The 57,671-nt window shown below is 46.9% G+C and carries 48 protein-coding genes, 1 tRNA gene, 3 rRNA genes and 1 other annotated feature (2 of these 53 cut by a window edge); of the genes, 3 read left to right on the forward strand and 49 right to left on the reverse strand.

What is annotated here, in order from left to right:
• The 3 genes in view from rplD to rpsJ are tightly spaced (at most 46 nt apart) and all read right to left on the reverse strand, a layout consistent with a single transcriptional unit that may run on beyond the window.
• A protein-coding gene (rplD, locus tag V6668_RS26815) for a 50S ribosomal protein L4 (protein WP_338707125.1) crosses the window boundary here: on the reverse strand, positions 1-224 show its 5' portion. 400 nt of this gene lie to the left of the window's left edge; 224 of the gene's 624 nt are visible here — the first part of the coding sequence; its start codon is at positions 222-224; the stop codon falls past the left edge of the window.
• Positions 225-249: 25 nt separating this feature from the next.
• Positions 250-873 (reverse strand): 50S ribosomal protein L3, encoded by a 624-nt coding sequence (rplC, locus tag V6668_RS26820; protein ID WP_017692075.1) that lies wholly within the window; start codon positions 871-873, stop codon positions 250-252.
• A 46-nt stretch (positions 874-919) separates the two neighbouring features.
• Entirely contained in the window at positions 920-1,228 is a 309-nt protein-coding gene (rpsJ, locus tag V6668_RS26825) for a 30S ribosomal protein S10 (RefSeq protein ID WP_017692074.1), read from the reverse strand.
• Between the two features lie 70 nt (positions 1,229-1,298).
• Between rpsJ and V6668_RS26830 the strand changes: the two genes are divergently transcribed.
• Positions 1,299-1,505: a hypothetical protein gene (locus V6668_RS26830; protein ID WP_338707126.1), complete on the forward strand. Its 207-nt coding sequence runs from the start codon at positions 1,299-1,301 to the stop codon at positions 1,503-1,505.
• Positions 1,506-1,664: 159 nt separating this feature from the next.
• On the opposite strand, the gene tuf is transcribed toward V6668_RS26830, so the two are convergent.
• The 25 genes from tuf to V6668_RS26955 all read right to left on the reverse strand — a co-directional run bounded on the left by tuf (position 1,665) and on the right by V6668_RS26955 (position 27,802).
• A complete protein-coding gene (gene tuf, locus V6668_RS26835) occupies positions 1,665-2,855 on the reverse strand; it encodes an elongation factor Tu (protein WP_017692073.1) in 1,191 nt (396 codons plus the stop codon).
• 95 nt (positions 2,856-2,950) lie between these two features.
• A complete protein-coding gene (gene fusA / locus V6668_RS26840; protein WP_036607177.1) occupies positions 2,951-5,029 on the reverse strand; it encodes an elongation factor G in 2,079 nt (692 codons plus the stop codon).
• Positions 5,030-5,078: 49 nt separating this feature from the next.
• Positions 5,079-5,549, reverse strand: coding sequence for a 30S ribosomal protein S7 (gene rpsG, locus V6668_RS26845; RefSeq protein ID WP_017692071.1), 471 nt, complete (start codon positions 5,547-5,549; stop codon positions 5,079-5,081).
• A gap of 87 nt (positions 5,550-5,636) precedes the next feature.
• The gene (gene rpsL / locus V6668_RS26850; RefSeq protein ID WP_338707127.1) at positions 5,637-6,059 is read right to left on the reverse strand and encodes a 30S ribosomal protein S12; all 423 of its coding nucleotides are present in this window, start codon (positions 6,057-6,059) and stop codon (positions 5,637-5,639) included.
• A gap of 150 nt (positions 6,060-6,209) precedes the next feature.
• Complete coding sequence (locus tag V6668_RS26855) at positions 6,210-6,461, reverse strand: ribosomal L7Ae/L30e/S12e/Gadd45 family protein (RefSeq protein ID WP_036607175.1); 252 nt, start codon at positions 6,459-6,461, stop codon at positions 6,210-6,212.
• A gap of 204 nt (positions 6,462-6,665) precedes the next feature.
• The gene (rpoC, locus tag V6668_RS26860) at positions 6,666-10,280 is read right to left on the reverse strand and encodes a DNA-directed RNA polymerase subunit beta' (protein ID WP_036607173.1); all 3,615 of its coding nucleotides are present in this window, start codon (positions 10,278-10,280) and stop codon (positions 6,666-6,668) included.
• Between the two features lie 113 nt (positions 10,281-10,393).
• Positions 10,394-13,939 (reverse strand): DNA-directed RNA polymerase subunit beta, encoded by a 3,546-nt coding sequence (gene rpoB, locus V6668_RS26865; protein ID WP_036671573.1) that lies wholly within the window; start codon positions 13,937-13,939, stop codon positions 10,394-10,396.
• 394 nt (positions 13,940-14,333) lie between these two features.
• Positions 14,334-14,954: a class I SAM-dependent methyltransferase gene (locus tag V6668_RS26870; protein ID WP_074096568.1), complete on the reverse strand. Its 621-nt coding sequence runs from the start codon at positions 14,952-14,954 to the stop codon at positions 14,334-14,336.
• A 96-nt stretch (positions 14,955-15,050) separates the two neighbouring features.
• Entirely contained in the window at positions 15,051-15,410 is a 360-nt protein-coding gene (gene rplL, locus V6668_RS26875; protein ID WP_017692065.1) for a 50S ribosomal protein L7/L12, read from the reverse strand.
• A 72-nt stretch (positions 15,411-15,482) separates the two neighbouring features.
• Entirely contained in the window at positions 15,483-15,986 is a 504-nt protein-coding gene (rplJ, locus tag V6668_RS26880) for a 50S ribosomal protein L10 (RefSeq protein ID WP_047841127.1), read from the reverse strand.
• Between the two features lie 24 nt (positions 15,987-16,010).
• Positions 16,011-16,157, reverse strand: a sequence feature (ribosomal protein L10 leader region).
• A 68-nt stretch (positions 16,158-16,225) separates the two neighbouring features.
• The gene (gene rplA, locus V6668_RS26885) at positions 16,226-16,918 is read right to left on the reverse strand and encodes a 50S ribosomal protein L1 (RefSeq protein ID WP_017692063.1); all 693 of its coding nucleotides are present in this window, start codon (positions 16,916-16,918) and stop codon (positions 16,226-16,228) included.
• A 94-nt stretch (positions 16,919-17,012) separates the two neighbouring features.
• Entirely contained in the window at positions 17,013-17,438 is a 426-nt protein-coding gene (rplK, locus tag V6668_RS26890; RefSeq protein ID WP_017692062.1) for a 50S ribosomal protein L11, read from the reverse strand.
• 68 nt (positions 17,439-17,506) lie between these two features.
• Positions 17,507-18,040, reverse strand: a complete 534-nt coding sequence (gene nusG, locus V6668_RS26895) for a transcription termination/antitermination protein NusG (RefSeq protein ID WP_036607165.1) — start codon at positions 18,038-18,040, stop codon at positions 17,507-17,509.
• 21 nt (positions 18,041-18,061) lie between these two features.
• Positions 18,062-18,253, reverse strand: a complete 192-nt coding sequence (secE, locus tag V6668_RS26900; RefSeq protein ID WP_017692060.1) for a preprotein translocase subunit SecE — start codon at positions 18,251-18,253, stop codon at positions 18,062-18,064.
• Between the two features lie 17 nt (positions 18,254-18,270).
• Entirely contained in the window at positions 18,271-18,420 is a 150-nt protein-coding gene (rpmG, locus tag V6668_RS26905) for a 50S ribosomal protein L33 (RefSeq protein ID WP_072735843.1), read from the reverse strand.
• A gap of 304 nt (positions 18,421-18,724) precedes the next feature.
• On the reverse strand, positions 18,725-19,369 hold the full coding sequence (sigH, locus tag V6668_RS26910) for an RNA polymerase sporulation sigma factor SigH (RefSeq protein ID WP_017692059.1): 645 nt from the start codon (positions 19,367-19,369) through the stop codon (positions 18,725-18,727).
• A 171-nt stretch (positions 19,370-19,540) separates the two neighbouring features.
• Positions 19,541-20,062, reverse strand: coding sequence for an NYN domain-containing protein (locus tag V6668_RS26915; protein WP_338707130.1), 522 nt, complete (start codon positions 20,060-20,062; stop codon positions 19,541-19,543).
• Positions 20,063-20,067: 5 nt separating this feature from the next.
• On the reverse strand, positions 20,068-20,814 hold the full coding sequence (gene rlmB, locus V6668_RS26920) for a 23S rRNA (guanosine(2251)-2'-O)-methyltransferase RlmB (protein WP_017692057.1): 747 nt from the start codon (positions 20,812-20,814) through the stop codon (positions 20,068-20,070).
• 43 nt (positions 20,815-20,857) lie between these two features.
• A complete protein-coding gene (locus V6668_RS26925) occupies positions 20,858-21,337 on the reverse strand; it encodes a Mini-ribonuclease 3 (protein ID WP_036607160.1) in 480 nt (159 codons plus the stop codon).
• Positions 21,334-22,734, reverse strand: coding sequence for a cysteine--tRNA ligase (cysS, locus tag V6668_RS26930; RefSeq protein ID WP_017692055.1), 1,401 nt, complete (start codon positions 22,732-22,734; stop codon positions 21,334-21,336). The genes V6668_RS26925 and cysS overlap by 4 nt, the downstream gene beginning before the upstream one ends.
• 42 nt (positions 22,735-22,776) lie before the next feature.
• Positions 22,777-23,436: a serine O-acetyltransferase gene (cysE, locus tag V6668_RS26935; RefSeq protein WP_036607155.1), complete on the reverse strand. Its 660-nt coding sequence runs from the start codon at positions 23,434-23,436 to the stop codon at positions 22,777-22,779.
• A 538-nt stretch (positions 23,437-23,974) separates the two neighbouring features.
• Positions 23,975-25,432, reverse strand: a complete 1,458-nt coding sequence (gene gltX, locus V6668_RS26940; protein WP_338707131.1) for a glutamate--tRNA ligase — start codon at positions 25,430-25,432, stop codon at positions 23,975-23,977.
• Positions 25,433-25,465: 33 nt separating this feature from the next.
• Complete coding sequence (ispF, locus tag V6668_RS26945; protein ID WP_017692052.1) at positions 25,466-25,942, reverse strand: 2-C-methyl-D-erythritol 2,4-cyclodiphosphate synthase; 477 nt, start codon at positions 25,940-25,942, stop codon at positions 25,466-25,468.
• Positions 25,939-26,634 (reverse strand): 2-C-methyl-D-erythritol 4-phosphate cytidylyltransferase, encoded by a 696-nt coding sequence (gene ispD, locus V6668_RS26950; RefSeq protein WP_338707132.1) that lies wholly within the window; start codon positions 26,632-26,634, stop codon positions 25,939-25,941. Before ispD ends, ispF begins: the two co-directional genes overlap by 4 nt.
• A gap of 82 nt (positions 26,635-26,716) precedes the next feature.
• Positions 26,717-27,802, reverse strand: coding sequence for a PIN/TRAM domain-containing protein (locus tag V6668_RS26955; protein WP_047841132.1), 1,086 nt, complete (start codon positions 27,800-27,802; stop codon positions 26,717-26,719).
• A gap of 173 nt (positions 27,803-27,975) precedes the next feature.
• On the opposite strand from V6668_RS26955, the gene V6668_RS26960 reads away from it, so the two are divergent.
• Complete coding sequence (locus V6668_RS26960) at positions 27,976-28,371, forward strand: hypothetical protein (protein ID WP_017692049.1); 396 nt, start codon at positions 27,976-27,978, stop codon at positions 28,369-28,371.
• A gap of 126 nt (positions 28,372-28,497) precedes the next feature.
• Here the strand turns inward: V6668_RS26960 and pssA are convergent, their stop codons facing one another.
• The 12 genes from pssA to V6668_RS27020 form a co-directional block, all read right to left on the reverse strand.
• A complete protein-coding gene (gene pssA, locus V6668_RS26965; protein WP_017692048.1) occupies positions 28,498-29,229 on the reverse strand; it encodes a CDP-diacylglycerol--serine O-phosphatidyltransferase in 732 nt (243 codons plus the stop codon).
• Between the two features lie 45 nt (positions 29,230-29,274).
• Entirely contained in the window at positions 29,275-30,351 is a 1,077-nt protein-coding gene (disA, locus tag V6668_RS26970) for a DNA integrity scanning diadenylate cyclase DisA (RefSeq protein WP_036607144.1), read from the reverse strand.
• 13 nt (positions 30,352-30,364) lie between these two features.
• Complete coding sequence (radA, locus tag V6668_RS26975) at positions 30,365-31,732, reverse strand: DNA repair protein RadA (protein WP_036671578.1); 1,368 nt, start codon at positions 31,730-31,732, stop codon at positions 30,365-30,367.
• Positions 31,733-32,004: 272 nt separating this feature from the next.
• Positions 32,005-34,467: an ATP-dependent Clp protease ATP-binding subunit gene (locus V6668_RS26980; RefSeq protein WP_036607223.1), complete on the reverse strand. Its 2,463-nt coding sequence runs from the start codon at positions 34,465-34,467 to the stop codon at positions 32,005-32,007.
• Positions 34,468-34,651: 184 nt separating this feature from the next.
• Positions 34,652-35,722: a protein arginine kinase gene (locus V6668_RS26985; protein ID WP_036607140.1), complete on the reverse strand. Its 1,071-nt coding sequence runs from the start codon at positions 35,720-35,722 to the stop codon at positions 34,652-34,654.
• A 28-nt stretch (positions 35,723-35,750) separates the two neighbouring features.
• Entirely contained in the window at positions 35,751-36,275 is a 525-nt protein-coding gene (locus tag V6668_RS26990) for a UvrB/UvrC motif-containing protein (RefSeq protein ID WP_036607138.1), read from the reverse strand.
• Positions 36,276-36,306: 31 nt separating this feature from the next.
• A complete protein-coding gene (locus V6668_RS26995; protein WP_036671579.1) occupies positions 36,307-36,768 on the reverse strand; it encodes a CtsR family transcriptional regulator in 462 nt (153 codons plus the stop codon).
• Positions 36,769-37,229: 461 nt separating this feature from the next.
• Positions 37,230-38,405, reverse strand: a complete 1,176-nt coding sequence (locus V6668_RS27000) for a GNAT family N-acetyltransferase (RefSeq protein ID WP_338707134.1) — start codon at positions 38,403-38,405, stop codon at positions 37,230-37,232.
• A gap of 179 nt (positions 38,406-38,584) precedes the next feature.
• Positions 38,585-38,701, reverse strand: a 5S ribosomal RNA gene (gene rrf, locus V6668_RS27005).
• Between the two features lie 75 nt (positions 38,702-38,776).
• A 23S ribosomal RNA gene (locus V6668_RS27010) occupies positions 38,777-41,702 on the reverse strand.
• A 210-nt stretch (positions 41,703-41,912) separates the two neighbouring features.
• Positions 41,913-41,988, reverse strand: a tRNA-Ala gene (locus tag V6668_RS27015).
• Between the two features lie 108 nt (positions 41,989-42,096).
• Positions 42,097-43,649 (reverse strand): 16S ribosomal RNA (locus tag V6668_RS27020).
• The 16S, 23S and 5S rRNA genes sit together here with 1 tRNA gene alongside, the layout of an rRNA operon.
• A 600-nt stretch (positions 43,650-44,249) precedes the next feature.
• On the opposite strand from V6668_RS27020, the gene V6668_RS27025 reads away from it, so the two are divergent.
• A complete protein-coding gene (locus V6668_RS27025) occupies positions 44,250-45,629 on the forward strand; it encodes a molybdopterin-dependent oxidoreductase (protein ID WP_338707135.1) in 1,380 nt (459 codons plus the stop codon).
• A 133-nt stretch (positions 45,630-45,762) separates the two neighbouring features.
• Here V6668_RS27025 and ligA read toward each other — a convergent pair whose 3' ends face one another.
• From ligA to V6668_RS27070, 9 genes are all read right to left on the reverse strand, one after another.
• Positions 45,763-47,784, reverse strand: coding sequence for an NAD-dependent DNA ligase LigA (gene ligA / locus V6668_RS27030; RefSeq protein WP_047840609.1), 2,022 nt, complete (start codon positions 47,782-47,784; stop codon positions 45,763-45,765).
• Between the two features lie 287 nt (positions 47,785-48,071).
• Positions 48,072-50,426, reverse strand: a complete 2,355-nt coding sequence (gene pcrA, locus V6668_RS27035; RefSeq protein WP_338707136.1) for a DNA helicase PcrA — start codon at positions 50,424-50,426, stop codon at positions 48,072-48,074.
• A gap of 436 nt (positions 50,427-50,862) precedes the next feature.
• Complete coding sequence (locus tag V6668_RS27040; RefSeq protein ID WP_338707137.1) at positions 50,863-51,558, reverse strand: heptaprenylglyceryl phosphate synthase; 696 nt, start codon at positions 51,556-51,558, stop codon at positions 50,863-50,865.
• A 116-nt stretch (positions 51,559-51,674) separates the two neighbouring features.
• Positions 51,675-52,550 carry a phosphatidylinositol-specific phospholipase C/glycerophosphodiester phosphodiesterase family protein gene (locus tag V6668_RS27045; RefSeq protein WP_076319173.1) on the reverse strand — a complete coding sequence of 292 codons (876 nt, stop codon included), beginning with the start codon at positions 52,548-52,550 and terminating at the stop codon, positions 51,675-51,677.
• A gap of 135 nt (positions 52,551-52,685) precedes the next feature.
• Entirely contained in the window at positions 52,686-53,567 is an 882-nt protein-coding gene (gene rfbD / locus V6668_RS27050) for a dTDP-4-dehydrorhamnose reductase (protein ID WP_076319174.1), read from the reverse strand.
• A complete protein-coding gene (rfbB, locus tag V6668_RS27055) occupies positions 53,564-54,589 on the reverse strand; it encodes a dTDP-glucose 4,6-dehydratase (protein WP_036667707.1) in 1,026 nt (341 codons plus the stop codon). Before rfbB ends, rfbD begins: the two co-directional genes overlap by 4 nt.
• Positions 54,590-54,643: 54 nt before the next feature.
• Positions 54,644-55,192, reverse strand: a complete 549-nt coding sequence (rfbC, locus tag V6668_RS27060) for a dTDP-4-dehydrorhamnose 3,5-epimerase (protein WP_036667708.1) — start codon at positions 55,190-55,192, stop codon at positions 54,644-54,646.
• Positions 55,193-55,373: 181 nt separating this feature from the next.
• Complete coding sequence (gene galU / locus V6668_RS27065; protein WP_036667709.1) at positions 55,374-56,252, reverse strand: UTP--glucose-1-phosphate uridylyltransferase GalU; 879 nt, start codon at positions 56,250-56,252, stop codon at positions 55,374-55,376.
• A 257-nt stretch (positions 56,253-56,509) separates the two neighbouring features.
• Positions 56,510-57,671: the 3' portion of a DEAD/DEAH box helicase gene (locus tag V6668_RS27070; RefSeq protein ID WP_076319175.1), read on the reverse strand. The gene runs 2,489 nt beyond the window's last position; 1,162 of the gene's 3,651 nt are visible here — the last part of the coding sequence; the start codon falls outside the window, past its right edge; it ends in the stop codon at positions 56,510-56,512.

Here is a 57,671-nt window from a genome sequence, read left to right on the forward strand (position 1 = left end):
TGACGAGCGCGACCTGTACCTTTTTGTTTCCAAGGCTTACGTCCACCGCCACGAACTTCAGAACGTCCTTTTACTTTGTGGGTACCTTGACGAAGGGAAGCGCGTTGCATAAGAACTGCATCGTACAGAACGTGTTGGTTCGGCTCAATTCCGAAAACCGCATCGCTCAATTCAACTTCGCCTACTTGGCTACCATCTACATTGTAAACTGATACTTTTGGCATTTTGTGTTCCTCCTTTCTTCAGTGGTTATTTTTTCACCGTTTCTTTAACTCTAATGAGACTGTTTTTCGGTCCAGGAATGGAACCTTTCACGAGCAACACGTTACGCTCAGCGTCTACTTTAACTACTTCAAGACGTTGAATTGTAATAGTGTCATGTCCCATGTGTCCTGGCAGGCGTTTGCCTTTAGGAACGCGGTTAGCTTGGATCGAACCCATTGAACCAGGGCCACGGTGGTAACGCGAACCGTGTGACATAGGTCCAGTGCTTTGTCCCCAACGTTTGATAACGCCGGCAAAACCTTTACCTTTAGAAATACCCGTTACGTCAACGAATTCGCCTTCAGCGAAAATGTCAGCTTTCAGTTCTTGGCCAACTTCATATTCTGCGATGTTGATACCGCGAACTTCACGAACGTAGCGCTTAGGGGCAGTGTTCGCTTTTTTAGCGTGACCTGCTTCTGGCTTGTTAGCATTTTTCTCTTTCTTATCGGAGTAACCGATTTGAATTGCTTCGTAGCCATCGTTCTCAATGTCTTTCTTTTGCAAAACAACACAAGGGCCTGCTTCGATAACCGTTACTGGAACGACGTTACCTTCAGGAGTAAATACTTGAGTCATTCCGAGTTTTTTTCCTAAGATTGCTTTCATGTTGACACCTCTTTTCCTTTATACATGGTCTTTGTTGTAGCTTATATTACAATTTAATTTCGATATCTACACCGGACGGCAGATCCAAGCGCATCAAGGCATCCACAGTTTGTGGAGTCGGGTTAACGATGTCGATCAAACGTTTATGTGTACGTTGTTCGAATTGTTCCCGAGAATCCTTGTACTTGTGCACCGCACGAAGAATAGTAATGATTTGTTTTTCAGTAGGAAGCGGAATCGGACCGGATACACCAGCACCCGAACGTTTTGCTGTTTCAACAATTTTCTCCGCGGATTGATCAAGAATTCTGTGGTCGTAAGCTTTCAAACGAATACGAATTTTTTGCTTTGCCATTTTAGTCCCTCCTTCTATCGCCCAATTTTTTATCGGACATACTCCGTGAAAATTTTCTAGCCACTCTCCCATGGCAAAGGGGCCGGGTGTGCCAGTAACCTCTCACATCATCGCAACGTCACAGAACAACATTCATTATTATATAGAAAAGATAGGCGTATTGCAAGCATATTTAAGAAAAACATTTAAACTTATCTTTTCTGATGAAATGACTTCGTTTATTGCAGTGTTAATCTTCAATATCCAGGCTGCCTTGCCAATCCTTCTAAATACGTAAATGATGTTCATTTCGTATGACGCAGGTTCCGAACTTTAAACATAATAAAAGAGTTCTCTATCCGATGTCGGATAAAGAACTCTTCCGAAGCTTCGTTACAATACAATGTTACTCGTTCCAGTACACTGTTACATATGCTTTATTCAGCGTTAAGCCAAATTATTTTTGGATAGATGCTACGGAACCGGCACCTACTGTACGTCCGCCTTCACGAATGGAGAATTTAGTTCCTTCTTCAATCGCGATTGGGGAGATCAGGGAAACAGTAACAGTGATGTTATCACCAGGCATTACCATTTCAGTACCTTCAGGCAAGTTGATGATGCCTGTTACGTCAGTTGTACGGAAGTAGAACTGTGGACGGTAACCAGTGAAGAATGGTTTGTGACGTCCGCCCTCTTCTTTAGTCAGAACGTAGATTTGAGCTGTGAATTCTGTGTGTGGCTTAACAGAACCTGGTTTTGCAAGTACTTGACCACGCTCGATTTGAGTACGGTCAACACCACGCAACAATGCACCGATGTTGTCACCCGCTTGAGCGGAATCCAACAATTTACGGAACATCTCAACGCCTGTTACAACGGATTTTTTAGTTTCTTCAGTGATACCAACGATTTCGATCTCTTCGCCGACTTTAACAGTACCACGCTCTACACGGCCAGTAGCAACAGTACCACGACCAGTGATGGAGAATACGTCCTCGACAGGCATCAAGAAAGGCTTGTCAGTTTGACGCTCAGGCAGTGGGATGTAAGTGTCGATCTCTTTGAACATCTCAACGATTTTTTGAGCCCATTCGCCATCTGGGTTTGCCAGAGCTTCACGAGCGGATCCACGAGTGATTGGAGTATCGTCACCTGGGAACTCATATTCGTTAAGAAGGTCGCGAACTTCCATCTCAACCAATTCCAACAACTCTTCGTCTTCAACCATGTCACATTTGTTCAAGAATACAACAATGTAAGGTACGCCTACTTGACGGGAGAGCAAGATGTGCTCACGAGTTTGTGGCATTGGGCCGTCTGCTGCGGATACTACCAAGATAGCTCCATCCATTTGAGCCGCGCCAGTGATCATGTTTTTAACATAGTCGGCGTGACCTGGGCAGTCAACGTGAGCGTAGTGACGAGTGTCAGTTTCGTACTCAACGTGTGATGTGGAGATTGTGATACCGCGTTCGCGCTCTTCTGGAGCTTTGTCGATTTGGTCGAATGCAATTGCAGCACCACCGTAAGTTTTGGACAATACAGTTGTGATTGCAGCAGTCAGAGTTGTTTTACCGTGATCGACGTGACCAATAGTACCGATGTTAACGTGGGGTTTATTACGTTCGTATTTAGCCTTTGCCATTTGAACGTGGCCTCCTTAAAATTATAATTTTATGTTTTCACTGAATGAAGTGCTCCGAATTAAATTCTTATGCACTTGCATCCAGTGTGAGAAAACTACTCGGTGCCTTTTGTTTTGGCAACGATTTCTTCAGCGATGCTCTTAGGAACTTCTTCATAGTGAGAGAGTTCCATGGAGAATACGCCGCGTCCTTGAGTACCGGAACGAAGAGTTGTAGAGTAACCAAACATTTCAGACAGAGGTACCTTAGCACGGATGATTTGAGCTCCACTACGGGAATCCATACCTTCGATGCGGCCACGACGGGAGTTCAACATACCCATTACGTCACCCATGTACTCTTCTGGAACAGTTACTTCTACTTTCATGATAGGCTCAAGCAGAACTGGTTTACACTTGTCTTTAGCCGCTTTAAGCGCCATAGATCCGGCAATTTTAAATGCCATCTCATTGGAATCGACATCATGGTAAGATCCGTCTACGATTGTAGCCTTAACGTCAACAAGCGGGAAGCCTGCAATAACGCCGTTTTTCATTTGCTCTTCAATCCCTGACAGTGCAGGTTGAATGTATTCTCTTGGTACGGAACCACCGACAACCTTACTTTCGAACTGGCTGCCTGTACCCGGCTCGAGAGGTTCAAATTCAACCCATACGTGACCGTATTGACCACGACCACCGGATTGACGTACGAATTTACCTTCAACGCGCGCTGGAGCACGGAATGTTTCACGGTAAGCTACTTGTGGTTTACCCACAGTAGTTTCAACCTTGAACTCACGACGCATACGGTCGATGATGATATCAAGGTGAAGCTCACCCATACCTGCCAAGATCGTTTGGCCTGTTTCTTCGTCAGTATGAGCACGAAGAGTTGGATCCTCTTCAGTCAACTTACCGAGAGCAACACCCAGTTTATCCTGGTCAGCTTTGGTTTTAGGTTCAACAGCGATTTCGATAACCGGATCAGGGAAGTTCATTGACTCCAGGATAACCGGATTTTTCTCATCACATAGTGTATCACCTGTACCTGTATCTTTCAAACCTACGGCAGCTGCAATATCACCGGAGTAAACTACAGTGATTTCTTGACGGCTGTTCGCATGCATTTGAAGGATACGACCGATACGCTCACGTTTGTTTTTAGTGGCATTCAATACATATGATCCGGATTGAAGAACACCAGAGTATACGCGGAAGAATGTCAATTTACCAACGTAAGGGTCAGTCATAATTTTGAATGCCAATGCGGAGAATGGCTCTTCATCGGATGACTTACGAATTGCTTCAGTTCCATCTTCAAGATGTCCCGTGATCGATGCAACATCTGTTGGAGCTGGCAAGTAGTCGATAACAGCATCCAACATCAGTTGAACACCTTTGTTACGATATGAGGATCCACAGATAACCGGGAAGATCTTAACATCTACAACACCTTTACGGAGTACGGTTTTGATCTCATCAATTGTGATCTCTTCGCCTTCCAGGTATTTCATTGTCAAATCTTCATCCAGTTCAGCAACGCGCTCAATCAACTCGTTGCGAAGTTCTTCAACTTGATCTGCAAACTCTGCAGGAATGTCGGTTTCTTCGATATCTTGACCAAGGTCATCTTTGTACATATGAGCTCTTTGTGCAACGATATCGATGATACCTTTGAAATCATTTTCAGCGCCGATTGGAAGTTGAATCGCAACAGCGTTCGCTTGAAGGCGATCACGCATGTCAGATACAACGTTCAGGAAGTCAGCACCGATGATATCCATTTTGTTTACATATGCGATACGAGGTACGCCGTACTTGTCAGCCTGTCTCCATACGGTTTCGGACTGAGGCTCAACGCCTTCTTTCGCACTGAATACACCAACTGCTCCGTCCAATACACGAAGGGAACGTTCAACTTCAACAGTGAAGTCAACGTGTCCCGGGGTATCAATAATATTAACGCGGTGGCCTTTCCAAGCAGCGGTAGTTGCAGCGGAAGTAATCGTAATTCCGCGCTCCTGTTCCTGTTCCATCCAGTCCATTGTCGCAGCGCCTTCGTGTACTTCACCGATTTTGTGCGTACGTCCTGTGTAAAACAGGATCCGCTCAGTTGTCGTGGTTTTACCCGCATCAATATGAGCCATGATCCCGATATTACGTGTATTTTTTAAGGAGAACTCTCTAGCCATGAAATGGGTCTCCCTTCAAAATTGAAGTTTTTTTATTGTGAACTGAATCCTACCAACGGTAGTGAGCAAACGCTTTGTTCGCTTCAGCCATTTTGTGCGTATCTTCACGTTTTTTAACGGAAGCGCCTGTGTTGTTGGAAGCGTCGATGATCTCAGCCGCCAAACGCTCTTCCATTGTTTTCTCACCGCGGTTGCGGGAGTAGTTCACGAGCCAACGTAATCCCAGAGCAGTACGTCTCTCTGGTTTCACCTCGATTGGTACTTGGTAGTTGGCACCGCCGACACGGCGAGCTTTAACTTCCAGGACTGGCATGATGTTCTTGATTGCTGCTTCAAATACTTCCATAGGGTCATTACCCGTACGTTCTTGAATCAACTTGAACGCATTATACAGAATGCTTTGAGCAACACCGCGTTTTCCGCCGATCATGATGCGGTTGATTAAACGAGTAACCAACTTGCTGTTATATAACGGATCAGGCAGAACGTCTCTTTTCGTAACTGGACCTTTGCGTGGCATGGATATCCCCCTTTCTTTCTTGTTCAGCAGATCCTGTACCTTCCAGACTTAGACCAGAAGGCTTTCAGGCTATCTGCCTATAATAGTTTAGGCTTTTTTAGCTTTTGGACGCTTAGCGCCGTATTTCGAACGAGCTTGCATACGGTTGTTTACACCAGCAGTATCGAGAGCTCCACGAACGATGTGATAACGAACTCCTGCAAGGTCTTTAACTTTACCTCCGCGGATCAATACCACACTGTGCTCTTGAAGGTTATGTCCGATTCCCGGGATATAAGCAGTAACCTCGAGACGGTTCGTCAAACGAACACGGGCATACTTACGAAGTGCAGAGTTTGGTTTACGTGGAGTCATTGTACCTACACGAGTGCAGACACCACGTTTTTGTGGGGCACTGATCTTAGTAGATTCACGTTTCAAAGCGTTGAATCCTTTTTGCAAAGCTGGAGATTTTGACTTCTCAACTTTTGCTTGACGTCCTTTACGAACCAGTTGGTTAATAGTTGGCATGTGATTGCCACCCCCTTCCTCAAATATTCATGTTTCTTTATAAACCTCTTTGCACTAAGTCCACAGACCCAGGCGGTTCATAAAAAGACAAATGAAAAGTTTTTGCCTTGGAGAATCCTTAAAAGTTCTCGGACAAAAACGTTCCTTACCCTATGATTTTACGACAGCAGCCATAGCTGCTCCTACTCCAATCCCGCAAGCCTTGCCGAGATTTTTCATTGTATCCACTTTCGTGCATTTTACATTGTGTTGTTCACACAAAGCAATGATTTTGGAAGTAAGCTGCGGATCACTATCTTCTGCGACATAGACTTCAGAAGCCATACCTGTCTGCACCATCCGCATGGTCTGTTTGGTACCTATTTTGACATGAGCATCTTGCAAGGCTTTTTCATTAGACATTGTGTATTCCTCCGAATAGAACCATGTACAATCAGCTGCCCACGCACCTTTGATATATTAGCATCTAGCGCAAGCATTGTCAATGCTAATCCTAAAACATTTTTTAAAAGTTTACGTACATCAGGATTCGTCCGCCTGTATCATACAAACGTCCGTCTCCTGACGCACAAAACTTTCACTCTCCTCTAATGAGGAGAAATATATTTAATCAACCGAAACTGGCTCAAGTTCTTCTACTGAAGATTGGCCATCTTCTGGCTCAGCAAATTTGATGCTGCGGTAACGGTGCATACCTGTACCGGCAGGAATCAATTTACCGATGATTACATTTTCCTTCAGACCGAGCAACTGATCGACTTTACCTTTGATCGCTGCATCTGTCAATACACGTGTAGTTTCTTGGAACGAAGCCGCCGAGAGGAAGGAGTCTGTTTCCAGGGATGCTTTCGTAATACCGAGCAGGATTGGTTTAGCAACCGCCGGCTCTTTATCACTAAGAATCGCAATTTTGTTAGCTCTTTCGTACTCATGCATATCCACGAACGATCCTGGCAACAGCGTTGTATCTCCTGCATCTACGATACGGATTTTACGCAGCATTTGACGGATCATAACTTCAACGTGCTTATCGTTAATTTCTACGCCTTGGTTACGATATACGCGTTGTACTTCCTGCAGAATGTAGTTTTGTACACCACGTATGCCTTTAATCCGTAACATCTCTTTTGGATCAATGGAACCGTCTGTCAACTCGTCACCCGCTTCAACTTCCGCGCCTTCGCTTACGCGCACACGGGAACCGTAGGTAACGGCGTATACTTTGGATTCCGCTTCACCTTGAATTTCGATTTCACGACGATCTTTCGCTTCGCGAATCTCTTTAACCACACCATCGATTTCACTGATCGTTGCTTGACCCTTAGGATTACGAGCTTCGAACAACTCCTGGATACGTGGCAAACCTTGCGTAATATCGTCTCCGGCTACACCACCAGTATGGAACGTACGCATTGTAAGCTGTGTTCCTGGCTCACCAATGGACTGTGCTGCGATAATACCAACTGCTTCACCAATCTCCACGTGTTTACCAGTCGCGAGGTTGCGACCATAACACTTCTTGCAGACACCATGACTTGCACGGCAACTGAGGACGGAGCGGATTTGCAATTTAGTAATACCTGCTTTGATAATCGCTTCTGCTTTATCGGAGTCAATCAATTCATTGCGACCTACAATGATTTCTTTCGTTTCCGGATGACGAAGAGTCTCGAAGCAGTATCTGCCTTCAATACGGTCGTAGAGGTCTTCGATAACCTCTTTACCATCCTGGATACGACTTACCGTAAAGCCTTTATCTGTACCACAATCATCATCACGCACGATTACGTCTTGGGCTACGTCTACGAGACGACGAGTCAGGTAACCTGAATCGGCTGTACGCAGGGCTGTATCCGCCAAACCTTTACGCGCTCCGTGAGTGGAGATAAAGTACTCGAGTACCGTCAGACCTTCACGGAAGTTCGATTTGATTGGGAGTTCGATAATTCGACCGGATGGGTTGGCCATCAGACCACGCATACCGCCCAATTGGGTGATTTGCGATTTGTTACCCCGTGCTTTGGAGTCTACCATCATCATGATCGAGTTGTAACGATCCATAGACTTCATCAGAATCTCAGTGATGTCATCTTTGGATTTTGACCAGATATCAATGATACGGTCATAGCGCTCCTCATTCGTAATCAGACCACGACGGTACTGATTCGTAACGATTTGTGCTTTTTCCTCAGATTGTCTAAGAATTTCAAACTTCTCAGGTGGAACGATAACATCAGATACCGCAACCGTAATACCGGCACGTGTAGAGTATGTGAAACCAAGTTGTTTGATTTTATCCAAAATAACGGCTGTTTCCGTTGTGTGATAAATTTCAAAACAACGTGCAATGATGGAGCCGAGGTATTCTTTACCGACACCGCCAGCCAGAGGAGCATTCATAATAGCTTCTCTGAGATCAGCACCTTTTTCATATACAAATGAGTGATCTGCAGTACCTTGGTACAGGTTAGCACGAGTCGCGTCATTGATATACGGGAAGCTTGCCGGGAAAATTTCATTGAAGATAATTTTACCGACAGTTGTCAGCAACATTCCTTCTTGTTGTTCTTCCGTGAAGCTTGTTTTACCAAGCGCCTTAACAGGAATAGCTACACGCGCATGCAGACCAGCAGTACCACGTTGATATGCCGATACAGCTTCGTTAACTGTACGCAAGATCATACCTGTGCCCTTTTCTTCCTTGTTATCCATAGTGAGGTAGTAAGAACCGAGCACCATATCCTGGGAAGGAGTAACAACCGGTTTACCGTCTTTCGGGTTCAAAATGTTACCAGATGCAAGCATCAGGATACGTGCTTCCGCTTGAGCTTCAGCGGACAACGGAACGTGCACGGCCATTTGGTCACCGTCAAAGTCGGCATTGTATGCCGTACATACGAGCGGGTGAAGACGAATTGCTTTACCTTCAACGAGAATCGGTTCAAATGCTTGAATACCGAGTCTGTGAAGCGTAGGGGCACGGTTCAACAGAACCGGATGCTCCTTGATTACTTCTTCAAGAACATCCCATACTTCAGGACTTACACGCTCAACTTTACGTTTCGCGCTCTTGATGTTGTGGGCAAGCCCTTTATTTACAAGCTCTTTCATAACAAAAGGCTTGAACAATTCAAGTGCCATATCTTTTGGCAGACCACACTGATACATTTTCAGGTAAGGTCCAACAACGATAACGGAACGACCAGAATAGTCAACCCGTTTACCGAGCAAGTTTTGACGGAAACGTCCTTGTTTACCTTTCAGCATGTGGCTGAGAGATTTCAATGGACGGTTACCAGGACCCGTTACCGGGCGGCCACGACGACCATTATCGATCAATGCGTCAACAGCTTCCTGCAACATCCGTTTTTCATTTTGCACGATAATATCTGGCGCGCCCAGATCAAGCAGACGTTTCAGACGGTTGTTCCGGTTGATTACACGGCGGTACAAGTCATTCAGGTCAGACGTTGCAAAACGTCCACCATCCAACTGTACCATTGGACGAAGTTCCGGCGGGATAACAGGAAGTACATCCATGATCATCCACTCTGGCTTGTTGCCGGAGTTGCGGAATGCTTCGATAACTTCCAGACGTTTGATTGCACGATTACGACGTTGTCCTTGCGCAGTCCGGAGCTCTTCTTTCAGGAACTCAAGCTCTTTGTCTATGTCAAGGTCTTGAAGCAATTTTTTAACCGCTTCTGCGCCCATGCCAGCATGGAAACCATAACCGTATTTTTCACGGTAGCTGCGGTATTCTTTCTCGGACAACAGTTGTTTTTTCTCCAGTGGAGTTTCTCCTGGATCAGTTACAACATATGATGCAAAATAAATAATCTCTTCAAGAGATCTTGGAGACATATCCAGAGCAAGACCCATACGGCTCGGAATACCTTTGAAGTACCAGATGTGCGATACCGGAGCAGCGAGCTCAATGTGGCCCATCCGTTCGCGGCGTACTTTCGCACGTGTTACTTCAACGCCACAACGATCACAGACAACGCCTTTATAACGGACGCGTTTGTATTTACCGCAATGACATTCCCAGTCTTTTGTAGGGCCAAAAATCTTTTCGCAGAACAGCCCTTCTTTTTCCGGTTTCAACGTACGATAGTTGATCGTTTCCGGTTTTTTCACTTCTCCGCGGGACCAAGAACGAATTTTCTCTGGGGAAGCAAGCCCGATCTTCATGTATTCGAAATTGTTGACGTCCAACAAGGAGCAACCCTCCTTAACCAATTCCTGTAATCTAGGTTACGCCCACTCCGGCCGAAGCCGGAGCAAGACGTGAGCCTGATGAAAAACGCCGGTCATCATGCGCTCGAAGCGGTTTATTCCGCTCCGACCTCTGTACCCTCAAGGTTGAGGCTGAGCTTATCGCTCGCAGCGTCATCTTCATCGTCCATTTCTCTCATTTCAATCTCTTGCTCATCTTCGCTCAAAATCTTAACGTCCATACCCAAGCTTTGTAGCTCTTTGATCAATACTTTGAATGATTCAGGAACACCTGGTTCCGGAACATTCTCACCTTTGACAATGGATTCATACGTTTTAACCCGACCAACAACGTCATCGGATTTAACAGTCAAGATTTCTTGCAGTGTATAAGCAGCACCGTATGCCTCAAGCGCCCATACTTCCATCTCCCCGAAACGCTGTCCACCAAATTGAGCTTTACCACCCAATGGCTGTTGCGTAACAAGTGAGTAAGGACCCGTGGAACGGGCATGGATTTTATCATCAACCATGTGTGCCAATTTGATCATGTGCATGACACCTACGGTAACTTCACGTTCAAACTCTTCACCTGTACGACCATCATACAGGACAGTTTTACCATTACGCTGCATACCTGCTTCTTCCATCGTATCGAAGACGTCATACTCCTTCGCTCCGTCGAATACAGGAGTTGCTACGTGAATACCCAGTTGCATCGCCGCCATACCCAAGTGAACCTCGAGTACTTGACCGATATTCATCCGGGAAGGTACACCCAGTGGGTTAAGAACGATCTGTACCGGTGTACCGTCTGGCAGGAAAGGCATATCTTCTTCCGGCAAGATGCGGGCCACGACCCCTTTGTTACCGTGACGTCCAGCCATTTTATCACCCTCGGAAATTTTCCGTTTTTGAGCGATATATACACGAACGAGTTGGTTAACACCTGGGGGCAGCTCATCACCGTTTTCACGGGTAAATACTTTCACGTCTACCACGATACCATCAGTACCATGTGGTACACGCAAGGAAGTATCACGTACTTCACGTGCTTTCTCACCAAAGATCGCATGCAAGAGACGTTCTTCTGCTGTCAGCTCTGTTACACCCTTTGGTGTTACTTTACCAACCAGAATGTCGCCAGCACTGATCTCAGCACCGATGCGGATAATACCGCGCTCATCCAAGTTACGCAACGCTTCTTCCCCAACGTTAGGGATGTCACGTGTGATCTCTTCAGGTCCAAGCTTGGTATCACGTGCTTCTGACTCATACTCCTCGATATGGATGGATGTGTATACATCTTCCTTAACGAGTTTTTCACTGAGCAAGATCGCATCCTCGTAGTTGTAACCTTCCCAAGTCATGAAGGCAACAACAACGTTACGTCCCAGAGCCAATTCACCCATTTCCGTTGAAGGACCATCAGCGAGGATATCGCCAGCTTTGACAGCGGCACCTCTTTTAACAATCGGACGCTGGTTAATGCATGTTCCTTGGTTCGAACGCATAAATTTGTGTAATTTATATTTAACGATATCGCCTTTAACTTCCTGACCGTCCACTTCTTCAACACGACGGACCCAAATCTCGTTCGCAGTAGATCGTTCAATAATTCCGTCATAATCGGAGACAATACATACACCGGAATCTTTCGCGGCTTTGTGTTCCATACCTGTTCCCACAAGTGGTGCTTTAGGAATCAAAAGTGGAACGGCCTGCCGCTGCATGTTTGATCCCATGAGCGCACGGTTGGAGTCATCGTTCTCAAGGAACGGAATAAGCGCTGTAGCGACGGATACAACTTGCTTAGGAGATACGTCCATGTAGTCAACGCGCTCACTCGGCATCGTAAGGATGTTATCCGACTGTTTGTTATAACGTACAATGATCGCTTCTTCTTCAAATGTACTATCTTCATTCAGCTTCGCATTCGCTTGCGCGATAACATAGTTGTCCTCTTCGTCCGCTGTCAGGTAATCAATTTGCTCGGTTACAATACCTGTCTTCGGATCAACCCAACGATATGGAGCTTCAATAAAGCCATATTCATTCACACGGGCGAACGTAGACAAGGAGTTGATCAAACCGATGTTTGGTCCCTCTGGCGTCTCGATTGGACACATACGGCCATAGTGGGATGGATGGACGTCACGCACTTCCATACCTGCGCGCTCACGCGTCAAACCACCGGGTCCGAGTGCGGACAAACGACGTTTATGTGTCAACTCACCCAGCGGGTTCGTTTGATCCATAAACTGTGACAACTGAGAGCTACCAAAGAACTCTTTAATGGATGCAATAACAGGACGTATGTTAATCAAGGCCTGTGGTGTAATTACGTTAGCATCCTGAATGGACATTCTCTCACGAACCACACGCTCCATACGGGACAAACCGATACGGAACTGGTTCTGCAGGAGTTCACCCACCGAACGCAAACGACGGTTACCCAGATGATCGATATCATCCGTGCTACCAATTCCCTGCAGAAGGTTAAGGAAATAACTGATGGACGAAATGATATCCGCCGGTGTCACGTTTTTAACGGACTTGTCAATGATTCCATTGGCAATCAGTTTGACTACTTTACCATCTTCTGTTGGTGAAAATACATCGATCGTTTGCATAGGAACATCATTAGCATCCAGAACACCGTTACCCACGTGGTACGTGCGGAAACCAACGCTCTTCTCCAGATACGGCATGATTTCATCCAACAAGCGTCGATCCACCATTTGACCTGCTTCAGCAATAATCTCGCCTGTTTCAGCGTCAACAAGTGATTCAGCCAAACGCTGGTTAAACAAACGGTTTTTGATGTGAAGCTTTTTGTTCATTTTGTAACGACCTACATTAGCCAGGTCATAACGTTTTGGATCAAAGAAACGTGCTACGAGCAAGCTTTTCGCATTATCCAGCGTTGGCGGCTCGCCCGGACGAAGACGCTCATAGATCTCAATGAGTGCTTTCTCCGTGGAATCCGTGTTGTCTTTGTCCAGTGTGTTGCGGATATATTCGTCATTACCGAGCAGATCCAGAATCTCAGCATCTGTGCCAAAACCAAGTGAACGCAGGAGAACCGTAACCGGTATTTTACGTGTACGGTCGATCCGGACATAAACAACATCCTTCGCGTCCATCTCCAGTTCCAACCAAGCGCCGCGGTTAGGAATAACTGTAGCGGTATACGTTTTTTTGGCGTTTTTATCTACTTTGGTACTGAAGTAAACGCTAGGAGAGCGAACCAACTGGCTGACAATAACCCGTTCCGCACCATTAATAATAAATGTGCCCGTGTTGGTCATCAGCGGGAAATCTCCCATGAATACTTCCTGCTCTTTGACTTCGCCGGTTTCCTTATTAATGAGCCGGACTTTGACCCGAAGCGGTGCTGCATACGTAACGTCACGCTCTTTTGCGTCGTCTACTGTATACTTCGGTTCACCGAGACTGTAATCGATAAATTCCAAAATCAAGTTACCTGTAAAATCCTGGATCGGCGAGATATCCTGGAACATTTCGCGCAACCCTTCCTCCAAAAACCAATCATAGGATTTTTGTTGGATTTCAATCAGGTTCGGAACTTCGAGTATCTCGTTAATTCGTGCATAACTGCGCCGAGTGCGTCGACCATATTGAACAAGATGTCCTGCCAACTTAAACTCACCCCTCAATGTCTACTCACTTTAAAAATTTCGTTGCGAACCTCTGTTTGTAACCTTATAATGGTACACATACAGAGCAAAGCAATGCATCCACAAATAAAGAAAAGCCCTTACTCGAAATGTCGTTCGAAAAAAGAGCAACTTTGATCGGCGGATGTCTTTCCAAATCATTCTTATCCCCAGTTTGCCCAAAATGTACATATTATACGCCAAACGTAGGCATAATAAGCCCGTTCGGCGTAAAAAAAGGTTGACATTTTTAGTTAGCTAAAGCCAAGTAGGGCATCTTAATACTGACATTTTACAACTATACCACGACCTGAATTTCAAGTCAATAGTCCTATTGCAAAAAAAATGATCCCCTGCTTACTTTACAAACTCGGATTCAGCTTTTAGTAGATACCTCTTCCGATTTCACCGCTTTGAAAATCCGATAGCCTTTATCCTTCGTCACTTCTTCCACTCTTCCAAACAAAGATTCCAATTTCGCTTTCGCTGACGGTGCTCCTTGTTTCTTCTGAATGACAATCCACAACGAACCGCCTACCTTCAGATGGCGATGTGCCTGTTCGAAAATAGTATGAACCGTCTCTTTCCCAGCCCGTATAGGCGGGTTGGTTAGGATAACGTCAAAATCTTGCTTTTTTACTTCAGACAGTAGATTACTTTGCAATACCGTAACATTGTTAATTCCGTTCGCTTTTGCATTTTCCCTGGAAAGTTCAACGGCTCTCTCGTTGATATCGATCATGGTGACATGCCCATCCGGTACAAGTTTGGCTGCTGTAAGACCCATTGGCCCGTATCCACAGCCCACATCGAGAACATGAGCCCCTGATGGCAACTCTATCGCATCAATCAATACTCTGCTGCCATAATCGATTCCGTTTTTGGAAAACACACCGGCATCCGTCACGAATCGCAGACTGAATCCGCGAAGAACCGCTTCAGTTGCTCTGCGATCATGCGCCACTTGCGGTTTGTCCGAATAATAATGATTGGACATGCCCTCACTCACTTTCCATTTACAATTACAGCAACAAACCCCTTGATATAAGTCAAGGGGTTTGTTGTTTTGTTCATTTAGCTTGTAATAGCTAAATTATTTAACTTCAACTGAAGCGCCTGCTTCTTCAAGCTTAGCTTTAACCGCTTCTGCTTCTTCTTTAGCAACTTTTTCTTTCAATGCTTTTGGAGCGTTGTCAACCAATTCTTTTGCTTCTTTCAGGCCAAGACCTGTGATTTCGCGAACTGCTTTGATAACGTTGATTTTGGAAGCACCAGCGCTAGTCAAGATTACGTCGAACTCGGATTGCTCAGCTTCAGCAGAAGCTACTGCACCTGCAGCAGCTACTGGAGCTGCAGCAGTTACGCCGAATTCTTCTTCGATTGCTTTAACAAGATCGTTCAATTCCAGTACAGTCATGCCTTTGATTGCTTCTAAGATTTGCTCTTTACTCATGAGTGAACCTCCATATATAATATTATTTTTTTAAATTCATTTGCCGCCTAAGCAGCATTCAGATCAAGTTGCTTACGCGCCTTGTTCTTCTTTTTCTGCAACTGCTTTAACCGCAAGCGCGAAGTTGCGCACTGGCGCTTGAAGCACGCTGAGGAGCATGGAGAGGAGTCCATCGCGGGATGGCAGTTCTGCCAATGCCTTAACTTCTTCTACTCCGATTACGCGACCTTCTACGACTGCACCTTTCAATTCCAGTGCATCGTTCTTTTTCGCGAAGTCGTTCAGAATTTTAGCTGGAGCCACAACGTCATCTACGCTGAATGCAATTGCAGTAGGACCTGTAAGAACATTTTCAAGTTCTGTCAGTTCTGCTGCTGCAGCTGCACGGCGAAGCAACGAGTTTTTCAGCACTTGGAATTCGATCCCTGCTTCACGAAGTTGCTTACGCAACTCAGTTACTTGGGCAACGTTCAATCCGCGATAGTCAACAACAACAGTTGTAACGCTCTCGCGCAATTTTGCTGTTACTGCATCAACGGATTCTTGTTTTGCTTGAATCACTTTTGCGTTTGCCAATCTGTACACCTCCTGATCAAATTTATCCCATTAAGAAAAGCCTCCGTAGAATCACGAAGGCTTGATATATACTCATCATCGATTTGCATCGTTCTAAGTTCTATAATCACACCTCGGCAGGAAATTAAGCCAAATGGCACCTACTGTCTACGGCAAGCATATTCAAATGTCAACGGTCAGTCACTCGGACTCACAACTTTTATATCTTATCAAAAACAGGACAAGCCTGTCAAGAGATATTATCTAAAAGCTGCTGCGTTCACGCGTGCGCCAGGGCCCATCGTGGAAGAAAGACTAACATTCTTCAGATAAACACCTTTTGCTGCCGCTGGTTTAGCACGATTCAGAGCTTCCATGAGAGCTTTGAAGTTCTCATTAAGTTGCTCAGAAGAGAAAGAAGCTTTACCAATCGGTGCATGAATTTGACCTGCACGATCCAGACGATATTCGATTTTACCGGCTTTAATTTCTTGAACAGCCTTAGTTACATCGAAAGTTACCGTTCCGGCTTTAGGGTTAGGCATCAGACCTTTACCGCCGAGCAGTCGGCCCAATTTACCTACTTCACTCATCATATCTGGTGTCGCTACGCAGACGTCGAATTCGAACCAGCCTTGTTGGATTTTGTTGATCATGTCTGCATCACCAACATAGTCCGCGCCAGCCGCTTCCGCTTCTTTCGCTTTGTCACCTTTTGCAAATACCAATACGCGTTGTGTTTTACCTGTGCCGTGTGGCAAGACAACAACACCACGTACAGCCTGGTCTTGCTTACGAGGGTCTACACCCAAACGAACTGCTGCTTCGATTGTTTCATCGAATTTTGCAGTAGCTGCCTTTTTCACAAGCTCTACAGCTTCTGAAGGCTCGTAAGTTGCTTCGCTGTCAATCAGCTTAGCAGCTTCCAGGTATTTTTTACCGTGTTTAGCCATGTTTTATTCCTCCTTTGTGGTGTTAGCGGATATACCTCCCACATCAACCGGTCGCGAATCGACCGGTTTTACGAAGCCATGTTTCTTATGAAAATTAGTCTTCGATGGTGATACCCATGCTGCGGGCAGTACCTTCGACCATACGCATAGCGGACTCAACGTCTGCTGCATTCAGGTCAGGCATTTTTGTTTCTGCGATTTGACGTACCGCATCACGTTTAACAGTAGCAACTTTTTTCTTGTTCGGTTCGCCTGATCCTTTTTCAACTTTAGCTGCCACTTTCAACAGAACTGCTGCTGGTGGAGTTTTAGTGATGAAAGTAAAGGAACGGTCCTCGAATACAGAAATTTCAACTGGAATAATCAATCCCGCTTGATCAGCTGTACGAGCGTTGAATTCTTTACAGAATGCCATGATGTTGACACCTGCTTGACCCAAAGCTGGACCTACTGGTGGTGCTGGGTTTGCTTTACCTGCTGGAATCTGCAGTTTTACCATTTTAATAACTTTTTTCGCCATGATTGACACCTCCTTGCAAAATAGTGGTTAACGGGTTTTTCAACCCTCCCACAAGAAACTTGAAGAAACTATATCTTCTCCACTTGCGTGTATTCCAACTCAAGCGGTGTTTCCCGTCCAAACATGTTCACGTGCACTTTCAACTTGCTTTTCTCTACCAAAATTTCTTCCACGGAGCCTACGAAATTCGCAAAAGGACCGACTTTAATACGTACGGATTCCTTAATATCGAACTCAATTTTCGGCTTAGGTTCAACCATTCCCATGTGCTTCAGAATTTGTTCCACTTCTTCAGGCAACAATGCAGTTGGTTTGGACCCAGAACCTGTCGAACCGACAAATCCTGTAACCCCTGGTGTGTTGCGAACAACATACCAAGAATCATCCGTCTGTACCATTTCCACCAAGACATAACCGGGGTAAACTTTACGCATAACGGTTTTTTTCTTACCGTCCTTGTTTACCACTTCTTCTTCCATAGGAACAAGAACGCGGAATATCTTGTCTTCCATGCCCATAGACTCTACGCGTTTTTCCAAATTGGCTTTGACCTTGTTCTCATACCCTGAATAGGTATGAACGACGTACCATCTTTTTTCCATATCAAGCCACCGGAACCCTTCTTAAATAATCGCTTCGATCACAAAGGAGATGCCAATGTCAATGACCCAAAAAAACAGCGTCATAACCACAACAGTACCAAGTACGATCAATGTGTAGTTGGTCAGCTCTTTACGATTAGGCCAGCGAACTTTTTTAAGTTCAGCCCAGCTTTCTGAGAAAAAGGAAATCAGAGATTTGAAACTTCGTTTCACGCCGACACCTCCAAAAACTATCTGGTTTCGCGATGAGAAGTCTGCTCGTTACAAAACTTGCAAAATTTCTTCATCTCCATGCGGTCGGGGTGATTACGCTTGTTTTTTGTCGTAGTGTAATTTCTTTGTTTGCAGTTAGTACAAGCCAAAGTAATAATTACCCGCATGATGTACACCTCCCGAAGACTTCCACATTCAAGCAGAGTCTCTAAATTGATCCTGAAAAAAAGCCATAAATTTAGGCCTACCTAAAACACTTTATCACAAGGGTATAACCATGTCAATGAAAGAATAGTCTTTCATTCATTGGGTATTACTTCCGTACAACGTACATTCGTTTCTCATCTCTGTTTTTCTCTTCTCCTGCTTGGACCGAGCGATTACTAGTATAAACATTCTTAGATTTTATAAACTTGAGACACTAAAAAAAGACTCAAACACCGAGCCTTTTCCGTCAACGACAACATCTGTTTAATTATCTCGAACTTCCAGGTACTTTTCAAGTTTGCGCTTGACGCGCTGAAGTGCATTATCAATGGACTTCACATGTCTGTCCAAATCTACTGCAATCTCTTGATAAGATCTCCCGTCCAGATACAACATCAATACTTTACGTTCCAGATCACTCAGAATCTCGGACATTTTATCTTCCAGGCCCACAAACTCTTCCTGATTGATGATAAGTTCTTCCGGATCACTGACCTGGGTTCCACAAATCACATCGAGTAACGTACGATCAGACTCTTCGTCATAAATAGGCTTGTCCAGAGATACATAAGAATTAAGCGGAATATGCTTCTGACGTGTTGCTGTCTTAATCGCCGTGATGATCTGTCTTGTAATACACAGTTCGGCAAAAGCCTTGAACGAAGCCAGTTTGTCCCCTTTGAAATCTCGAATGGATTTGTAGAGGCCAATCATTCCTTCTTGAATAATATCTTCCCGGTCTGCCCCAATCAGAAAATAAGATCTTGCCTTGGCGCGTACAAAGTTACGATATTTGTTAATTAGAAACTCTAACGCTTCGCTTTCGCCTTCACGGAAAGCTTCGACAATGTCTTCGTCACTTTGGTAATCATACTTAGATAACATGATATCTTTGAGGTCGACACTCACAGACAATCCCTCCGGCTGCAACGCAAGGTACCCCGTTACTCTACTCTATGAAATATAGGATCAGTATATATGATGGTACCTCACACCGTCAACCACGCTCTGCCTAAAAAAGAACATCAATAACATAAATGTCAAGAGTTTCAATATTCTAAATTTTGTAAAAACGTACTGTTATTCCCGGCGCCATCGCTCAAACTCTTTCAATACATCGGGACTTAACTTACCCCCGAGTGTGTTACGTGTGGTCTTCGCCTGATCTTCTTCCAGTCGTTTTTTTAATTCTTTTTCGTTCTGCTCAACTTCAATTAGTAACTCCCTTGCAGATACGCGTAGCGCTCCCTGTCCAAAAATGACATGTTGCTCTACCATATCGCTCGTAGCCACATAGATTTGGCGTCTTCGCATGCTTAGTTCCCGAACGAGTCTTTCAATGCATTCGTCTGCCGTCTCTTTTTCCTTTGTAAAATAGATCTGCACTTTGCTCTGAGTAAAGGATTTACCGAGTCCAGGCACGAGGTAGGCGTCAAACACAACAATGACTCGACGGCCGGAGAAAGCCTGGTAGTCTGCAAGACGAAAGAGAAGCCTGTTACGTGCGTCTTCGAGCCCACTTTCCGCCAGTTTGGTTAATTCCGGCCAGTCGCCAATCATGTTGTACCCGTCTACAAGAAGCACATCACGGGAATCAGCCATACCATCTATTCCTGCGCTTGACGCGAGCGGAGCACTTCGTACATGACAACCCCGGCTGCCACGGAAGCATTCAGGGAATTAATCTGACCTTGCATTGGTAGTTTGATCAGCACATCGCATTTCTCACGAATAAGTCGTCCCATTCCCTTGTTCTCATTTCCGATTACCAATGCCACAGGGCCAGTAAAGACTCCATTACCAAAGACACCTTCATGAGCCGTGACATCTGTCCCTACAACCCATACACCTTCCTCTTTGAGGCGATCGATGGTCTGTCCAAGATTACTTACCCGAGCCACTGGCACGTACTCCACAGCGCCTGCTGATGTTTTGGATACTGTCACGGTTACCGCTGCCGAGCGACGTTTCGGTACAATGACGCCATGCGCACCCGTGCAATCTGCTGTCCGCAAAATGGACCCCAGGTTATGAGGATCTTCAATCTCATCCAACAGAATCAGGAAAGGATGCTCATTCTTCGCTTTTGCTGCGGCAAGAATGTCTTCTACCTCCACATAAGCGTAAGGTGCTGCTTGAGCAACTACCCCCTGATGCTGAATGCCTGGTACCGTTTGATCCAGCTTACGCTTGTCCACGTGTTGAATGACAATACCTAGTTTTTTAGCTTCCGAGATAATAGGTTGAGTCAGATGTTTCTGTGCTGTATCGGCAATCCATATTTTATTAATGGTCCGGCCTGAACGCAGCGCCTCCGTCACGGAGTGTTTACCGGCGATCCATTCTTCTTCCATCGTTGTTCGATCCTCTCTGTAATGCGTTGTTTTGTTGAAATTTCTATTTTTTTGTCGGTGATGGCGATTGTTGTTCCGCGTGCTCAATGCCAAGCCCGATCAGTTCAATCATGCGATCGTGATGACCACTGCTGTAGAGGTAACCAATGAGACATTCAAAAGCCGTAGCATGTCTGTATTCCAACACATCTGCATTTTTGGGTACACTACCCGACTTGGCATTCCGCCCTTGCCGGACGATATCACGTTCTTCCTCTGTCAGTTCAGCCTCAATCGTTGTAAGTATGCGGCTCTGTGCCTTCGCTGATACCAACCCGGTTGCACTACGGTGCAAATGATTGGGACGCATGTTGGCCTTCGACAACAGATATTGACGAACAGCTACCTCATATACCGCATCACCAATATAGGCCAGTGCAATAGGTGGAATCAACCTCGCAGGTCTGGAAGGAGGATATGGGAACCATCCTCCCTCTGTGACCTGCTCCTGTTGTTTTGGTGTATTTGGATGTCCCTCGCTCATTTGCGCCGCCATCTCATGCCCTGCGCCGTATCTTCAAGCAGAATGCCACGTGCAGACAATTCATCGCGAATTTCATCCGCTCTTGCCCAGTTTTTCGACTTGCGCGCTTCTACACGCTCTTCAATCAGACGTTCTACTTCCTCATCCAGAAGTTCTGGCTCTGCGTCAGTATAGATGCGCAGCACAGCATTCAATTCACTGAACAATTCGAGGAGTGCACGAATGTCTGCCGCATTAACTACTTCTTGCTGCAACAGTTGGTTGGCTTCACCTGCCCACTCAAACATCGCAGTGATCGCATCAGGAGTATTGAAATCGTCCTGCATCTTTTCGTGATACTGCTGACGAATTTGGTCGAGTCTTGCCGCAAACTCTGCTGTGATGTCCTGATCAACAGTTACTGCATTCAGACGATGGTTCAGGTTACCTACCGCATTTGCAATCCGGTCCACACTGTTCTGTGCCTGCTCCATCGTATCATCCGTGAAGTTCAATGGATTGCGATAGTGGGTAGACAACATGAAATAACGAATCGCTTCGCGTTTATATTGATTCCGCAAGTCTTTAACCAGAACACCATTACCGAGTGATTTCGACATCTTCTCGTTATCAATCCGGATGAATCCATTATGCATCCAGTAGTTCGCAAGTGGTTTACCTGTTAATACCTCGGATTGGGCGCATTCGCACTCATGGTGCGGGAACTGCAAATCCTGTCCACCCCCGTGAATGTCCAGTGTATCCCCAAGGTACTCCCTAGCCATGGCGGAGCACTCAATATGCCAGCCTGGTCGACCATCGCCCCAAGGACTGGACCAATAGATCTCACCTGGTTTGGCAGCCTTCCAGAGCACAAAATCTTCGGGATGCTCTTTGCGCTCGTCCACACCCACACGGATTCCAAATTGCAGCTCCTGCAGGTTTTGTTTCGAAAGTTTGCCATATTCGCTGAATTTGCCTGTGCGATAATAGACGTCACCGCCATTTTCATACGCAAATCCTTTTTCAACCAGCTCACGGATAAAATCAATGATCAGCGGCATGTTTTCCGTTACTCTCGGATTGCTGCTTGCCTTGGGAATACCCAATCCCTCAATGTCTTCATAATAGGCAGCAATAAATTTCTCAGCCACGTGAGGAACGTCTGTTCCAAGTTGTTCTGCTTTGCGAATCAACTTATCGTCCACATCCGTGAAGTTCACCACATAGTTCACATCATGTCCTGTCTGTTCCAGGTATCCACGAACCGTGTCGAAAAAGATAACCGGGCGTGCATTCCCGATATGAATGTAGTCATATACCGTTGGTCCGCAGACATACATTTTCACTTTCCCTGGCTCTTGGGGAACAAATTTCTCTTTGGTACGACTCATCGTATTATAAATCTGAAGCGTCATGGTCACTTATCCTTTCATCCTATACTGCCTTTATTTATTGTATCACGTATCACGCACAGTCTCATTTTCACGGGCATTTTGCAGTGTACGTACTTCTTCCTGCAATCGTTCGAGTTCTTTTTGCATACCGCGCAAGGAGTCAACGACCGGATCGGGCAATTGCTGACTGAGGCGATCTACCCGTCGGCCATCCTGTTTAACAATTCTACCCGGTATACCTACCACGGTACTATTGGAAGGGACCTCCTTAAGCACAACGGAGTTCGCACCAATGTTACACTGATCCCCCACGCTAAATGAACCCAGCACCTTGGCTCCGGATGAGATAACCACATTATTACCAATGGTCGGATGTCTCTTTCCTTTTTCTTTCCCTGTTCCGCCCAGGGTAACCCCCTGATAGATAACGACATCATCGCCAATCTCACATGTTTCTCCAATAACGACGCCCATTCCATGGTCAATAAACAACCGATTTCCGATCGTAGCTCCAGGATGTATCTCGATTCCTGTCATAAAACGACTAACCTGCGAAATGAACCGGGCAACCGAGAACCATCTTCGCTTGTATAAAAAATGAGCGATCCGGTGTGCCCATATCGCATGCAGCCCTGAGTAGGTGAATACCACCTCAAACCAACCTCGGGCCGCCGGATCGTTTTCAAACACCGCCTGGATATCTGATCTGATCTTCTTGAACATGCTCGTTCCCCTCTTGTTCAGGTTCCCGTCCTCCGGCTTACCGGACGGCGCGTTCCTTGGTAGTGTACTGCACACTCGCCTAAACAAAAAAACGCCCCTGCAGCATTTAGCTGCAGAGGCGTTTATCGCGGTCCCACTCTGCTCGGTTCATTCTTAAATAGAATGAGCCCTCAAGCGGTTTGGTAACGGAAACCAATCGTCACAACCTATCCTAACGTTTTCCCATGTCATGATCGACAAAGGCGGGGCTGGATTCGGCTGTGCAGCTCACGGGCGCATTTCGACTGATGGACAGTGGATGGTTCACAGCCACCGCATCCAAAGAAATCTCTCTTTGCTACGGGACCATCCTCTCTGAATCTGTCCGGGTCAGTCTACTCCTCCCGATCTTTGCTGTTCTATTAGATAAATCATATCAATTATTCGTTGTGTTGTTATTATAGCGAAAAGGCCTCAGACTGACAACAGCCTCCTACGTAATCTATCCATCGTAGGACTGTGTTCAGATTCCAAATAAACGGAATGTCTTCGACTAAGATTATTTTACTTGTGCAAGCAAACGTTCGATCACCGTATCACGACCCAGAAGCACGATCGTTTGGTTCAGATCCCGTCCATGCGTCTGTCCAGTCAAGGCTACACGAATTGGCATAAAGAGCTGTTTGCCCTTAAAGCCGGTTTCTTTCTGTACTTCCTTGATCAATGCAGCCATTTTGCTTGGAGTAAACTCTTCGCTCGCCTGTACTTTATCCGCAAATGCCTTCAGTACAGTTGGCACCTGCTCCTCCGCAAGCACTGCTTCTCCTTCACTTTCAAGCTCCAGATTGGAACGGAAGAATACTTCCGACAATTCGACAATATCGGAGGCAGAATTCATCTGCTCTTGGTACAGGTGTACCAGAGTATAAGCCCATTCTTTTTGTTCAGCAGACAGCTCGGAAGAAATACGTCCAGCCTTTTGCAGATGCGGAATGGCCATTTCGGCAATACGTTCCGGGTCAGCATGTTTGATATAGTGGTTGTTCAAGTGCGCCAGCTTGTGGGTATCAAATACCGCAGGGCTCTTGGACAGACGTTTCGTATCAAAAATGGAGATCAGTTGCTCTTGCGAGAAGATCTCTTCTTCCCCTTCCGGCGACCAGCCGAGTAAGGAAATAAAGTTAAACATCGCTTCAGGCAAATAGCCGAGCTGATCATACTGCTCAATAAACTGGATAACGGACTCATCCCGTTTACTCAGCTTCTTGTGATTTTCATTCACGATCAACGTCATATGACCGAATTGCGGTGGCTCCCAGCCAAGCGCTTCATAGATCATCAGTTGACGCGGCGTGTTTGAGATGTGATCTTCCCCGCGCAGGACGTGGGAGATCTTCATCAAGTGATCATCCACAGCAACGGCATAGTTGTATGTGGGAATGCCGTCTTTTTTCACAATGACGAAGTCACCGGATTCCTTGCTGTTGAACGAGATTGTGCCTTTAACCATATCATCAAACGTATATGTGCGCTCTTCCGGCACACGGAAACGAATACTCGCTACGCGGCCTTCCGCTTCAAACGCACTAATTTGCTCTGGAGTCAGGTCACGGTGTTTGCCAGAATAACGCGGTGTTTCTCCACGTGAAGACTGTTCCTCGCGCTCTTGCTCCAATTCTTCTTCCGTGCAGAAGCAACGGTAAGCCAGACCTTTATCCAGCAATTCCTGCGTATATTTACGATAGAGGTCCAGACGTTCCGTTTGACGGTATGGTCCGTATTCTCCGCCCACGTCAATACTTTCGTCCCACTCAATTCCGAGCCATTTCAGGTATTTCAGTTGGCTTTCTTCACCACCGGCAATATTCCGTTTCACGTCCGTATCTTCAATACGAATAATGAATTTACCGTTATTATGTTTGGCATATAAATAGTTAAACAACGCCGTACGGGCATTCCCGATATGCAGGTGTCCCGTTGGGCTCGGCGCGTAACGCACACGAATATCCGTGCTCATATGATCCCCTCCGTCACTAATTGATTGATGATATCACACACGTACAAGGCAAACAACGGATTGAGCGGCAATGCCCTCTCCCCGTCCCGGGAATCCCAGTTGCTCTGTCGTTGTTGCTTTCACGTTCACCTGTGTTACATCCGCTTCCAGTGCCTTGGCAATAACCTCAGCCATCTGTGGGATATAAGGAGCCATCTTTGGCTTCTGGGCAATAATCGTTGAATCGATATTCCCTAGCTTATACCCGCGATCCTTCACAAGCTGCCATACATGCTCCAGCAATTTCAGGCTGTCGGCATCTTTGAATTCCGGATCGGTATCCGGGAAGTGCTTGCCAATATCCCCAAGTGCCAGTGCACCCAAAATGGCATCACTGATCGCGTGCAACAGCACGTCTGCGTCCGAGTGACCCAGCAGACCTTTTTCATAAGGAATCGTTACTCCGCCAATAATACACGGGCGTCCCTCTACCAGCTGATGTACATCAAATCCCTGTCCTACACGTATCATCGCTTCTTCTCTCCCCCCAGCAAAAACGCAGCATATTTCAAATCTTCCGGCGTTGTTAATTTGATATTGGTATAATTGCCTTCCACAACCTTGACCGACATTCCCTGACGTTCAGCCAGCATGGCATCATCTGTTCCCAGAAATCCGTCCTGCTCAGCTGATTCGTAGGCGGAGAGCAGGGAAGAAAGACGAAAAGCCTGCGGGGTTTGAATGCTCCACAGACTGCTGCGGTCTGGCGTCGCCGTAACGACACCTTCCGCATTCACTTGTTTGATCGTATCCTTCACGGGAACCGCCAGTACAGCTGCTCCACCACCGGCTATGGCGGCCGCCATGCATCCCTTGATCTGCTCATGGTTCACAAAAGGACGTACCCCGTCGTGAACGAGAACCCAATCCGTCCCAAGTGCCTCAAGGCCTTTATGGACAGAATGTTGTCTCTCTTTCCCTCCGGGGATAACACGGACACGTGAAGCCAATTGGTATTCTTTTACCCAATCCTGGCAGCGTTCAACATCTGCGGTTCCTGTGACCAGCACCATCTCGCGGATCTCGTCCAGCACAGCAAATACCTCAAGCGTATGTATGAAAACGGGCTTGTCCTGCAGCAACAGAAACTGTTTGCTCTCGGTCGTCCCCATCCGGGTTCCGCGACCTGCTGCCACAATGACAACGCCCCACCCTTTATCCATGCCGCAATCCCTGCCTTGTCTGTCAGTTTATCGTCCAAAGATATACAATATCATTCAACGATACACTACCCATCATACCGCTTTATTGGGCTTTTTCCAACAGTTTCGGCTTGGCAAAAATCATTCGTCCCGCTGAAGTCTGCAACACACTGGTCACCAGCACTTCCATCATCATGCCGATATACTCGCGTCCGCCCTCCACAACGATCATTGTGCCATCATCCAGATAGGCTACACCTTGACCATGCTCCTTGCCATCCTTGATGATCTGCACCATGATCTCCTCACCTGGCAGAACAACCGGCTTAACCGCATTGGCGAGATCATTAATGTTCAACACAGATACACCCTGGAGTTCGCACACTTTGTTCAGGTTAAAGTCATTGGTGACCACTTTACCCTGAAGCACTTTAGCCAGTTTAACCAGTTTGCTGTCCACCTCGGAGATTTCCTCGAAATCCCCCTCGTAGATCAGGACTTTTACATCAAGTTCCTTCTGAATTTTGTTCAAAATGTCCAGTCCACGCCGTCCTCTGTTCCGCTTGAGCAGATCCGATGAATCGGCAATATGCTGTAACTCCTCCAGAACAAATTCCGGAATTACGATCGTGCCTTCAATAAATCCGGTTTTGCATATATCAGCGATACGCCCATCGATAATAACACTGGTATCCAGAATTTTATGTTCTTCCATCCGTCTATCCTCGTCCACCTCGGGATGACCCCATCGTCCAGACATCCAGAAGGCCCCCAGATCGTCTTTCTTCGCCATGGCAAGGGTATAACCGGAATAAGCACTAATCACCGTCAGCGCTACTTGCAGCACTTCTCCTGCCGTCCCCATCCATCCCACAACAGGGTAAAGTAACAAGGCCACGAGCAATCCTGCAACGGTACCTGCAGCACCTGCAGCCAATTCGTTCATAGGTACTTTTGCCAATGAATCAATTCCACTATGCAGCCTGTCTGCCATCAATGTTCCACCAATATTACATACAGCCATAAACATTACAGCTCCCAGCAGCGTCGATATACCAGCTCCCAGTAATCCTGCTGACTGAATCCACTCCGCCATCCATGGGACCGATTTTCCTGCCAGATGATATGCCGTGTAGCCGAACCATGCACCGCACAATCCTGTAAAAGTTAAAATGCCTTTTTTCCACATTAGTCCCTGCACCTCCTTCAATGTATCTTGATCTTTATATCCAGTATGATCCAATTCCTGAATTGCTAATCCCATCTGGAAGAACTTTTTGGAAATGTTGCAATCGTCAGTTGAAAGTAGGTAAATTATTGGCATATAATGAATTCAATTCATATCCCGAGGTGATTGGCAAAATGAGTACGCTAAGTTTACAGGCTTTCCAGGATCAAGTTTCTGAACTGTTGTTGCGTCATCGCAGCCTGATTGATGTACTGTCCAAAACGGGACAAGCCGGAGCGTCTGTTAACCGTGCCGTGTCCAAAGCCATTACCGAATGCGGCTGCATCGAGCTGCACGCCACCAAGCAGAAATATGCCCCGGAGAGCGATATCGCTCAAACCAAGGGCCTGCTGGAAACGCATGTGGAAGGTGAGTTGTGTGAGAACTGCAGAGAGGTCATCAGCTCTGAGCTAGGGAGGAACCTGTTCTACATGTCGGCTCTCTGCAATCTGCTGGACATTAACATGGAAGAGGTCGTAAATCACGAATCACAGAAGTGTTCAACGTTAGGGATGTTTAATCTGTCGTAAGAAGATATGTATGTCGTCCGTAAGGGTTTCTTTTACCGTAAATAGATCTGAATAAACAAAAAGCACGCATTCTCCAGTTCAGGAGAGTACGTGCTTTCTTTGTATAGTGTCTGTCCCCAAGGCGACTTAACGATCGGAAGGACGGGAAGATTTCTCATCCTTGCGCTTTTTCGCCCGACTACGCGAGGCCGCTGTTCGCACATTATGCTTCATTCCATACAAGGCGTATAACACCAGCGGAATAAAGATCAATTTGGATAACTGCTCTGGGAAAATAACGGCTACGGCTATGGCAAATAACACAACCCATGGTGCAATCCAGATTGCCTTGCGTGGCAACCCGACCTTTTTGAAATTGGGATATTTAAGCGAACTCACCATCAGATACGATAACAGCAATGTAGCAATCATCATGCTAACTGGGCCAATATCCTTATTGAACAAGGACAGTGTGGCCAGTACCCCGCCGGCTGCCGGTATCGGCAGACCTGTGAAGTATCCGGGAATACCCGGACGAACGTTAAACCGTGCAAGACGAATGGCTCCACAGATCGGAAAAGCCGCTGTTGCGATCCAGGCGAGGATCGGCATTGAATCTTGAAACGACACCATAAATATGATCAGGGCTGGTGCTGCACCAAAGGAAACCATGTCAGACAAGGAATCCAGTTCCTTACCGAATTCACTTTGAGCATTAAGTGCACGTGCCACTCGGCCATCCAGACCATCCAGTAGCATCGCTACAATGACCATAATGGCAGCCAAACTGTAATTTCCATCAATCGCAAGCAAAATTGCCATCATTCCAAGAAACAGATTACCCAGGGTAAAGAGATTCGGAATGAATCTGGTTAGCATCGTTGTTTCACCTCATCCATTTCAAGCCTTTATATAGGCAAACCCTTACATCTGTCTGTCGATAAACATTTGCTCCTGCAAACGTTTGAGGCCTTCCTTAATGGTCCGGGCACGAACTTCACCAATACCGTCCACTTCGTCCAGTTCTTCAATTGTAGCCATAATAACATGAGGCAATTGTTCGAATTGATCCACCAGATTATGGATAATGACATTGGGCAGGCGGGGGATCTTATTTAATACCCGGAATCCACGAGGGGCAACCGAATCCTCTGAAGTAGCCGCTGATGAAGGATAGCCGAGCAGACGAACAATATGATGTGCATCCAGCAACTCATCGTCCGACAATCTTTTCAGTCCCACGATAATTTCACGGATTTTGTCATCACTGTCGTCACGGGCATAGTCTTTATACAATAACCAGGCTTCTTCTTCCGTTGTACCCACAAGTTCTTCCATTTGCATGGAAATGAGTCGTCCCTCATTCCCGAGTTCATGAATGTACCGTTGGATTTCCGTTTTGATCCGCATCACCATTTCGGTACGCTGAATCACATTAACCACTTCAGGAATCGTTACTAATTCCTCAAATTCCGAAGCACTCAGATTCGTAAGGGACTGTGTTAATACCGCTTTGTATTTCTCCAGGGTTTGGATCGCTTGATTCGCTTTGGTCAAAATAACCCCGATTTCCTTGAGGGAATAACGAAGTGTTCCCTGATACAAGGTAATGATATTCCGGCGCTGTGATATGGATACGACCAATTTACCCGTTTGCTTCGCTACACGCTCTGCCGTCCGGTGACGAATCCCCGTCTCTGATGAAGAGATCGAAGAGTCCGGGATTAACTGGGTATTGGCGTAAAGAATACGCTTCAAATCCTCGCTAAGAATAATGGCTCCATCCATCTTGGCGAGTTCATACAGATAGTTCGGGGAGAAATCACAGTTAATCGAGAATCCCCCATCCACCACTTCCATTACTTCAGGGCTGTATCCTACAACAAGCAGTGCGCCCGTCTTGGCGCGCAGCACATTTTCCAGACCTTCGCGGAAAGGTGTACCTGGTGCGATCAGCCTTAACAACTCATTCATATTATCCAGTTGGCTCATATCTTTCATCTTGTTATGCCCCCTAATCTAAAGCAACCGCTAGTGCATCTGCCACGGTATTCACACCGATCAGTTGTATCCCGCGAGGATGTTTCCAGCCCTTTAAGCTTTTTTCTGGTAAAATGACTCGTTTGAAGCCCAGCTTTGCGGCTTCCTTCACTCGCTGTTCGGCCCGTGATACGGCTCGAACTTCACCTGTCAGACCGATCTCGCCAAAGATGACGTCATCCGGCTTGGTCGGTACATCTCTCAAACTGGATGCAATGCTGACGGCAACCGCCAAGTCTACAGCGGGCTCATCCAATCGTACTCCACCAGCCACGTTCAGATACGCATCCTGGGTCTGTAAGAACATACCCATTCGTTTCTCCAGCACTGCAATGATAAGATTTAATCGATGCAGATCTACCCCTGTTGCCATACGGCGGGGAGAAGGGAAATGGGTGGTTGAGATCAACGCCTGTAATTCCACGAGCAGAGGACGTGTCCCCTCCATACTGGCAACTACCGTTGAACCTGCTACACCCAGTGGACGTTCCGACAAAAAGAGTTCGGACGGATTGCCCACCTCACGAAGTCCATCCTCGCCCATTTCAAAAATACCAATCTCATTGGTGGAACCAAAACGGTTCTTCACCGCACGCAACAGGCGATACGTATGATGCCGTTCTCCTTCAAAATAAAGCACGCAATCCACCATATGTTCTAACATACGTGGACCGGCAATAGCACCTTCTTTGGTAACATGCCCCACAAGAACCGTTGCAATGCCTCTGCCTTTGGCAATCCGCATGAACCTTGACGTACATTCCCTTACCTGTGCAACACTACCAGGCGCACTGGTAACTTCGGGAAGATATACCGTCTGAATGGAGTCGATGACCAGAAAATGCGGCTGGATCTGATCCACCGCTTCCTCTACACGTTCCATATTGGTTTCACACAGTACATACAACTCGGCAGAGAGTGCCCCTAGACGGTCTGCCCGCAATTTGGTTTGCTTGACTGATTCCTCACCGGAAACATATAACACACGCAAACCCGAATGCGTCAAAGCATGGGACGTCTGCAACATCAACGTTGATTTACCAATACCCGGATCTCCGCCCACCAGAACGAGTGAACCCGGAACGATTCCGCCACCCAATACCCGGTTCAACTCTCCGATTCCAGTCTGTACACGCGGTTCCTGACCGCTATCTATATCTATGATAGGAAGCGGTTTATCTTTACTGTCAAACAGAGGAGAATTTCTCCCTTGTGTTTTGACCACTGTCTCTGTTTCTTCCACCATTGAATTCCATGACTGACAACCCGGACACTTACCGTACCACTTGGGGGCTTCATAGCCGCATTCCGTACATTGAAACTTGGTTTTAACTTTGGCCACTTCAGCACTCCTATAATTTAATTTTATAACAGCATTTTGCATTATTCGACGAATTTCACCCAAACTCCCTGACGTGCAGGGTTACTAAAAGTTTACCATTGTTTGAGATTTTTCGTAAAGGATTATCGCAAACTTTACACATGTTCCTGACATAATCATGTCCGTCTTCTGTCCAAAGTGCAAAAAATCCTCCCCGGCCGAAGCCGAGAAGGATTTGATTAAGGATTATGGATCAATACAAGCTGAAGTTTAACTCCAAAGCTTGCTAAATATTATTTGGTTTCGATTTCCTCATTGGACGGAACGACCACGTCTTTTTTCGTAACAGACAGTGCACCGTTCTCTTCGTCGATGAGCAATGAATCCCCTTTGGTTACGTTACCTGTGAGCAACTCTTCGGACAATTTGTCCTCGATATGCTTCTGGATCGCCCGACGAAGCGGACGCGCACCGTAAGCCGGATCAAAGCCTGACTTCGCAAGGAAAGACTTGGCATTATCAGTGAGTTCGAAATCGACCTCATGTTCGAGCAGTCGTTTACGAAGTTCTTCACTCATAAGCGTAACAATTTCAGCGATGTGTTTTTCTTCGAGTGAATGGAACACGATAATTTCATCAATCCGGTTAAGGAACTCTGGACGGAAGCTTTTCTTCAGCTCATCCATCACTTTCCCCTTCATGTTGTCATAATCTGCTCCTGCATCTACAACTGCAGTGAAGCCCAGTGTAGAGTTACGTTTGATCGCTTCGGCACCCACGTTGGATGTTAGAATGATCAGCGTATTGCGGAAGTCAACGACGCGACCTTTGGAATCCGTCAGACGACCATCCTCAAGCACTTGTAACAAGATATTGAATACTTCTGGATGTGCTTTCTCGATTTCATCGAGCAGGACTACGGAATATGGTTTGCGACGAACTTTCTCTGTCAGCTGGCCACCTTCTTCGTACCCAACATATCCTGGAGGCGCTCCGACAAGTCGGGAAGTCGAGTGCTTCTCACCATACTCGGACATATCAATCCGGATTACTGCATTTTCATCGCCGAACATCGCTTCAGCCAGAGCACGAGCAAGTTCTGTTTTACCTACCCCTGTAGGGCCGAGGAAAATGAATGAACCCATCGGACGTTTTGGATCTTTAAGTCCCGCACGAGCACGACGAACCGCACGGCTGACAGACTTCACTGCCTCATCCTGACCGATGACACGTTCATGTAGAATAGACTCCAGATTCATCAGACGCTGTGTCTCTTCTTCTTTCAGTTGGTTCACAGGGATTCCTGTCCAGCTGGCTACCACTTGTGCGATATCCTCAGGAGTAACCTCGGAATCGGTGCGACCTTGTTTCTCTTTCCACTGGTTCTTCGTTACATCCAGCTCTTCACGGATTTTTTGTTCCGTATCACGCAGAGCTGCTGCTTTTTCGAACTCCTGACTTTGAACTGCAGCGTCTTTTTCCTTACGGATATCTTCCAGACGGCTTTCCAGTTGTTTCAGGTTTGGTGGGATCGTGTAAGAGTTCAATCTTACTTTGGAACCCGCTTCATCAATCAGGTCAATCGCTTTATCTGGCAGGAAACGGTCTGTAATGTAACGGTCAGACAGTTTAACCGCCTGCACAATTGCTTCGTCCGTAATTTTCACGCGGTGATGCGCCTCATAACGGTCACGCAAGCCGTGCAAGATTTGAATCGCTTCTTCCGGAGAAGGCTGATCTACAGTAATCGGTTGGAAACGACGCTCAAGCGCTGCATCCTTCTCGATGTATTTACGATATTCATCCAGTGTTGTCGCACCGATACATTGCAATTCTCCACGGGCCAGAGCCGGTTTCAAAATGTTAGAAGCATCGATGGCACCTTCAGCTCCGCCTGCGCCAATCAAGGTATGCAATTCGTCGATAAACAGGACAATGTTACCTGCTTGGCGAATCTCATCCATGATTTTTTTTAGACGATCTTCGAACTCACCACGATATTTGGTTCCAGCCACTACAGAACCCATATCCAGGGTCATTACACGTTTGTCGCGCAATGTTTCCGGAATCTCATTTGCAATAATTTTTTGTGCAAGGCCTTCAGCAATCGCTGTTTTACCTACACCTGGCTCACCGATCAATACCGGGTTGTTCTTCGTACGACGGCTGAGCACCTGAATGACACGTTCAATTTCTTTGCTACGTCCAATGACTGGGTCCAGGTTGTTCTCTCTCGCATAAGCCGTGAGATCACGTGCCAGACTGTCCAGCGTTGGTGTACTTACATTGGCAGGTGTGCCATTATGACTGGATACAGCTTCACTGCTGCCAAGCAATTGCAGCACTTGTTGCCGTGCTTTGTTCAGGCTAATTCCCAGGTTATTGAGCACACGTGCTGCAACACCTTCGCCTTCACGAATCAATCCGAGCAGGATATGCTCTGTGCCTACATAAGTGTGGCCCAATTTACGAGCTTCATCCATAGACAGTTCAATTACTTTTTTCGCACGTGGCGTATATGCAATGTTGGTAGGTTGCTCTTGGCCACGGCCAATTAGCGTTTCTACTTCATCCTGAATTTTTTCCAATCCGAGTCCCAGGCCGATCAGTGCTTTGGCTGCGATGCCTTCGCCTTCACGAATGAGGCCGAGCAAAATATGCTCAGTACCGATGTTATTATGACCGAGACGGACAGCTTCTTCCTGCGCGAGTGCGAGCACCTTTTGGGCCCGTTCCGTAAATCTTCCAAACATCATATCTCCTGCACCTCCATGGTTTTGGATAAAACGAGGTCATGTAATGAAATAACCGTCGTATTCTTCATATCATTTTTGTTTGCAGCCGTGCTGCGAATAAAGTCATTTGGCATTTGTACATGCCTTATTATATAAAAGCCGCAATGCGGCATGAAACCATAATTCAATACTATATCAGGCTAAACTAGGACTGCTTCGCTGCATTGATCGTATCACGAATCAACTGAGCACGGTATATGTCACGCTCATCTGTGCGCATATCTTCCCCGAATGTTTTCTGCAAAAATCCCGGCTGTGTCATCACATTCAACTCATTCATTACCGTGATGGACAGTCCATCCAACAATCCGAGATCCACGCCAAGGCGTACATCCGATAAGCGCTGTGCAGCTTCCTTGGAATCAACAATAGCTGCATGAGACAATATGCCATAAGAACGCATGACCCGATCCGTAATCCGAAGTCTGGAGTCGGTAATTAACCGTTCTCTCGCTGTACGTTCATGACCAATCATCTGTAACACAACACCATGCAGGTTCTCAATGACTTCCTGTTCGGTCTGTCCCAATGTAATCTGATTCGAGATCTGGAACAGGTTACCCATCGCCTCGCTACCTTCACCGTATATTCCTCTTACCGTCAATCCCACTTGGGAAACTGCGGTTAGAATACGGCCTATCTGTTGCGTCATCACCAGAGCAGGCAAGTGCATCATAACCGATGCTCTGACACCTGTACCTACATTAGTAGGACAGCTGGTTAAGTATCCTCTGCGATCATCAAAAGCATAATCCACATGCGCTTCAAAAGCATCATCTATTGCGGAAGCTTTCTCCCAGGCTTCTTTCACCTGGAACCCCGGATAGAGGCACTGGATACGAAGATGATCCTCTTCGTTAATCATAATACTGACTGACTCATCCTCACTGAGAATAACCGCACCATTCCTGGATTCATTCGCAAGACTTGGACTGATGAGATGTTTCTCCACCAGCACCCGTTTGTCGAGTTCGTCAATATCGATCAGATCCAACGTATGAAAATCCCCAAAGGCATGAACGTCATCGTATTGAAGTACTTCGCTCAGCTTATTCAGCACCTCTTCCGATTGCTCATTGGAAGCCAGCATCGGAAACGGAACATGCTGAAGGTTGCGTGCAATCCGGACACGGCTGCTAATGACAATTTCGGAATCAGCCGCATCACTGCGCATCCAGTCGCTGAGCGCCTTCTCTGTAAAGCGCAGATTAGGCATTACGCATCCCTCCTACTCATGACCAACTTTACTCCTGAGCTATTCCTTTTTCAAGTCCTCTGATCTGGTCACGGATCTGGGCCGCCTCTTCAAATTCCTCTTGTGCGATGCTCTCTTGGAGCTCACGCTTCAGATCAGCAATTTGCCGTTTCACCTTGATGCGACCACCAGCTCGTGCAGGCACTTTGCCTACATGGGACGTATTACCATGAACCCGCTTGAACAAAGGATCCAGACGGCTGTCAAAATATTTATAACATGAACTGCAGCCGAACCGGCCTATCTTACTAAATTGAGCGTACGTCATACCACACTCTTCACATTGAAGTGCTTTTGCAGGTGGTGTTCCTGCCGATCCACTTTTGCCGGCTGGATCAAAATCAAGCAATCCGGACAACAAGTTGTGAATGGAAAACCCACCTGCTGTTCCAGGGATCATTTCCCCTTTTTCACGGGCACATGACTCACAAATATGGAATTCCGTCTTCTCTCCATTTACGATCTTCGTAAAATGAAGTGTCGCCGGACGTTTATTGCATTCTTGGCACAGCATATTGATGTACCTCCTTTGACCCCGATAGTTTTCATTTACCGAGCAAAGATATTAACATCGCCTTCAACATTCTGGCACGAATTTGATCCCGGTAAGGAAGTTTGACCAATATAACCTCTCTAGATACAGCAGCTCGCATCAACCCGGCTTCCCGCTTGTTCAAGAAGCGCGCTTCTTCCAATTGATAGATCAGACCTTCGGCAGCTGTCTGCCCGATCTCTTCACCAATACTATGGTGCAAATGATTATGCAGAGCTGATTGGGCCGGTAATTCAATGCGCTGTATGCGAACATAACCACCACCGCCGCGTTTACTCTCTACCAGGTATCCCTTCTCGAGTGTAAAACGTGTGCTGATGACATAATTGATCTGGGAAGGTACACATGAGAATTGATCTGCCAGATCATTACGCTGAATTTCAACCATTCCTTCGGGACTTTCATGCAAAATACTCTTCAGATATCGTTCGATAATATCAGAGATATTACGCATCCAATCATCCTCCACTGTCTGAAACGTTAAGTCAATAAGGACCCACACGCCCCCACAGAGTACACCTTCTCTACCCATTTAACCAATCAGGGAAACAGCGAATCTTGCTTCCACAGGTGTTAACAGGAGAGCGAAGGAAGCACGAAGGTCCTTTAATATTCCCTTGATCCTCCGATGAAATGAATCCCGTATATTGGCGATCATGCATCAGATTGTAGAAAGAAAGCTACTTAAGTATTAAACCTTTAGTTGACTTTGACTTTCTTTGACTTTATAACCATTATAGCATATTTTGTGGTTTTGCCAAGTGGGGTCACTATTCATTTTTTACGATTTTACACGAAATATTCCCCGGACACAAAAAAACCTCCCCAAAATTGCTGGAGAAGTCCATTTGTCTTTCAATCACGCCGTATTTCTATATAAGCTAATCAAGTTAAATGGAGCAGTGGGCATAGTCATCAGAAGAAATCGAGCAAATAGGTTTCCTGTTCAGGAATCGCTTGTTCCAAAGCCTTGATTGCTGTGTTCGGTCCGTGAATTCTTCCGATTCGTGCCATTTCCGTTGGTCTGCGATATCCCATCAGCACCGCGGTAAGGGATTGAATATCCACCTTAATGATCTGATCATCAGTAATTGGCTCCGATGTTTTCCATATGGACGCTGTTCCGTTCATTGCCACGTTTAATTGCCATACCCCTTCATTCCATGGAGCGTGGGCATCTTCTACCTGAAGTACAATCTGCACTGGTGAGTCCTGGCTTGCAAATGGATACTGGGATATAAACTGCTCTACACTAACGATACGCGCCATAAAATAAGGTACAATCTCCTGCTGAATCCGTGGGTTATCCAATTGGAAGGCAAGCGTATCACTGGCAGGCGCCTGCAACGTAACTTCCTGGATCATGGAATCATGGTTAGCAATAAAGGTCCACAGCCCTTGCCTAGCCTCTTCATTCAGATAGATGATCTCTTTAATGGTAAATTTATTTTCCTTAACCTCATATAAAAGATAACCTTGTGCTGCATCAGCTTCATCGTAATATACAGCCTTCTGGCTGGTCCCATTAACAAGAACTGAATTCTCCCACCTTGCATCATCCCGAACCAGAGTTCCGTTATAACGCTCAGCATAAGCACTGTATACTTCCTTTAATATGCTGAGGCCCGGATCCCCACGCCGAATTGTTCCAGGTGTCGCTTTTTTCTGAGGCAAATGAGCTGTAGGTACTTTATAACGTTTAAATTCAACATACGTCTCCCATCCATACTTCCGATAGAAACCAAAAGAGAATGGATGCAAGAATGATATGCTCTGTTTGTTACGATTCATTTCTTCCAACGCATGTTTCAGCAGACCCGCTACCCAGCCTTTGCGTCTATACTCTGGCCAGGTGGCAACACCCGCAATACCGCCCATCTCGAACGATCTGCCATGAATATAGGTTTGAAAAGGAATGATGTGAAGTTTGGCTCCTAGCTGCCCGTCCTCATATACACCCCATATATCCTGTGACGAAAATTGACTCCGCCGTTTTTCTTTCTGTTCTTCACTCATTACTACTTGAAAAGCATATTCGGAGAGTGCCATCGCCGGTTCAAAATCATCTACCGTCAATTTCTGAATTTCCATGTTGTCCTACACCCCATTCGCTAGAGTTATATCAATCCAAATCATGGCCTGATATCTGATATATGTACCCCTTAGAGTGTGTCAGAGGATTCTTACAAAGTCAAATAAAGAGATGCTTCCGCATCCCCTAAAATAAACAAATAAAAACCACCACCGAATAACATCGGCAGTGGTTCTTCGCTTGGCGGCGTCCTACTCTCCCAAGACCCTGCGGTCCAAGTACCATCGGCGCTAGAGGGCTTAACGGTCGTGTTCGGGATGGGTACGTGTGGAACCCCTCCGCCATCGCCACCAAACGCATAGCTTACATTTCAGAGTGTTGTTCTCTGAAAACTAGATTCGAAACGAAACATGCGAATTACAACTTGCTATTGGATAAGCCCTCGACCGATTAGTACTGGTCAGCTCCATGCATTGCTGCACTTCCACCCCCAGCCTATCTACCTCGTCGTCTTCAAGGGGTCTTACATACTGGGAAATCTCATCTTGAGGGGGGCTTCACGCTTAGATGCTTTCAGCGTTTATCCCGTCCGTACATAGCTACCCAGCGGTGCTCCTGGCGGAACAACTGGTACACCAGCGGTACGTCCATCCCGGTCCTCTCGTACTAAGGACAGCTCCTCTCAAATTTCCTACGCCCACGACAGATAGGGACCGAACTGTCTCACGACGTTCTGAACCCAGCTCGCGTACCGCTTTAATGGGCGAACAGCCCAACCCTTGGGACCTACTTCAGCCCCAGGATGCGATGAGCCGACATCGAGGTGCCAAACCTCCCCGTCGATGTGGACTCTTGGGGGAGATAAGCCTGTTATCCCCAGGGTAGCTTTTATCCGTTGAGCGATGGCCCTTCCATGCGGTACCACCGGATCACTAAGCCCGACTTTCGTCCCTGCTCGACTTGTAGGTCTCGCAGTCAAGCTCCCTTATGCCTTTGCACTCTTCGAATGATTTCCAACCATTCTGAGGGAACCTTTGGGCGCCTCCGTTACTCTTTAGGAGGCGACCGCCCCAGTCAAACTGCCCACCTGACACTGTCCCCGCACCGGATTACGGTACCAGGTTAGAACCTAGATACGATCAGGGTGGTATCCCAACGTTGCCTCCACGCAAGCTGGCGCTCACGTTTCAAAGGCTCCCACCTATCCTGTACAGATCGTACCCAAATTCAATATCAAGCTGCAGTAAAGCTCCATGGGGTCTTTCCGTCTTGTCGCGGGTAACCTGCATCTTCACAGGTATTAAAATTTCACCGGATCTCTCGTTGAGACAGCGCCCAAGTCGTTACGCCATTCGTGCGGGTCAGAATTTACCTGACAAGGAATTTCGCTACCTTAGGACCGTTATAGTTACGGCCGCCGTTTACTGGGGCTTCGGTTCACAGCTTCGGATTGCTCCTAACCACTCCCCTTAACCTTCCAGCACCGGGCAGGCGTCAGCCCGTATACTTCGCCTTACGGCTTCGCACAGACCTGTGTTTTTGCTAAACAGTCGCTTGGGCCTTTTCACTGCGGCCCCCTCGTGCTATTCACACTACCGGGGCACCCCTTCTCCCGAAGTTACGGGGTCATTTTGCCGAGTTCCTTAACGAGAGTTCTTCCGCGCGCCTTAGAATACTCTTCTCGCCTACCTGTGTCGGTTTGCGGTACGGGCACCATCACCTGGCTAGAGGCTTTTCTTGGCAGTGTGAGATCATGACCTTCGCTACTATAATTTTCGCTCCCCATCACAGCTCAGCCTTACAATGTGCGGATTTGCCTACACATCAGCCTTACTGCTTAGACGGACATCCATCAGTCCGCGTCACTACCCTACTGCGTCCCCCCATTGCTCATAACGGCTTACGGTGGTACAGGAATTTCGACCTGTTGTCCTTCGACTACGCCTTTCGGCCTCGCCTTAGGTCCCGACTTACCCTGAGCGGACGAGCCTTCCTCAGGAACCCTTAGGCTTTCGGCGGATCAGATTCTCACTGATCTTTTCGTTACTCATACCGGCATTCTCACTTGTATAATGTCCAGCGCTCCTTACGGTACACCTTCAACCCTTATACAACGCTCCCCTACCCCTGATGCAAAGCATCAAGCCATAGCTTCGGTGGTGTGTTTAGCCCCGTTACATTTTCGGCGCAGAGTCACTCGACCAGTGAGCTATTACGCACTCTTTCAATGATGGCTGCTTCTAAGCCAACATCCTGGTTGTCTGTGCAACTCCACATCCTTTCCCACTTAACACACACTTGGGGACCTTAGCTGATGGTCTGGGCTGTTTCCCTTTTGACAATGGATCTTAGCACTCACTGTCTGACTCCCGGAAGTAAGTCTATGGCATTCGGAGTTTGACTGAGCTTGGTAACCCTTGCGGGCCCCGCACCCAATCAGTGCTCTACCTCCACGACTCTGTTTTCCGAGGCTAGCCCTAAAGCTATTTCGGGGAGAACCAGCTATCTCCGAGTTCGATTGGAATTTCTCCGCTACCCCCACCTCATCCCCGCATTTTTCAACATGCGTGGGTTCGGGCCTCCAGTGCGTGTTACCGCACCTTCACCCTGGACAGGGGTAGATCACCCGGTTTCGGGTCTACGTCCACGTACTCATTCGCCCTATTCAGACTCGCTTTCGCTGCGGCTCCGGCTCTTCACCTTAACCTTGCACGGGAACGTAACTCGCCGGTTCATTCTACAAAAGGCACGCCATCACCCCTAAAACGGGCTCTGACTTTTTGTAAGCACACGGTTTCAGGTTCTATTTCACTCCCCTTCCGGGGTGCTTTTCACCTTTCCCTCACGGTACTGCTTCACTATCGGTCGCTAGGAAGTATTTAGCCTTGGCAGATGGTCCTGCCGGATTCATACGGGGTTTCACGTGCCCCGCACTACTCGGGATCCGTCTCGGAGGGAACAGACTTTCAACTACAGGGCTTTTACCTTCTTTGGCGGGCCTTTCCAGACCTCTTCGCTTAACCGGTTCCTTTGTAACTCCATGTGAGACGTCCCACAACCCCAAAGAGCAAGCTCTTTGGTTTGGGCTTCTCCGCGTTCGCTCGCCGCTACTGACGGAATCACTATTGTTTTCTCTTCCTCAGGGTACTTAGATGTTTCAGTTCCCCTGGTATGCCTCTACATAACCTATGTATTCAGTTATGAGTAACTGGAAATTACCCCAGCTGGGTTTCCCCATTCGGACACCCCCGGATCAAAGCTTGCTTACAGCTCCCCGAGGCAGTTTCGTTGTTCGCCACGTCCTTCATCGGCTCCTAGCGCCTAGGCATCCTCCGTGTGCTCTTAGTAGCTTAACCATTGCGCTCGTGTTCGAGCTGTCGCTCCGCTTGGTTTGGACTACGTCCAAATCCAAAAGTCGCTCCATTTCGATCACTCGCTCCAGCAATCTACCTTATAAAAACACTTCACTTGTTTACACAAGATCAGCTTAAAGGAATGTTCTAATTCGCGTTTGTTTCGTTTCGATATCTAGTTTTCAAAGAACAAGCCAAATAGATGAAATTGTTTGGTGGAGCCAAGCGGGATCGAACCGCTGACCTCCTGCTTGCAAGGCAGGCGCTCTCCCAGCTGAGCTATGGCCCCTCAAATTCCATCAAAACTGAACAAATGGATAAGTAACTGTGTTGCTGTTGCAGGTTCTAAGAACCTGCATATTTGAATGTTTCCGTTGCAGGAAACGATTCTCCATAGAAAGGAGGTGATCCAGCCGCACCTTCCGATACGGCTACCTTGTTACGACTTCACCCCAATCATCTATCCCACCTTCGGCGGCTGGCTCCTTGCGGTTACCCCACCGACTTCGGGTGTTATAAACTCTCGTGGTGTGACGGGCGGTGTGTACAAGACCCGGGAACGTATTCACCGCGGCATGCTGATCCGCGATTACTAGCAATTCCGACTTCATGCAGGCGAGTTGCAGCCTGCAATCCGAACTGAGACCGGCTTTGTTGGGATTGGCTCCATCTCGCGATTTCGCAGCCCGTTGTACCGGCCATTGTAGTACGTGTGTAGCCCAGGTCATAAGGGGCATGATGATTTGACGTCATCCCCACCTTCCTCCGGTTTGTCACCGGCAGTCTATCTAGAGTGCCCACCCGAAGTGCTGGCAACTAAATATAAGGGTTGCGCTCGTTGCGGGACTTAACCCAACATCTCACGACACGAGCTGACGACAACCATGCACCACCTGTCTCCTCTGTCCCGAAGGAAAGATACATCTCTGCATCGATCAGAGGGATGTCAAGACCTGGTAAGGTTCTTCGCGTTGCTTCGAATTAAACCACATACTCCACTGCTTGTGCGGGTCCCCGTCAATTCCTTTGAGTTTCAGTCTTGCGACCGTACTCCCCAGGCGGAGTGCTTAATGTGTTAACTTCGGCACCAAGGGTATCGAAACCCCTAACACCTAGCACTCATCGTTTACGGCGTGGACTACCAGGGTATCTAATCCTGTTTGCTCCCCACGCTTTCGCGCCTCAGCGTCAGTTACAGCCCAGAGAGTCGCCTTCGCCACTGGTGTTCCTCCACATATCTACGCATTTCACCGCTACACGTGGAATTCCACTCTCCTCTTCTGCACTCAAGTCACCCAGTTTCCAGTGCGATCCGGGGTTGAGCCCCGGGATTAAACACCAGACTTAAATGACCGCCTGCGCGCGCTTTACGCCCAATAATTCCGGACAACGCTTGCCCCCTACGTATTACCGCGGCTGCTGGCACGTAGTTAGCCGGGGCTTTCTTCTCAGGTACCGTCACCTTGAGAGCAGTTACTCTCCCAAGCGTTCTTCCCTGGCAACAGAGCTTTACGATCCGAAAACCTTCATCACTCACGCGGCATTGCTCCGTCAGGCTTTCGCCCATTGCGGAAGATTCCCTACTGCTGCCTCCCGTAGGAGTCTGGGCCGTGTCTCAGTCCCAGTGTGGCCGATCACCCTCTCAGGTCGGCTACGCATCGTCGCCTTGGTGAGCCGTTACCTCACCAACTAGCTAATGCGCCGCAGGCCCATCCCCAAGTGACAGATTGCTCCGTCTTTCCAGTTTTCTTCAGGCGAAGAAAACAATTATTCGGTATTAGCTACCGTTTCCGGTAGTTGTCCCAAACTTGAGGGCAGGTTGCCTACGTGTTACTCACCCGTCCGCCGCTAACTATCAGAGAAGCAAGCTTCTCTTCAAGTCCGCTCGACTTGCATGTATTAGGCATGCCGCCAGCGTTCGTCCTGAGCCAGGATCAAACTCTCCAATAAAGTATTGAAAAGAGCGATAAGCTCATTTTGAATCTGACGATTCATTGTGAATCAAAAGTTACTATCCATTTGTTCAGTTTTCAAGGAACTTGTATGTCCGTTTATGTTGATGTTTGTCAACCGGACAGGAATCTTATCATATCATGTTAACTAACTTACTGTCAACACTTTGTTTTCGTCATCTTTCAAATGATTATGACAATCATTCGTTTGAAGCGACAAGAAATAATATATCACGTAGTGATTTATTTAGCAAGCATTTTTAATCAACCTTTTGATATCATCATATCTTCATCTACGCTGTCTTGTTTCCAACCTGTATTCGACAGATTAGCACATTCTCTGAACCCAAGATGGGATAACGATCCCTGCCCTTCTGTTGGTTTGAAGAAAGTGATCCAAAAACTCTATAATAAGGTATATAGATATAGGGATAAGGTTAAGCAGTCAAGTGTACTACTTTCATAAGTAGCCTATGAACAATCGTATAACCATCTCGCATTGCACCTTTACACAGATCACGTACTCCATTCACAGCTAGCTATTACATATCCAAAGTTCTGAATAAACTCATTACTAACCTATATGGGGTGATCGCACTTGAAACAATGGTTGAAGAACAGACGCAAAGGTTACGGCAAAAAGTTGGTTTCCATCCATGCTTGGAATGCCTGGATTGTTGTGATCCTTGCTATTTCAGGTCTTATGCTGGTAGGCGGCTTTTGGCGCGAGATACTCGGAATTGGACGTGTCTGGTTAAAATGGCTACATATCATCGTTGGGCTAGCTATGCTGGCACCCGTAGTATATTACTTGATTCTGGCCGGAAAGCACTGGAAACAACTTCGAATTAGGCCTTGGCAAAGGGTAAACACCATCTTAGTTCTTGCGCTGCTGGTAGGTTGGCTACTCTCGGGTATTGTATTATGGCAGTTCAAGCTAGCTGGACCTCGATGGTCGAATGCTGCACTTTTGATCCATGACCTGCTGACTTGGGTGGGCTTACCTTATATTATCTATCACTCTATCACTCGGACCAAATGGTTAAAGGATCCTGCACGTCGTGCGGTTAAAACCACTACAACTACAACTTCAACACCAACTCAAAATACAGCTGATCCATCTGATTCAACATCGGATGAAAAAGAAACTCCAGCTGCTATATCTTCTTCCCAGTTTGATCGCAGTTCCCAGAGAGATCCCCTCAAATCAGAGGAGCGACCTCAACCGGTGTATACACGACGAGCTTTCATCCGTTCTGCTGTGGGGGTTGGTCTCGCCGTGACTCTTGGTCCTACTTTTATATCCTGGGTAGGACGAAATCTCAAGATCGATAATAGTATTGATAGCATGCTGGAGAACGATCCTAACCGTATGGTTCCTCTGCCACAACCGCTGTCTGCCTCTTCACCTCCCATTGGAGGCGGAGCTGAAGGTCATTTCCGCGTATATACGGTTACGCCTATACCATCCTTCTCCAATGCTAACTGGTCTTTCCGAATCGATGGACTGGTTGAACGGGCACAGGTCTGGAATTGGGAACAATTCGTGAAGCTGGCGCGCACCGTACAGGTTAGTGATTTCCACTGTGTAACGGGCTGGTCTGTATATAAGAATACCTGGGAAGGCATTTCTCTTGCACAGCTTTTGAAACAAGCCGGGGTCAAACCGGAAGCTCACAGCGTGAAGTTTTATTCCGGTGATGGTGTGTATACGGATGCCATTACGATGGATCAAGCACAAATGGAAGATATTATGGTCGCTGTCATGCATGATGGCAAACCTATTCCTGCTGATCTTGGCGGTCCGGTACGGCTCGTCATTCCTCAGATGTATGCCTATAAATCAGTAAAATGGTTGAATCGCATTGAACTCATCGACAGCGAACATATCGGTTACTGGGAAGAACGAGGATATGATAAGGATGCATGGCTTACAGGCGCATCTCAGCGCATCCCTAACAATTTAAGTGGATCATGATGAGATAAGATAAGATTGGTGAGCGTTCTTTCGTTGTAAAAATAATTCAATAAATAGCAAAAGCCCCCGATCACATATTTGTGTCTTCGGGGGCCTTTTTCTTTTTCCTCATTATGAACTCTCTGATTACACTTTAACCCTGTGGGTTCAAAAGACGTACAAGTTCGTCCTCATCCTCAATCGTAGGAATGCCAAGATCATGGGCTTTGGTTAGTTTACTACCTGCCTTCTCTCCGGCAATAACCAAATCTGTCTTTTTCGACACACTGCCAGTCACCTTCGCTCCGAGCGCTTCCAGTCTTTGCGTTGCCTCTTCCCGCGTCAATTGGTGCAGCGTTCCGGTCAAGACGACCGTTTTACCACTGAAGAAGGAATCTTCCACAACAGCAACGGCTGGTGCCTCAGGTGCCTGAGCTTTCACGCCCAAGTTAAGCATTTTCTCAATTGCAGCCTGTGTAAACGGATCTGCAAAAAAGTTTACGATGCTCTCTGCCACAATACCACCCACGTCGGGTAGTTCAACCAGTTCTTCCACGGTTGCATTCATAATGGCGTGCAGATCTCGATAATGATCAGCGAGCATGCGCGTTGTCGATTTACCTGTGTTCGGAATACCCAGTGAGTATAAGAAGGAAGCCAAGTCTCTATCTTTACTAAGCTCAAGCGCAGCGATAAGGTTGTTCGCTTTCTTTTCCCCAAACCGCTCCAGCTTCACCAGATCATCAAACTGTAACGTATACAGGTCGGCAGGCTCACGTACGTTCAATTCATCATACAACTGAATCGCCGTTTTCTCACTGAACGTCTCAATGTCCATAGCATCACGGGAAGCAAAATGGGAAATACGTGCCACCGTTTGCGGTTTACACGCAAGTCTATTGTTACAGAACAGATGCGCTCCGCGTTGCTCCAGTGGGAATCCACATGCAGGACACTGCTCAGGGAAGACGATCTCCTCGCCATCACTCTCCTCCGTCACTTTGCCCAGAATCTCAGGAATGACGTCGTTGGAGCGGCGAATAAAGACCCGTGTACCCAGAGCAAACTTCAGATTTTTGCGCTCAATATCGCCGACATTGTTAAGAGTACAGTTCTGTACCGTTACTCCAGCAAGTTCAACCGGTTCTACGCGTGCCAACGGAGTTACTTTGCCAGTACGGCCCACATTCCATACCACAGCGTTAAGAACCGTCGTGGTCTCTTCAGCCTCGAATTTATATGCCACCGCCCAGCGAGGGAATTTATCGGTATAACCCAGCACTTCGCGGGTGCGCATGTCCGTAATTTTGATAACAGCTCCATCGATCAGATAGTCCAGCTGACCCCGGTTCTCCTGAATCGCAGCCAATTGTTCCATCACATCATCAAACTCATGGAAATACGTGATGGATGGATTAACTTTGAATCGGTTCTCACGCAGGAAGTCCATCATCTGCTGATGATTGGCAAACTGAATGTCATCCGAATAACCTACATTATAAAAATAAGCATTCAACCGACGCTCAGCCGTCGCCTTCGGATTCAGGTTGCGGAGCGCTCCTGCTGCTGCATTACGCGCATTCTTGAGTGGCTCTGCCGCTGTCTCATTGTATCGATCCAGGACAGACAGATTCATGATGCCTTCACCCTGTACTTCAATCGTACCGCTTGTGTAAGGAATTTTGAGCGGAACGGATCGGATCGTTCTTACCTGTGCCAAAATACCTTCACCTACGGTACCGTTCCCTCGTGTAGAGGCTTGCACCAACTCACCGTTGGTGTATGTCAGGTTCAGCGTCAATCCGTCAAACTTCAACTCAATGACATAACCTGGTTCCGGTAAAGGCGTATCGGGATTTTTACTGTTATAGTCATTAATCAGTTTCAGTACACGGGTATTCCAGCTCCGAAGCTGCTCAATATTCTGTGCTTTGTCCAGACTCCATAAGGAAGATAAGTGGCGATGCGGGGTAAACCCTTTGAGCAGTTCGCCGCCCACACGCTGTGTTGGAGAATCAGGCAGAACCATGCCGCTTTCCTGTTCCAGCGTAACCAGTTCATCGTACAGAAGATCATACTCCTTATCGCTGATCTGTGGCTGATCCATCGTGTAGTACTGATAATTATGCTGGTTCAGCTCGGTAACGAGTTGCTCCATCCGGTGCATCGGGTCCATACAGGGCCATCCCTCCGTTATTTTGATCTATATATGTAGAACGAATACTCCTATTGCACGTGAACTGTGATAACATAATAACGTTCCATCGTTGATATCACTACATAATTTCAATGAATGAATATCCACAATGACACTCCGATAACAGAATAACTTTCCGATCGCTGTTATCCCCGGACTTCTTTTAATCCATTTTAAAAGGTGGAAATCCGGGGATAAAGGCGAACGTCTTGCTTCTTCAATTTATTTCTGTACTCTCTGTTATCGTGCAAAAGGAGGTTTCGTTCTTATTCTACTTTTGTAATTGGGGCAAATCCGGCAAGCAAACGTTTCACACCCACCGGAGCCGGGAAGGCAATCTGCAGTTCGGTATCATTACCTGTCCCTTTGACCGCAACAATGGTGCCTGTCCCCCATTTGCCATGCTGCACTTTATCTCCTGCCTTGAATCCTGCTTCACCATCAGGAGCTACCGGCTTGGAAGCAGATGATGGCGTAGAATATGTTGGGCGGGAGACACTTGTGGTCACACGCGAAGTTGGCGTGGATGAGGTAGCAGATGAACCGCTTTTACTTTGGTGATCGAACAGCTTGGTGCCACCACCGAAGTTACTTCCTCCACTGGAACCTAGTCCGCGTCCACCATATGAGCCTCCTCCGCTACTGCCACGGCGGTAACGATCACGAGCCATGGAGGTGTCTTCCTTCAGCTCATCCGGAATTTCATCCAGGAAGCGGGAAGGCGGGTTCGCTGTTGTACGTCCAAACAACGTCCGCATCTGTGCACAAGACAGGAAAAGTTGCTCTTCCGCACGGGTGATCCCTACATAAGCAAGTCGGCGTTCTTCCTCCAGCTCTTCATTGTCCATAAAGGCACGGCTATGCGGGAAGACTCCTTCCTCCATACCTACGATAAAGACAACCGGGAACTCCAGACCTTTGGCGCTGTGCATGGTCATCAGGGTAACCGCGTCGCTCTGATCCTCTTCATCATCGTTCATGCTGTCGATGTCAGCAATCAATGCAAGATCGGTGAGGAACGACACGAGCGTTTTATCTTCATTATTTTTCTCAAATTCCATCGTTACCGACAGGAACTCTTCAATGTTCTCCAGCCGTGCACGGGATTCGAGTGTGTTTTCATTTTGCATCTCAAGACGGTATTGGCTCATCTCAAGAATCTTCTCGGTCAGTTCAGTTACAGACAGATACTCTACCATCTGATGCAACGCAGCGATCATGTCATAGAACTCCACCAGCGCATTCCGCGTACGACCAGCAAAACCAAGATCATCTACGACCTGAAGTACACGGAAAATAGAAATTCCACGCGCTCCTGCCGCAGCCGCAAGCTTAGCTACCGTTGTATCACCAATGCTACGTTTTGGTACATTAATGATCCGGGTAAGACTGATATCATCGTCCGGGTTAGATAACAGGCGCAGATACGCCAGAATGTCCTTGATCTCTTTACGATCATAGAACTTGATGCCGCCGACAATCTGATACGGAATATCAGACTTGATCAGAATTTCCTCTATAACCCGGGACTGGGCGTTAGTACGGTATAAAATCGCATGGTTCTGATAGGATTTGCCGTTCTTCACATTTTTACTAATCTCGGAGGTAACAAAATACCCCTCATCATGCTCGGAATCCGCACGGTACACCTTGATCTTCGAACCACCCTCTTTGTCCGTCCACAGTTTCTTCGGTTTACGCCCTGTATTCAGGCCGATCACTTCATTGGCTGCATTCAGGATATTGGAAGTTGAACGATAGTTCTGCTCCAGCAAAATCGTACTTGCTTCAGGGTAATCTTTCTCAAAGTTCAGGATATTGCTGATATCCGCCCCACGCCAGCGATAGATCGACTGGTCACTATCCCCTACAACGCAGATGTGGTGGTGACTGTCAGCGAGCATGCGGCACAGCATGTACTGTGCACGGTTCGTATCCTGATACTCGTCCACGTGAATGTATTGGAATTTCTTTTGGTAAAAGTCGAGGACTTCCGGCACTTCTTTGAACAGTTGAATGGTCTGCATAATGAGATCGTCGAAATCAAGTGAGTTGTTGGCTCTTAACCGTTTCTGGTACATCTTATATACCTTCGCCACAATACCCTCGAAATAGTCTCCCGACTGCTTCTCATATTGCTCAGGACTGATCAGTTCATTCTTGGCCGTGCTCATCATGGATTGAACTGCTTTGGGCTCAAATTTCTTGGTATCGATATTCTGATCTTTCATACAGCTGCGAATTACAGATAATTGGTCCGATGAGTCCAAAATACTGAAGTTGGAGGTAAAACCAATACGTTCAATATCACGGCGCAGAATTCGCACGCACATGGAGTGGAACGTGGATACCCAAATGTCGCGGCCTTGGGAGCCACCTACGAGTTGGGATACACGGTCTTGCATCTCACGGGCGGCTTTGTTCGTAAATGTAATCGCTAAAATGCCCCACGGGGGTGCCTTCCGTGTTGCAATAAGGTAGGCAATCCGGTGTGTCAGCACCCGGGTCTTGCCGGAGCCCGCTCCGGCCATAATCAGCAGCGGGCCATCCGTCGCCTCGACGGCTTGCCGTTGAGGGGTGTTAAGCCGTGCAACGGCATCATGTATATTTACAGGTTGCATGCATGCATGCTCCTTTCGTTGGTTGGTCGGTATAAGTGAGCTATCGGTTACACTCGTCACTACGATGACAGAATAATCTTCCGATCGCTGTTATTCCCGGATTTTTCGATCTACTTTTCAAAGGTGAAAATCAGGTAATAAAGGCGAACGCTCCGCTTCTCCAGCTTATTTCTGTCCTCTTCGTTCTCGTGTAAACATAGTCCCTGTATACGAATTTCTTAGTAAAAAAAGAACAAAATCCGGTAATAGAAGTATGCTTAGGATTTAGCTTTCTTACAGAAAGCTTTTAACGAGCATTTCGTTTCTCCAGCTCACTTCTGTCCACTTCGTTCTCGTGTAAATACATTACGCTCATATAACTTCTTTAATTAGTAAGGGCAAAGTTCTATTTTAACAGATCATAAGGGGAAAATGGGGGATTGGTAAACTAAACCGATTAAACCGTTCCTTTCACGGCCAACACCGTCTCAAGTGCCTTATTCAAATCGCTATACACAATATTACCTACCACGACGGTATCTGCCACCTGGGCAGCTTGCGTGGCTTTCTCCGGATCATCAATTCCACCGCCGTAGATGAGGTGTGCCCGCTCCAATTGTCTGTGTGTCTCACCAACAAGCTCCATATCTCCGAACGTTCCGCTGTACTCCATGTATACAATTGGAAGATTGAGTAGACGCTCCGCAGCCTGGGCATATGCCACCGCAGCTCCTGTCGTCAGATCCGTATCTGCGCCAGTCAACCGAGCTACCGTGGAGTTTGCATTGAGCACAATATAACCCTCGGCAATAAGTAGATCCCACGGGATGAGATAACCATAACGCTCTATCGCTTGCTGGTGGTGCCCAATCATCCATTTGCTGTCCGTTGCATTCAAGACCATCGGGATCAAATATCCGTCAAACCCGGGAACAACAGCCTCCAGATCGGATACTTCAAGCACACATGGCAACTCATAACGACGCACACGGGACATCAGGTCTACCGTGTTATCATAGGTAATCCCCGAAGATCCGCCAACGATAATTGCATCGGTCCCCGACATACAGACCAGATCGAGTTCTTCGTCCGTAATTTCCCGGTCTGGGTCAAGCTTAAATACATGTCTCCACTGCTTAATCATGTCTATCAACGAACATTCCTCCAGAGGTTCTTCTGCATCCTAGAAAGCTTGTAAACTAAGTCTAAGTCAGCAGACAGTGAGTGTCAATGTTCGTATAAAAAGGGGAACAGGAAAGCAGTATTTTTTTATGGTTTCCACGCAAAACGTGTATTCATCTCATCCAGTTCCTGCTCCGTCAGCACGTCTGAGTATACCCCGTACACGCCCCACTTCTCATAGTTAGCCACTTGTTCAGTATCATTGATGGTGTGCACGTAGGTGACAGAACCCGCACTATTAAGATTGGCTACGAAATTCTGGTTTACTTTATATTCCGGCATGGTTACGGCATCGATATCACTTTTTTGCACGAAATCAACAACCTGAGCTTCTGTATCCTGTGTGGCATATAACGTATAGATAATGGAAGGGAATGCATAGACTTCTTTCACCGTTTCGAGCATCGGTTCGTTATAGATCTGTACAACCACCCGGTCCAGCACGGATGGGTCATGTTCTTTGGCTGCATCCACGAGGGATCTTAACACCTGCTGAATATCCTCATCCTTCTGTTCCTTGGTGTCGGTTACGATATACATATCCGGATACTCGGCCAGTACATCTATAATGCCATCGGCATCCATGGGTTGATACATGCCTAAAATAGGCGTATTCATAAATTCATCATGTGTCAGTGCCCCGGCTTGTTTATCCTCCGGAAGCTCTTCGTCTTGTCCTAGCATTTTGCTCATATTAGCGGTCCATTCATGTCTGGCTACGGCTTTGCGATCCGATGTTAACATAAAGTCGATTTCAAATACACGTGTGCCTTTCTCGTAATTGGCAATCATCGCTTCATAAGCGTTGGTATATGGTTGATCACGAATGCTGCCCATCGCATGGGCGATTAATCTATAAGCTGTAAATCCGTCCCGTTGTTCCTCACTCTCGCTTTCATAGGCGAAAAAGAGTGTGCCCACGGTAACGATCAGTAGTATTAACACGGCGGCAATGCGTTTCATATCACATTCACATCCTCAGTACCTTTTTGTTAGCTAACTACCCGAATTGATGAGGTGTAAAACAAAATAACCGCCCGGAGGCGGCTGTTAAATGGTGGGTGCAGTTTGGGAATAAAGCAGAGACCCTCCACATGCTCAGTCCTTTTGCTGTACACTCAACTCTTTCAAAAACGTAATCAGTGCCTCACGCCAAGGTCTCAGAGGTTCCAGACCGTTCGTTCGAATCGCCAGATGATCCATCACCGAGTATGCAGGACGAGGGGCTGGACGCGGAAACTGATCGGTTGTGCATGGCGTAAGTTCGGCTGCAGGCTCGAACCCACTCTGCTTATTGGCTTCTTCTTTTATTGCCTCTGCAAACTCGTACCATGTGCAAGTCCCTGAATTGGAGGCATGATAGATGCCATACTTTTCACTTAAGGAAAGGATATGAATGAATCGGGCAAGATCGACCGTATAGGTAGGCGAACCTTGTTGGTCATGGACAACTTGCAGTTGTGGACGCGTCTCCATAAGTGCCAGCATGGTTTTGACAAAATTACTGCCATATATGCCAAACACCCATGATGTTCGAATGATAAACCATTGCGTACAAAAACTTTGAACCAGCCGTTCCCCGGCAAGCTTCGACTTGCCATATACACTCTGCGGATTCGTTACATCGTACTCGCGGTAAGGTGTACTCCCGCTCCCATCAAATACATAATCGGTACTGATATATACCAGTTTTGCTTTCACTTTCTCGGCGGCAACCGCGATATTTCTAGTACCTGATGCATTAATTGCGTATGCTGTATCCTCATCTACCTCAGCCTGATCGACCGCCGTGTAAGCAGCGCAGTGAATAATGATGTGAGGCCGGAAGGTTGTAATCATATCTGTGCACTGCTGTTGATCGGTAATATCCATCTGGTTTTTGTCACAGGCCAATACCTGATGACCCTCTGCTTGAAAGGTCTTCACCACATCATAACCCAGCTGTCCTGCCGCGCCAGTCACCATAACTCTATAGTTCATTTGGACGAATCACCCATCCGCTTACCGTACTGAAGCTGAACATAGTCCTGATATGTGCCTGATTGAATTCTCGTCCACCAATCTTGATGTTTCAGATACCACTCGATCGTCTCCTTGATCCCTGTCTCAAAATTGTGTGCAGGTTGCCATCCGAGCTCTGTACGTATCTTGGTAGGATCTATACCATAACGTCGGTCATGTCCCAATCGATCCTGTACATATTGAATCAAACTCGCTGGTTTACCCAGTTGTTCCAATACGCTCTCCACAATGTAAATATTAGTACGTTCATTATTACCACCAATATTGTATACCTCTCCAGATTGTCCATTATGAATCACCAAATCAATCGCGCTACAGTGATCCTCGACATAAAGCCAGTCACGAATATTGAGGCCGTCACCATATACTGGAATGGCTTCATCATTTAATGCCCGGGATATAATCAGCGGAATCAGTTTCTCTGGAAATTGAAAAGGCCCGTAGTTATTAGAGCAACGTGTAATATTTACAGGAAGTCCAAAGGTTTCGTGATAAGCTCTTACGAGTAGATCCCCGCCAGCTTTACTTGCAGAGTACGGACTGTTTGGCATCAGAGGTGTATCTTCAGTAAATAAACCTGTTGCACCCAATGATCCATATACCTCATCCGTCGATACCTGAACAAATTTGGTGACCTGATACTTCTTTGCCGCATCCAGCAGAACCTGAGTCCCCATCACATTGGTACGCACAAAGATATCCGGGGACAGAATACTTCGATCCACATGAGACTCGGCAGCGAAATTCACAACCACATCGATGCCTTGAGAAAAAACAGCTTCCATCTGCTGTACATCTGCAATATCTGCCTTGATGAAGGTATATCGGGGATTGGACTCTACCGTATGCAAGTTCTCCAAGTTCCCTGCATACGTTAATGCATCCACATTGATAATTTCATAACTCGGATGTTCACGAAGCATATATAACACAAAGTTGCTGCCGATAAATCCGGCCCCACCTGTAACCAGTAGTTTCATGCTGTCTCTCTCCCTCTGCCTCCAGATACAGAAGTATCTGAAAAGTCTGATTAATTAGTCGAAATTCAGTTCAGCATCTTTCAGTAAAGGATGCTTCTGATCCTTCTCCGATAATATAGGTTTCGTCACAGGCCAATCAATGGCGAGCGCCGGATCGTTCCACAGAATTCCACGATCATGTTCAGGTGAATAATAGGCATCTACCTTATAAGTTACCCGGGAATTAGGCACCAAGGTACAGAATCCATGAGCAAATCCTTGAGGAACAAGCAGTTGCCGCTGGTTGTACTCACTTAGAATGACACTTTTCCATCGGCCAAAAGTAGGGGATGAGGTGCGGACATCCACAATCACATCATATATAGCCCCAGATATAACCCTCACCAATTTAGTCTGTGCTTTGGGCTGAAGTTGATAATGAAGCCCACGCAGAACACCTGCTTCAGCCGACAAGGATTGATTGTCCTGAATAAAGACGTGCTGTATCCCCTGTTCATGCAGAACCTGCTCATTATAACTCTCCATAAAATATCCACGGTGATCACCATAAACCTTGGGTTCCAATATGGCAGCACCATCCATAAACAGCGGAAGTACCTTCATGACATCCCTCCGTTTTGCTGTTGACATCATTTCTTCATATTGACTATGTATATGTACAGTGTCGGGTATGTGTTTGTTCATTGGCCTGTATAACCCTCATATTTACTCTTCCATAAAATAAATTAAAGCCCAGCCGCGATATCATTCTTCGGCTGGACTTCAAGGGCATGCGGAAAACCATTTATTGATTCTTTACGACCTGTTCCAAATACTTCAAGAGATCTTTCCGTAGATCCGGGCGTTGCAATGCGTAGTGAATCGATGTCTCAATAAAGCCCAACTTCTCACCAACATCATGACGCAATCCATCAAAGTGATATGCGAGAATCTGCCGCTGTTCATTCAATCGGGACAAGGCATCCGTAAGCTGAATTTCTCCCCCGACACCAGCAGATTGTTGACCTAGTATCTCAAAGATATCCGGTGTAAGAATATAACGTCCCATAATAGCAAGGTTCGAAGGGGAATCTTCGGTCTTTGGTTTCTCAATTAAGCGGCGGGCCCGAAAGACACGATCATCGGTAGGGGTCAGCAACTCTCCGTCCACTATCCCATAGCGGGATACCTCGCTCCAATCAACAGGCTGTACACCAACAATCGGAGATTGCAGTTCATCGTAGACATCGATCATCTGCTTCAGGCAGGGATGTTCCGCTTCCACAATATCATCCCCTAACAGGACGGCAAAAGGCTCGTTGCCGATAAACTTGCGGGCACACCAAATGGCGTGACCAAGTCCCTTCGGTTCCTTTTGACGGATATAATGGATATCTGCCATCTCGGAGGGTTTGCGTACTTCGTTAAGCAAGTCCCACTTCTGTTTATCCGCCAGATTCTGCTCCAGCTCAAAAGAGTAGTCGAAGTGATCTTCAATGGCGCGCTTCCCTTTACCTGTCACAATAATGATATCTTCAATGCCTGAAGCTACGGCTTCTTCAATAATGTACTGGATCGTTGGCTTGTCCACGATGGGCAGCATTTCCTTAGGCATCGCCTTGGTGGCAGGCAGAAACCGGGTACCCAGCCCTGCGGCTGGAATAATCGCTTTGCGAATACGCACACGAACCCACTCCTTTTGCTAAACAAGTTGAACTAAAGATTATTTACACTGACACTACGATGACAGAACAACCTTCCGATCGCTGTTATCCCCAGATTTTTTAATTCACTTTTACAAAGGTGAAATCTGGTGATAAAGGCGAACGCTACGCTTCTCCAGCTTTTTTTTGTCCTCTACGTTTCTCGTGTAAATGATTAGTTCAACTTGTATAGATTCATATATTTAATGATTCTTATTGCTACGATGCTTGGACTCCATTATACCATCAACAATTCGCGGATATCCTGTTCGGATAAGGTCGTCGATATTCCGTCTCCCGGTTCGATAACTTCGGCAATCAAGTCCTTCTTCCGCTGCTGGAGTTCCAAAATCTTCTCTTCGATCGTACCTTCGGTAACCAGACGGATAACTTGCACGACTTGTTTCTGTCCCATGCGATGGGCTCGCCCAATGGCCTGTTCTTCCACGGCAGGATTCCACCACAGATCATATAATATAACGGTATCTGCCCCTGTTAAGTTTAATCCGGTACCTCCAGCTTTCAGGGAGATTAAGAACAGTTCAGCTTCGCCCTCATTAAATCTGTGGCACATCTCAACCCGGCTCTGTGCAGGTGTCTGACCATCGAGGTAGAACAGATTCCTTCCCTGTGCCGCAAGGGTCTGACGAATCAAGTTCAACATGCTCGCAAATTGGGAGAAGATGAGAATTCGTTTCCCTGAAGCCAAACAATCCTCGACCGTTTCTAGCAACTGTTCCATTTTCCCGGAATCTCCTTGATATCCTTCCACAAAGAGGGCCGGATGACAACACAACTGACGCAAGCGCGTGATGCCAGCCAAAATTTTGATGCGATTCTTCTGGAATCCGTTATCCTCCATGTCCTTCGATGCTTCATCCTGAAGCTGGGAAAGGTATGCGGCGTACAGTTTCTTCTGTTCAACCGTAAGCTCTGACCGCTGTACCGTTTCAATTCGATCAGGCAATTCTTCCAACACATCCTTCTTCAGACGGCGCAGAATAAACGGACGGACCATCCGCGAGATCCGTTCCGGAGGAAGGTCGCGGAATCTTCTGTAACTTGGAAACAATCCAGGGAATACCGCTTCAAAAATGGACCACAATTCATCCAGTGAGTTCTCTACAGGCGTTCCTGTGAGTGCAAAACGACGCGGAGCTTGAATCTGTTTGACTGCCTGCGCGGTCTGAGAAGAAGCATTTTTAATTGCCTGAGCTTCATCCAGAATGAGCGTATGAAAGGTTCGGCCCAGGTAGGTATCCAAATCCCGTCTCAACAGAGGATACGACGTCACAATCACATCTGCCTCATCCATTCCAGAAAGCATATTGGCTCGCTCTTCTTTCTGACCGGCTGCGATCAGGACTTTCAGATGCGGGGCAAACCGTGCAAACTCATTA

This window comes from Paenibacillus amylolyticus (assembly GCF_036894225.1).
In the GTDB taxonomy this organism is placed as follows: domain Bacteria; phylum Bacillota; class Bacilli; order Paenibacillales; family Paenibacillaceae; genus Paenibacillus; species Paenibacillus amylolyticus.

Excerpts from the sequence above, each read along its gene's own strand:
- rplC (WP_017692075.1), bottom strand. The coding sequence starts at position 873 with ATGAAAGCAATCTTAGGAAAAAAACTCGGAATGACTCAAGTATTTACT.
- rpsJ (WP_017692074.1), bottom strand. The coding sequence starts at position 1,228 with ATGGCAAAGCAAAAAATTCGTATTCGTTTGAAAGCTTACGACCACAGA.
- V6668_RS26830 (WP_338707126.1), top strand. The coding sequence starts at position 1,299 with ATGGCAAAGGGGCCGGGTGTGCCAGTAACCTCTCACATCATCGCAACG.
- tuf (WP_017692073.1), bottom strand. The coding sequence starts at position 2,855 with ATGGCAAAGGCTAAATACGAACGTAATAAACCCCACGTTAACATCGGT.
- fusA (WP_036607177.1), bottom strand. The coding sequence starts at position 5,029 with ATGGCTAGAGAGTTCTCCTTAAAAAATACACGTAATATCGGGATCATG.
- rpsG (WP_017692071.1), bottom strand. The coding sequence starts at position 5,549 with ATGCCACGCAAAGGTCCAGTTACGAAAAGAGACGTTCTGCCTGATCCG.
- rpsL (WP_338707127.1), bottom strand. The coding sequence starts at position 6,059 with ATGCCAACTATTAACCAACTGGTTCGTAAAGGACGTCAAGCAAAAGTT.
- V6668_RS26855 (WP_036607175.1), bottom strand. The coding sequence starts at position 6,461 with ATGTCTAATGAAAAAGCCTTGCAAGATGCTCATGTCAAAATAGGTACC.
- V6668_RS26870 (WP_074096568.1), bottom strand. The coding sequence starts at position 14,954 with ATGTCCAATCATTATTATTCGGACAAACCGCAAGTGGCGCATGATCGC.
- rplL (WP_017692065.1), bottom strand. The coding sequence starts at position 15,410 with ATGAGTAAAGAGCAAATCTTAGAAGCAATCAAAGGCATGACTGTACTG.
- rplA (WP_017692063.1), bottom strand. The coding sequence starts at position 16,918 with ATGGCTAAACACGGTAAAAAATACCTGGAAGCTGCTAAGCTGATTGAC.
- rplK (WP_017692062.1), bottom strand. The coding sequence starts at position 17,438 with ATGGCGAAAAAAGTTATTAAAATGGTAAAACTGCAGATTCCAGCAGGT.
- nusG (WP_036607165.1), bottom strand. The coding sequence starts at position 18,040 with ATGGAAAAAAGATGGTACGTCGTTCATACCTATTCAGGGTATGAGAAC.
- rpmG (WP_072735843.1), bottom strand. The coding sequence starts at position 18,420 with ATGCGGGTAATTATTACTTTGGCTTGTACTAACTGCAAACAAAGAAAT.
- V6668_RS26915 (WP_338707130.1), bottom strand. The coding sequence starts at position 20,062 with ATGGCTGATTCCCGTGATGTGCTTCTTGTAGACGGGTACAACATGATT.
- rlmB (WP_017692057.1), bottom strand. The coding sequence starts at position 20,814 with ATGGAAGAAGAATGGATCGCCGGTAAACACTCCGTGACGGAGGCGCTG.
- V6668_RS26925 (WP_036607160.1), bottom strand. The coding sequence starts at position 21,337 with ATGAGCGAGGGACATCCAAATACACCAAAACAACAGGAGCAGGTCACA.
- cysS (WP_017692055.1), bottom strand. The coding sequence starts at position 22,734 with ATGACGCTTCAGATTTATAATACGATGAGTCGTACCAAAGAGAAATTT.
- cysE (WP_036607155.1), bottom strand. The coding sequence starts at position 23,436 with ATGTTCAAGAAGATCAGATCAGATATCCAGGCGGTGTTTGAAAACGAT.
- gltX (WP_338707131.1), bottom strand. The coding sequence starts at position 25,432 with ATGAGCACGGATATTCGTGTGCGTTACGCGCCGAGCCCAACGGGACAC.
- ispF (WP_017692052.1), bottom strand. The coding sequence starts at position 25,942 with ATGATACGTGTAGGACAGGGATTTGATGTACATCAGCTGGTAGAGGGA.
- ispD (WP_338707132.1), bottom strand. The coding sequence starts at position 26,634 with ATGGATAAAGGGTGGGGCGTTGTCATTGTGGCAGCAGGTCGCGGAACC.
- V6668_RS26955 (WP_047841132.1), bottom strand. The coding sequence starts at position 27,802 with ATGTGGAAAAAAGGCATTTTAACTTTTACAGGATTGTGCGGTGCATGG.
- V6668_RS26960 (WP_017692049.1), top strand. The coding sequence starts at position 27,976 with ATGAGTACGCTAAGTTTACAGGCTTTCCAGGATCAAGTTTCTGAACTG.
- pssA (WP_017692048.1), bottom strand. The coding sequence starts at position 29,229 with ATGCTAACCAGATTCATTCCGAATCTCTTTACCCTGGGTAATCTGTTT.
- disA (WP_036607144.1), bottom strand. The coding sequence starts at position 30,351 with ATGAAAGATATGAGCCAACTGGATAATATGAATGAGTTGTTAAGGCTG.
- V6668_RS26980 (WP_036607223.1), bottom strand. The coding sequence starts at position 34,467 with ATGATGTTTGGAAGATTTACGGAACGGGCCCAAAAGGTGCTCGCACTC.
- V6668_RS26985 (WP_036607140.1), bottom strand. The coding sequence starts at position 35,722 with ATGCCTAATCTGCGCTTTACAGAGAAGGCGCTCAGCGACTGGATGCGC.
- V6668_RS26990 (WP_036607138.1), bottom strand. The coding sequence starts at position 36,275 with ATGCTGTGCCAAGAATGCAATAAACGTCCGGCGACACTTCATTTTACG.
- V6668_RS26995 (WP_036671579.1), bottom strand. The coding sequence starts at position 36,768 with ATGCGTAATATCTCTGATATTATCGAACGATATCTGAAGAGTATTTTG.
- V6668_RS27000 (WP_338707134.1), bottom strand. The coding sequence starts at position 38,405 with ATGGAAATTCAGAAATTGACGGTAGATGATTTTGAACCGGCGATGGCA.
- ligA (WP_047840609.1), bottom strand. The coding sequence starts at position 47,784 with ATGGACCCGATGCACCGGATGGAGCAACTCGTTACCGAGCTGAACCAG.
- pcrA (WP_338707136.1), bottom strand. The coding sequence starts at position 50,426 with ATGCAACCTGTAAATATACATGATGCCGTTGCACGGCTTAACACCCCT.
- V6668_RS27045 (WP_076319173.1), bottom strand. The coding sequence starts at position 52,550 with ATGAAACGCATTGCCGCCGTGTTAATACTACTGATCGTTACCGTGGGC.
- rfbD (WP_076319174.1), bottom strand. The coding sequence starts at position 53,567 with ATGAACTATAGAGTTATGGTGACTGGCGCGGCAGGACAGCTGGGTTAT.
- rfbB (WP_036667707.1), bottom strand. The coding sequence starts at position 54,589 with ATGAAACTACTGGTTACAGGTGGGGCCGGATTTATCGGCAGCAACTTT.
- rfbC (WP_036667708.1), bottom strand. The coding sequence starts at position 55,192 with ATGAAGGTACTTCCGCTGTTTATGGATGGTGCTGCCATATTGGAACCC.